The sequence below is a fragment of the Pseudomonas sp. A125 genome, assembly GCF_055409485.1.
This window is the reverse complement of sequence record NZ_JBUZVP010000035.1, coordinates 1-55,716: the sequence shown is the minus strand read 5'-3', so window position 1 is coordinate 55,716 and position 55,716 is coordinate 1. Positions and strand designations below refer to the sequence as shown.

Sequence of the window (55,716 nt, the reverse complement as noted above, 5' to 3'; positions counted from 1 at the left end):
TTTAAATGACACTCACCGGCCAATGCCGCTGCTCCAGCGTGACCTACACCCTCAATACCGACACGCCGCCGGCGGTGTATGCCTGCCATTGCCGCCATTGCCAGACCTGGAGCGGCAGCGCGTTTGCGCTGCATGCGCTGTTGCCGGCGGATGCGCTGCAGATTGAAGGTTCGCTGACAGAATATGGCTATGACGTTGATGGGCAGCGTTCGGAGCATTGGTTGTGCGGGGTGTGCCATACGCGGATCTGCAACACCACGACGGCCGCGCCAGGGCTGGTTGTGCTGCGGGTCGGGACGCTGGATGCGAGCCCGTCCGTGCAGCCTGTCGCGCATATTTGGGTGCGGCACAAGCAGCCGTGGGTGACGTTGACGGAGGGCGTTCCGACCTGGCCGCAAAGCCCTACGCCCCAGGCGTTTGCGCAGGCGTTGAGCGTTCCCCTGTAGACATGACTCACACAAACCCTGTGGCGAGGGAGCTTGCTCCCGTTGGGTTGCGCAGCAACCCCTGCAAACCGTCTGCTTTTTTCCTGACGCTGAAAGGCCGCGAACGGCGCACCCGATAAAGCCCTAAGCTAAGATCGAAAAATTATTTATCGAATAGTTTTTAGAACAATAAGCTGACCTTAATTCATTAAGAGTCGAGCACGCCATGCCCCTGTTTTCGCTCCATCGTCTTTTCATCACTGGCCTGGCCACGCTGGGCCTCTGCACCGCCATGAGCACTCAAGCCCAGGAAACCGTACGCATCGGCTACCAGAAATCCTCGACCCTGATCACCTTGCTGAAAACCCAGGGCACCCTGGAAAAAGCCCTCAAGGCCGACGGCATTGACGTCACCTGGCACGAGTTCCCCAGTGGCCTGCCGCTGCTGGAAGCGCTGAACGTCGGCAACGTCGATATCAGCGCCGATGTGGCTGACACCGTGCCGATCTTCGCCCAGGCCGCCCAGGCCAAACTCACTTACTTCGCTCAGGAGGCGCCGTCGCCGCAAGCGCAGGCGATCGTGGTGCGCAAGGACTCGCCGATCCAGCAACTGGCGGATTTGAAAGGCAAGAAAATCGCCGTGACCAAGGCTGCCGGCACTCATTACTTGTTGATCGCTGCGCTGAACAAAGCGGGCCTGGCGTTCTCTGATATCGAGCCGGCGTACCTGACGCCTGCTGACGGTCGCGCCGCGCTTGAAAACAACAAGGTGGATGCCTGGGTCACGTGGGAACCGTTCCTCACCAGCGTGCAGCGTCAACTGCCCACTCGCACCCTGGCGGACGGCACTGGGCTTGCCAGTTATAAGCGTTATTACCTGACGGGTACGCCTTACGCCAAGGCGCATCCTGAGGTACTGAAAGTGGTTTATGAGCAACTGCACCAGGCTGGTGAGTGGGTGAAGAGCCATCCGCGTGATGCCGCGAAAGTGCTGGGGCCGTTGTGGGGCAACCTGGATGTGGCGACGGTGGAGGCCGCCAATGCTCATCGCAGTTATGAGGTGCAGCCGGTGACGCTGGATCAGTTGGGAGAGCAGCAGAAGATTGCAGATGCGTTCTTCAAGGCGGGGTTGTTGCCCAAGGCGGTGGATGCGCAGGATGTGCAGGTGTGGAAGCCTTGATGGTTCACGCTGTGGTTGGGGTGGGTGTATATCCGTTATTTGCGTAACGGCCGCTTATGGTTCCGCTCTTACAGCGGGTCACTTTTGAAAAGCGCAAAAGTAACCAAAACGCTCTGCCCCGCCTGTCGGCGCCTCGCTGTGGCTCGGCGTTCCCTCACTCCGGAATTGCTCCGCGGGCCGCCGCGACGGCCCGTCCCTGGCCCGTCGCGGCTAAACCGGCGTCCTGCCGGTTTACCCGCTCCTCAATCCCTGCGTTCGGCCTCGGGCTGAAGGGGGCAGTCAGATCAAAAGCAAGATCAAGTGCACGGCGGCCTGAGAGCCGACCTGAGTGTTAAAAGCCAGGGCAAAATCTGTAGGAGCTGGCTTGCCGGCGATGCAGGCGACTCGGTTTCTCAGACACCCCGCGGCGATGCCATCGCAGGCAAGCCAGCTCCCACATTGGAACCGTGCCCGCTTTAGCTGTAGATCTGGCTTTTAACACTCAAGCCGGCCTGTAGGCCGCTGTGTTCTTGATCTGCTTGTGATCTTGATCTTAGGCGCCCCGTCAACCACGCTGGCCGAACGCAGGTAGTACGGAGCGGGTAAACCGGCAGGACGCCGGTTTAGCCGCGACGGGGCAGGGACGCCCCGTCGCGGCGGCCCGCGCAGTACTACCGGAGTGCGGGCACACCGAGCCACAGCGAGGTGCCGAGTGGTGGGGCAAGAGCGTTTTGCTTACTTTTGCGCTGTTCAAAAGTGAGCCGCAGTAAGAGCGGAACCCATTTCAGCAACACCCCAAATAATGGATATACACCCCCCAACTCAACCCAAAAAATTGATCTATCGCGCGCCTCAGCCTTTACGCGTCGCATCATCCAACGCCAGGATGGTATGCGCATTGGTCACCGTTGTAGCCAGGGTATTAATCACCCCCGACCGCAACGCCCCCAACGTCGCCGCCGCCTTGGTGTTTTCACTGGCAATCGCCACCACATCCGGAATCCGGAACAGCTCCTGCACCGTCAACCCGATCACCCGCCCCTGGATGGCGTTGACCGCCGGCTGCCCGTGGATGTCGATAAAGTCATACCCCATCATGTCCCCCACAGTCCCGGACAAACGTGCCTGGGCGATTTCCTGCGATGAAAACCAACCCATGCGCACCATGTTGCTGTTTTCACTCATGTCACCGATGCCGATCAATGCCATGTCGGCACGGCGGGCGCGGTCGAGTGTGGAACGCACGGTGTCATTGCTGATCAACACCCCGCGCAATTCCGGATTGGCCACCAGCGCCGGGGCGTACAAGCTTTCACTCTCGCCCCCAAAGCGCAGGGCCAGCCGCCGGCAGATGTGGTCGGGGTTCATGTATTCACCGGCCTTGAGCGAACCGCCAATGGCGCACACAAACGTGCAGTTGCGGGTCACCGGCAAGAACACGTTGTCGGCCACCGCGCCAACATTACGCCCCATGCCGACCGCGACGATCATGCCGTCGCTGAGGGTTTTGTTCAGGTAGTTGGCCACCAGGCTGGCAACGGCCGAACGCTGGGTGTCGGGGTCGCTGTGGTCAACCGCGATCAAGGCGCGGTCCAGTTGGAAGCGCTCGACCAGCGCCTGTTCCAACTCGTTGTTCATCGCCGGGTGCTGCAACACCCGCACCTCGACGATGCCTTCGTCCCGTGCGCGTTTGAGCAGGCGGCTGACTTTTGCCCGGGACAGGTCGAAGCACTTGGCGATGGCTTCCTGAGTGACGTTCTCAAGGTAATAGAGCATCGCCACTTCGGTCATCAGGTCGATGTCGCTGGCGATGCGCTGGGTACTGTCACTCATGGGCACGGGCTTCCGTTTCGGTGTCAAAGGCGCATTCTCCCGACTCTTGCCCCGTTCCGTCCACTACTGATGCCCGTCACGCTCGATCGCGTTGATGCGGTCGACCTTGGCCCCGGAACGCGCGGCTTCGAACTCCGACTCCAGGAAGGATTTGACGACGCTCTTGGCCAGCTCCGCGCCGATCACCCGTGCACCAATGGACAGGATCTGCGCATCGTTGCTCTTGCGCGCCCGCTCCGCCGAATAGGTGTCGTGGGCCTGGGCCGCGCGAATCCCCAGGACTTTATTGGCCGAGATGGCCATGCCGATGCCGGTGCCGCACACCAGCACGCCCAGCCGTTGCTGGCCGGCATTGATCGCCGTGGCCACGGCCAGGGCGATGTCGGGGTACAGCACCGGCGCCGTGGAATGGGTGCCGAAGTCGGTCACCGGGTAACCCAGCGCCTCAATGTGGCGCTTCAACAGTTCTTTGAGCTCATAACCCGCTTCATCGCATCCGATAGCCACCGGGAAAGGTGTGTTCATGGCGTTTGGCTCCGCTGCCGTTTTGGGTACTGGAGAATGATCATATGATCACTCTATGAAATTTCGCTCAGTCATTTCTCGGACATTCCTGGCGCCCTGTCAAGCAGGATTTAGCTGACCTCACAGTCAAAGCCCTCTAAACCGGCGCACTTTGCGCAAATTCACCCATTTACAACTTTTAAGTGAAAGAGATTGACTGATCAGAATTTCATTTGATACACATATGCTCACAGTGAAACATGACTGTGCGACCTAATAAGAATTCACAGCACGAGGACACGCCGATGGCCACGCCATTACTGCTCCAGGCTGAACACGTCGCCAAGGCTTACGCCGGGATCCCTGCCCTGCGTGAGGGGCGCCTCTCTCTGCGGGCCGGCAGCGTTCACGCCCTGTGCGGCGGCAATGGCGCAGGCAAATCGACTTTCCTGAGCATCCTGATGGGCATCACCCAGCGCGATGCCGGAACCATCCTGCTCAACGGCTCACCGGTTCAGTTCAACCGCCCGAGTGAAGCACTGGCTGCGGGGATCGCGATGATCACCCAGGAGCTGGAGCCGATCCCTTACATGACCGTCGCCGAAAACATCTGGCTGGGCCGCGAACCACGCCGCGCCGGCTGCATCGTCGACAGCAAGGAACTCAATCGGCGCACTCGCGAATTGCTGGAAGGCCTGGAGTTCGACGTCGACGCCACCCGCCCCATGCACCGCCTGAGCGTGGCGCAGATCCAGTTGGTGGAGATCGCCAAGGCGTTCAGCCACGACTGCCAGGTGATGATCATGGACGAACCGACTTCGGCCATCGGCGAGCGCGAGGCCGAAACCCTGTTCAAGGCGATCCGCCGCCTCACCGCCCGTGGCGCCGGCATCGTCTATGTGTCGCACCGCCTCAGCGAACTGGCGCAAATCGCCGACGACTACAGCATCTTTCGCGACGGCGCCTTTGTGGAGACCGGGCGCATGGCCGATATTGACCGCGCCCACCTGGTGCGCGGCATCGTCGGCCAGGAACTCATCCGCATCGACCACAAGGTGGGCCGCGAATGCGCCGCCGAATGCTGCCTGGACGTCGACAGCCTGAGCCGCGCCGGCGAGTTCCAGGACATCAGCCTGCAGCTGCGCCAGGGCGAGATTCTCGGCATCTACGGGCTGATGGGCTCGGGCCGCAGTGAATTCCTCAACTGCATCTACGGCCTGACCACTCCAGACTCCGGCAGCGTGACCCTGCAAGGCAAACCGATGCCCATCGGCCTGCCCAAGGCGACGATCCAGGCCGGCGTGTCGCTGGTCACCGAAGACCGCAAGGACAGCGGCCTGGTACTCAGCGCCAGCATCCTCTCGAACATCGCGTTGTCGGCATACAAGCAGTTGTCGAGCTGGTCGCTGATTAATGCCCGCAAGGAAAACCAGCTGGCCCAAGACATGGTCAAGCGCCTGCAGATCAAGACCACGTCCCTGGACCTGCCGGTGGAGTCCATGAGCGGCGGCAACCAGCAAAAAGTAGTGCTCGCCAAATGCCTGTCGACCCAGCCGATCTGCCTGCTGTGCGATGAACCGACCCGGGGCATCGACGAAGGCGCCAAGCAGGAGATCTATCACCTGCTGGACCAGTTCGCGCGCGCCGGTGGCGCGGCGATTGTGGTGTCGTCCGAAGCCCCCGAACTGCTGCACCTGAGTGACCGTATTGCCGTGTTCAAAGGCGGAAGGCTGGTAACCATCAGCAGCGATACCGCCCTTTCCCAGGAAGCCTTGTTGAGTCTTGCCTCATGAATGCCAAAACCATTGCCGCCCCGATCACGACCGCACCGCGCAGCCGCCTGCGTCTTTCCCTCGACCGCTTCGGCCTGCCGCTGGTGTTTATCCTGCTGTGCCTGGTGATGGCCTTCGCCAGCGAATACTTCATGACCTGGCGCAACTGGATGGACATCCTGCGCCAGACCTCGATCAACGGAATTCTCGCAGTCGGCATGACCTACGTGATCCTGACCAAGGGCATCGACCTGTCGGTGGGCTCGATCCTGGCCTTTGCCGGATTGTGCAGCGCCATGGTCGCGACCCAGGGCTATGGCGTGCTGGCGGCGGTCAGTGCCGGGATGTTCGCGGGCGCGATGCTCGGGGTGGTGAATGGGTTCATGGTTGCCAATCTGTCGATCCCGCCGTTTGTGGCGACCCTGGGCATGTTGAGCATCGCCCGGGGCATGACCTTCATCCTCAACGACGGCAGCCCGATCACCGACTTGCCCGACGCTTATCTGGCGCTGGGCATCGGCAAGATCGGCCCGATTGGCGTGCCGATCGTGATCTTCGCCGTGGTCGCGCTGATCTTCTGGATGGTGCTGCGCTACACCACTTACGGGCGTTATGTGTACGCGGTGGGCGGCAACGAGAAGAGTGCGCGCACCTCCGGGATCGGCGTGCGCAAGGTGATGTTTTCGGTGTACGTGGTCTCGGGGCTGCTCGCCGGGTTGGCCGGTGTGGTGCTGTCGGCGCGCACCACCTCCGCCCTGCCCCAGGCCGGCACTTCTTATGAGCTGGATGCGATTGCCGCCGTGGTCATCGGTGGCACCAGCCTGTCGGGCGGCACCGGCACGATTGTCGGCACGCTGTTTGGGGCACTGCTGATCGGCGTGATCAACAACGGCCTGAACCTGCTCGGCGTTTCCTCGTATTACCAGCAGGTCGCCAAGGGCCTGATCATCGTGTTCGCAGTACTGATTGATGTGTGGCGCAAGAAAAAACGCTAGTCGCTTTTCCTCGAAAACCGAACTGAACGACCTACAACAATAAGCGGAGTTCTCATCATGAAAGTTGGTATTTCCCTGGCCGCCGTCGCGGCACTCTCCCTGCTTGCCAGCAGCATTGCCCTGGCTGCCGATGGCAAGACCTACAAGATCGGCGCCGCCGTGTACGGGCTCAAGGGCCAGTTCATGCAGAACTGGGTGCGCGAACTCAAGGAGCACCCGGCCGTCAAGGACGGCACCGTGCAGTTGACCGTATTCGACGGCAACTACGATGCCCTGACCCAGAACAACCAGATTGAAAACATGGTGACCCAGCACTACGACGCGATCCTGTTTGTGCCGATCGACACCAAGGCCGGCGTGGGCACCGTGAAAGCCGCCATGAGCAACGACGTAGTGGTGATCGCTTCCAACACCAAAGTGGCAGACGCCAACGTGCCGTATGTGGGCAACGATGACGTGGAAGGTGGCCGCCTCCAGGCGCAGGCCATGGTCGACAAGCTCAACGGCCGTGGCAACGTGGTGATCATCCAGGGCCCGATTGGCCAGTCGGCCCAGATCGACCGGGAAAAGGGTGAGATGGAAGTGCTGGGCAAACACCCGGACATCAAGATCATCGAGAAGAAAACCGCCAACTGGGACCGTGCCCAGGCCCTGGCCCTGACAGAAGACTGGCTGAACGCCCACCCCAAGGGCATCAACGGGGTAATCGCGCAGAACGATGACATGGCCCTCGGCGCGGTGCAGGCGTTGAAGTCCCACGGGCTAACATCCAAGGACGTACCGGTGACGTCCATCGACGGCATGCCGGACGCGATCCAGGCCGCGAAGAAAGATGAGGTGACCACCTTCCTGCAAGACGCCCAGGCGCAATCCCAAGGCGCGCTGGATGTAGCGTTGCGGGCGTTGGCCGGCAAGGATTACAAGCCGCAGTCGGTGATCTGGGAACGCTATGGCAAGGACGTGAAATGGGGTGACGGCACCGCCAAGAACTACATCCTGCCATGGGTGCCGGTGACCAATGCGAATGCGGATGCGCTGTATCAGCAGGTGAGCGGTACGAAGTAAAAACACGATCAATGTGGGCGCTGGCTTGCCTGCGATGCAGACGACTCGGTGTATCAGGAGTACCGAGGTGATGCCATCGCAGGCAAGCCAGCGCCCACATTTGACCGGGCTCCACCTTTAGATCTCGATTGTCAGCAAGAGGAGTCATGTTCATGTCTGGATTCTGGAATCAAGCCTTCGACCTCACCGGCCGCTGTGCCGTGATCACCGGCGGGGCCGCCGGGATCGGTCTGGCGTGTGCCAGCCTGCTGGTGGAACGCGGCGCGCGGGTGGCCCTGCTCGACCGCGACCCGGCCGTGGTCGAAGTCGCCGCAAGCCTGGGCGCCGGGAACATCGGCATCGCCCTGGACCTGCGCCAACTCGACCAGGTGCAGAGCACCGTCGACTACGTGTTCGATCACTTCAAGCGCCTGGATTACCTGGTCAACAGCGCCGGCGTCGCCCTGCTGGACAAGGCCCTGGACGTCAGCGAAAACGCCTGGGACACCACCCTCGACATCAACCTCAAGGCCAGCTTCTTCGTGGCCCAGGCCTGCGCCAAACACATGCTTGCCCAGGGCCGCGGGCGCATCGTCAACCTTGCTTCACAAGCGGCGGTGATCGGCCTGGACCGTCACGTCGCCTACTGCGCCAGCAAGGCCGCCGTGGTCGGAATGACCAAAGTACTCGCCATGGAGTGGGCACCGCACATCAACGTCAACGCCATCTCCCCGACCATCGTCGAAACCGCCCTGGGCAAAAAGGCCTGGGCCGGCGAGCTGGGCGAACGGGCCAAATTGCAGATCCCGGCGGGGCGTTTTGCCCAGCCGGAAGAAATCGCCGGGCTGGCGCTGTACCTGCTCAGCGACGCCGCACAGATGATCACGGGGGAAAACGTGGTGATCGACGGCGGCTACAGCATCCAATAATTGATCTTTTGTCGTGAGGTTTATCGTCATGTCCACTGTCACCGAACGCACGCCTGAGCAACTGTCGCCCGTCATCCCGAAAACCATGCAGGCCGTGGTCTGCCACGGCCCCGAAGACTACCGCCTGGAAACCGTCGACGTCCCCACGCCCGGCCCCGACGAGATCCTGACCAAGGTCGAGCTGTGCGGCATCTGCATGGGCGATATCAAGACCTATCGCGGTGCGCCGTCGTTCTGGGGCGACGCCGAGCAACCGCGCTACGTGAAGCCGCCAATGATTCCCGGGCACGAATTCGTGTGCCGCGTAGTCGCCCTCGGCCCAGGCGCGGAAAAGCGTGGGGTGAAGGTCGGCGACCGGGTGATTTCCGAACAGATCGTGCCGTGCTGGGGCTGCCGCTTCTGCAACCACGGCCAGTATTGGATGTGCCAGAAACACGACCTGTACGGCTTCCAGAACAACGTCCAGGGCGCCATGGCCCAGTACATGATCTTCACCAAGGAAGGCATCATCCACCAGGTACCGGACTCGATTGCCCCGGACGAGGCGATCCTGATCGAACCGCTGGCCTGCTCGCTGCACGCCGCAGAACGGGCGAATGTGGATTTCGACGACATCGTGGTAGTGGCCGGCGCCGGTACGCTGGGCCTGGGGATCATCGGCGCGGTGCGCATGCGCAACCCGAAAAAACTCATCGTGCTCGACATGAAACCCGAACGCGCCGCCCTTGCCCTGCGCATGGGGGCGGATGAAGTGTGGAACCCGGCCGAAGTCGACGTGATGGCGAAGATTCGCGAAATCACCGATGGCTATGGTTGCGACATTTACATTGAGGCCACCGGGCACCACAAGGCGGTGAACCAGGGCTTGGCGATGCTGCGCAAGCTGGGGCGTTTTGTAGAGTTCAGCGTGTTCAACGACGAGGCCACGGTGGACTGGTCGATCATCGGCGACCGCAAGGAACTGGATGTGTTGGGTTCGCACCTGGGGCCGTACATGTACCCGCGCGCCATCGACTTTATCGGCAACCGCAAGATCGACATGCGCGACGTGGTGACCCACAAATTTGCCCTGGCAGACTTCAAGGAAGCGTTTGCGGTGATGGAACGCGGGGACAAGTCGCTTAAAGTCGTCCTGGAACCCTGATTTGCCTAATAACACAGAACCCTGTGGGAGCCGGGCTTTGGCTTTTTGTGGGAGCTGGCTTGCCTGCGATGCAGACGCCTCGGTCTATCAGTGACACCGAGCCGATGCAATCGCAGGCAAGCCAGCTCCCACACAAGCCCGGCTCCCACACCAAGAATAAGAACACAGGAAACCGCGTTATGAATCGAGTGATAAACGATCCGGACCAGGTGGTCGAGGACATGCTGCGCGGCATTCTGGTCGCGCACCCCGAGCTGCACCAATACGAAACCAATCCACGGGTGATCGGCAAGGCCAAGCCTTCGCCGCAGGGCCGCGTGGGCATCGTGACCGGCGGCGGTTCCGGCCATGAGCCGGCGTTTCTCGGTTATGTCGGCCCGGGCCTGGTGGACGCCGTGGCGGTTGGCGAGATTTTCTCCTCACCCACCGCCAAAAGCTTCTTCGACGCCTTCCGCGCCGCCGACCACGGCGCCGGTGTGGCATGCCTGTACGGCAACTATGCCGGCGACAACATGAACGTGAAGCTGGCGATGAAAATGGCCGCCAGCAAAGACATGCAGATCCGCACCGTGGTCGCCAACGACGATGTGGCCTCGGCGCCCAAGGCCGACATCGCCAAGCGTCGCGGGGTGGCCGGGGAAATCTTCATGTGGAAAGTCGGCGGTGCTGCCGCTGCCCAGCATTACGACCTGGATGGGGTGATTCGTGTCGCCCAAAAGGCCGTCGACAACTGCCGCTCCATCGGCATCGGCCTCACGCCCTGCACCATTGCAGCGGTAGGCAAGCCGAACTTCCAGATCCCCGACGGGCAGATGGAACTGGGCATCGGCCACCACGGCGAACCGGGCATTGAAGTCATCGCGATCGAATCTGCCGAAGCCATGGCCGCGCGCATGCTCGCGCCGATCCTCGCCGACCGCGACTTCAGCCAGGACGACAGTGTGGTAGTACTGGTCTCCGGCCTGGGTGCGACACCCGTGATGGAACTTTACATTTTCTACGCCGAGGTTGAACGTCAGTTGCAGGCCAAGGGTTTGAAGATTCACCGCTGCTACGTGGGCAACTACTTCACCTCCCTGGAAATGATGGGCGTGACCCTGACCTTGCTCGGCCTGGACGCCGAGCTGAAAACCCTGATCGACCAACCCTGCCGCTCCATCGGCATGACCCAGGCGGATTAAACCATGAGCCAGCATTTCTCCACCCACGACGGCAGCGCCATCGTCACCGACCTGGTCAGCGTGATCGTTGCCAACCGTGAGTACCTGAGCGAAGTCGACGGCGCCATCGGCGATGGCGACCACGGTATCAACATGGCCAAGGGCTTTGCTCATTGCGGGCGCACGATTGAAGGCCGCCAGTTGACCTTGGCCGAAGCGCTGGACGAGTTGACGCTGAGCCTGATGGAAGGCATCGGCGGTTCCATGGGGCCGCTGTATGGCAGCCTGTTTATCGGCATGGCGGATGAGGTGCGGGGCAGCGACGAGATTGATGCGCCGACCTTTGCGCATCTGCTGCGGGGCGGGCTGACTTCGTTGCAGGACATCACCGAGGCCGGCGTGGGTGACAAGTGCTTGATGGACACGTTGATTCCGGCGGTGGAAGCGTTTGAACAGGCCCATGCGTCGGGGGCGTCGTTCAGTGAGGCGCTGGATGCGATGAAAAGTGCTGCCTCGCAGGGCCGGGATTCGACCAGGGATCTGGTGGCGAAGATTGGGCGGGCCAGCCGGCTGGGCGAGCGCTCGCTGGGCGTGCTGGATGCGGGTGCGGTGTCGTGCTGCCTGATACTGACGCGGTTGGCGGATTCGGTTCAACCGAGGTTGGTGTAAACCCCTCACCACAAATAAGCGCGCTCAGGCCAAAGACGTGGGAAACGCCTTGCGCACCTGCTCGATATACCGCGCCACCGCCGGCGCCTTTTCAAAGCGCCGGTGGATCAGCGACAGCCACGACGATGCCTCACTGCCGTCAATCGTGCGGTACACGACATTCGGCAAGCCCACATGCCCCACCACCGACGCTGGCACCACCGCCACGCCCTGCCCCAGCGACACCAAGGCAATCACTGCCACCAAGCCACCCGGCTGCGGCCCTAACCGAGGGGCATAACCGCCCTGCGCCGCCACGTGCAGCGTGCCGCTGATTTGCTCGGGCAAGATGAAGGTCTCGTTCTGCAAGTGCTCGGGCGTAATCGCCTTTAGTCCCAGCAGCCAGGAATCCTGGGGCAGCGCCAACACAAATCCCTCACTGCCCAACCGCACGGCCTCGACACCGTCAGGCAACGTCATCGGCGAACGAATATAGCCAATGTCATAGCGCCCCTCGGCCACCAGCCCCGGCAACGTTGCCATGGGACTCTCCCGCACGCTGAGGCTCACATCCGGGCAATCCGCGCTGAACGACTGCACCTGGCGCTGCAACAACCCCGAATACACCGCCGACGCCACATACCCCAACTCGATATGACCGATCTCGCCACGCCCGGCACGCTGGGCATTGCGCTGGGCAAATTCAAACTGGCGCACGGTGGCCTCGGCCTCGATCAACAACGCCGCGCCCGCCTCGGTCAGGCTGACTTCGCGCTGGCGCCGAATAAACAAGCGGGTGCCAAGGGTGTTTTCCATGTCCTGGATCTGCCGGCTCAGGGTCGGCGGCGCAATGCCCAATTGCTCAGCAGCACGGGTGAAATTGCGTTGCCGGGCAACGGCCAGGAAGTAGCGGAAATGCCGTATTTCCATCACAGGATTAGCTCAAAGGTAATGAAGTGCTCGGTCGCGCCTAACACAAGCCGTCGAAGTCGGAGATAAGCTCGCAGCAGGTCCACATTAGAGAGCATTTGCGATGCACGTCAAATTCCGCTTCAGGATTGCCCGACAGGTAATTCGACCATGAGCAAAGTCAGCCCGCGCCTCACACTGCTGACCGCCTCCGGCGTCTGTTCGCTGATTGTGCTCGACACCAACATAGTCGCCGTCACCCTGCCGAGCATTGCCCGGGACCTGGGGGCGAATTTCGCCGATATCGAATGGGTGGTCAGCGCTTATATGCTGGCCTTCGCTGCGCTGTTGCTGCCGGCCGGGAGCATTGCCGACCGCTTTGGTCGCAAGAAGACCCTGGTCTGGGGCCTGGGTATTTTCATCCTCGCTTCCCTGGGCTGCGGTGCGGCGCCGAATGCGTTGTTCCTGGATATCGCCCGTGCCGTCAAAGGTGTCGGCGCAGCGCTGCTGCTGACCTCGGCCCTGGCCTCCATTGGCCATACCTTCCATGACGAAGTGGAACGCGCCAAGGCCTGGGCCTTTTGGGGCGCGTGCATGGGCGTGGCGATGACGGCTGCGCCGACCCTTGGCGGGTTGATTACCCAGTTCCTCGGCTGGCGCTGGATTTTCTATCTGAATTTGCCGGTCGGCCTGGTACTGATGGGACTGGTGCTGCGCGCGATTCCGGAGTCTCGGGACGCCCAGTCCGCCAGGCTTGATCCCTGGGGCAGCCTGACCTTCAGCGCGAGTTTGCTGTGTTTGATCTGGGGCCTGATCGAAGCCAATCGCATCGGCTGGGACAACCCGCTGACTTACGCGCGGCTGCTGGGTGGTGCTGCGCTGTTAGGTTTGTTTGTACTCGCCGAACGCCTGCAACAACGGCCCATGGTGGACCTGAAGTTATTCAAACACCCGCGCTTCATCGGCGCACTGCTGGGGATGTTCGCCTACGCCGGCTGTGCCCAGGTGATGATGACGCTGCTGCCGTTCTACCTGCAAAACGGCCTGGGGTTCTCCGCGATTGCCTCCGGGCTGGGCATGTTGCCGTTTGCCTTGACCATGTTGATTTGTCCGCGGATAGGCGCGCGCCTGGCCGGCCGCTTTGCCCCGGCCACTCTGATGGCGACAGGGCTGGCGCTGGTGGGTTGCGGCAACCTGCTGAGTGCCTGGGCGGTCAATATCGGCGGCTATCTGCCGTTCGCCCTGGCGATTGCCGTCACAGGCGCCGGTGCGGGATTGCTCAATGGCGATACGCAGAAAAACATCATGGCCTGCGTGCCACGGGACCGCGCGGGGATGGCGTCGGGCATGAGCACCACCATGCGTTTCAGCGCGATCATGTTGGCGATTGGGGTGTATGGAGCGTTGTTGAGCAGCCATAGCGAACAGTTGCTGCACGCGGGCATCAGCTCTCAGTGGCAGGAACAGGTGGCAGGGATTGCTTCAAGGGTGGTGGCAGGCGATATGCCGGCGGCGATGGCTTTGCTGCCTGAGTCGGCGCGGGAGACGGTGCAGCCACTGGCGCGGCAGGCGTTTGTGGGCGGGTTCAGCGTGGTGTTGTGGGTGGCGGGGTTGTTGGGTTTGCTGGGGGCGCTGGTGGTGGGCGCGTTGATGCGGCATCCAATACCAGCAGTGCAACAGGCCTCACTACCAGCTCGGTAATGTGACCACCACAACTCAATGTGGTGGTCAGTTGAATTGTTACCAGAAACGCTGCTGGGTCAGGCGGCTCCACCAGGTCAGCAGCACCCGGTCTACCGAACCGCTGGCCGCCAGGCCCACCCGCTCTTGCAGGCTTTTACGCTCGGCATAGTGCAGGTGGAACACCTCGGCGGTCTTGGCTTTGGTTGCCAGGTATTCATCGCTGGTTTGCAGCGCGTCCACCAGTTGCTTGTCCAGCGCGGCAACACCGAGCCAGACTTCGCCGGTGGCCACGTCATCAATCGCCAACTGCGGGCGGTAGCGCGACACGAAGTTCTTGAACAGTTGATGGGTGATGTCCAGGTCTTCCTGGAACTTCTCGCGGCCCTTCTCGGTGTTTTCGCCAAACACGGTCAGGGTGCGTTTGTATTCACCGGCGGTCAGCACTTCGAAGTCGATGTCGTGTTTCTTCAGCAGGCGGTTGACGTTGGGCAACTGCGCCACCACACCGATCGAGCCCAGGATGGCAAACGGCGCGCTGATGATCTTCTCGCCGATGCACGCCATCATGTAGCCGCCGCTGGCCGCGACCTTGTCGATGCACACGGTCAATGGCACGCCCGCCTCGCGGATACGCGCCAGTTGCGACGACGCCAGGCCGTAGCTGTGGACCATGCCGCCGCCGCTTTCGAGGCGCAGTACCACTTCGTCCTTGGGCGTGGCCAGGCTCAACAATGCAGTGATTTCATGGCGCAGGCTTTCGGTGGCCGACGCCTTGATATCGCCATCAAAATCCAGCACAAACACCCGAGGCTTGGCCTCGGGTTTCTTCTTGCTGTTCTTCTTTTCGGTTTTGCTTTCGGACTTGCGCAACGCCTTGAGCTGGTCCTTGTCGAGCAAGGCTTGCTCCAGGCGCTCACGCAAGCCCTTGTAGAAATCATTGAGCTTGCTGACCTGCAACTGGCCGGCGGACTTGCGACGCCCCTTGCTGCGCAGCGCGGCAAACGTGACCAGCACCACCAGAATGGCGACGACCAAGGTAACGGTTTTAGCCAGGAAACTTGCGTACTCAGCCAAAAAATCCATGTGACTCCTTACTAATGCAGTGCGCCAGGCGCGGATTGCCCAAGCATACCGACGCCACCGCCCCGGGGCCAGTGATCAAACCGCCAGCAGCGGGCCTCTAACGGGCTTTTAAAACAAGCGTATGTTTTTTCATTGACAGCTTCCCGGCATCCTCATAACCTCGCCAGACTTTCAACGTACCGGGAAAACGGACGTGGGCAGCATCTACCTGATTCGACATGGCCAGGCCTCCTTCGGTGCAGACGACTACGACGTGCTGTCGCCCATCGGTGTGCAACAGGCGCAAGTGCTGGGCAGCCACCTGGCCGAGCTGGGCCTGAGCTTCGACCGCTGCGTTTCGGGCGCCCTGCGCCGCCAGCAGCACACCGCCACTGCGGCCTTCGAACAATACAGCGCCCTCGGCCTGCCGGTACCCACGCTGGAAATCGACAGCGCGTTCAACGAATTCGACGCCGAGGCCATCATCCGCGCCCTGCTCCCGGACTTGCTGCACAGCGAACCCGAAGCCCTGCACATCCTGCGCAACGCCGCGCAAAACCGTGGCGAGTTCCAGCGCATCTTTTCCCTGATTGTCGAACTCTGGCTGGCCGGCACGTACGACCCGCCGGGGCTGGAAAGCTGGCTGGGGTTTGTCGAACGTGTGCAGGGTGGCCTGCAACGCATCCTCGAAGTGGCCCAGGGCAGTGACAAGATCGCCGTGTTCACCTCCGGCGGAACCATCACTGCCCTGCTTCACCTGATTACCCGAATGCCTGCCGCACAGGCCTTCGAACTGAACTGGCAAATTGTTAACACCTCGCTCAACCAGCTTAAATTCCGTGGTCGCGAGGTGGCACTGGCTTCCTTCAACAGCCATACCCACTTGCAACTGTTGAAGGCGCCGCAGCTCATCACCTTCCGATGAACTGCGGCCAACCGTGACCCCAAGGTCACTGGACTCACCCTAAAGGATCGAAACCATGACTGACGTAGCTAAAGCCGTAGAAGCAATGAAAGCCAAATTCAACCCAGCCGCTGCCGACGGCCTGGACCTGGTGTTCGGTTTCCGTATCGACGACACCCAGAACTTCTCGCTGGTGGTGAAAAACAACACCTGCGAACTGCTGGAAGGTGAAAACCCTGACGCCCAAGTCACCCTGGTGATGGACGGCGACACCATGAAAGGCATCGTCAGCGGCGAAACCGACGGCATGCAAGCGTTCATGGGCGGCAAACTACGCACTGAAGGCGACATGATGCTGGCGATGAAATTGAGCGACCTGTTCCCGGCCTGATCAGGGCAACCCTGCCAGACCATGCGAGCCTGTGTGGGAGCCGGGCTTGCCCGCGATAGCATCACCTCGGTGCAACTGATACACCGAGGCGTCTGCATCGCAGGCAAGCCAGCTCCCACACAGGCCCGCGTCCACCTTCAGGTTGTGTTGTTTTCAGGTTTTTGGCTGCAACAACAGCGCCACCAACGCACTCCACCCCGTCTGGTGCGAAGCCCCCAACCCACGCCCGGTCTCACCATGAAAGTACTCATGGAACAACACCAGGTCGCGACTCGCCGGGTCAGCCTCCAACTGCGCATACCCCACCATTGATGGCCTTGAACCGTTTTCATCCCTTAGAAACAGCCCGATCAAGCGCTGGCTGAGACCATCGGCAACCTCCTCCAACGACGCCAGATACCCACTTCCCGCCGGGTACTCCACCGAGAAATTGTCGGCGTAGTAGCGATGAAATTCGCGCAGCGACTCAATCAACATGTAGTTGACCGGCATCCACAAAGGCCCGCGCCAATTGGAGTTACCGCCGTACAACCGCGAGTCCGATTCCGCCGGCTCATAGCGGGCACACAACGTGTTGCCATTCATCTTCAGCGCCAGCGGCTGCTCGGCAAACGCTTTGGACAGCGAGCGCACGCCAAACGTCGAGAGGAACTCGGACTCATCGAGCATGCGCCGTAGCAAATCCTTGGTCCGCTCCCCGCGCAACAACGCCAGCAACAGGCGGTTGCCCTGCCCTGGCTCGTTCCAGCGCGACACCAGCTTGGCCAGGTCCGGCCGATGCTTCATAAAGCCCAGCAAGCGCTCGCGCAAACCTTCCAACCCTTCGTGTTCACGCTGCTCCAGCACCAGCACCGCAAAGAGCGGCATCAGGCCGACGATAGAGCGCAACCGCACCGGTTCGCTTTCACCACCGGGACGGTGCAGCACGTCATAGAAGAACTGGTCCTGCTCATCCCACAAGCCTTCGGCGCCATCGTCGACACGGTTGATCGCGCCGGCGATGTACAGGAAGTGCTCGAAGAACTTCACCGCTATGTCCACGTACACCACGTTGCGCTTGGCCAACTCCAGGCCGATGCGCATCAGGTCCAGGGCATAGGCGGCCACCCACGCGGTGCCGTCAGCCTGGTCCAGCTGATAACCCGGCGGCAAATCGGCCGAGCGGTCGAACAGCGCGATGTTGTCCAGCCCAAGGAACCCACCCTGGAACAGGTTGCGCCCCTCGGCGTCCTTGCGGTTCACCCACCAGGAAAAATTCAGCAGCAGCTTGTGGAAGATCCGCTCAAGGAAATCCATGTCGCCCACGCCACTCAGCGCTTTGTCCTGCTGGTATACCCGCCAACTGGCCCAGGCATGCACCGGTGGGTTGGCATCGTCAAACCGCCATTCGTAGGCCGGCAACTGGCCATTCGGGTGCATGAAGCGGTCCTTCACCAACAGCAACAACTGCTGCTTGGCGTAACCCGGATCGATCAGCGCAAAGGCTACCGCCTGAAAGCCTTGGTCCCACGAGGCATACCACGGGTATTCCCAGGTGTCGGGCATCGAGAGGATGTCGAAGTTCGACAGGTGCCGCCAATGGGTATTGCGGATATGCAAACGCTCGGGCGGTGGCGCGGGCTGGGACGGGTCGCCGTCGAGCCATTGGTTCACGTCGAAGTAATACAGCTGCTTGGACCACAGCAACCCGGCCAGGGCCTGGCGCTGCACATTGCGCGCATCTGCATCGGCGATGCCCTGTTGCAGCGCCGCGTAGAAATCGTCGGCCTCCTGGCGGCGCTGCTCGAACAGCTTGCGTGCGTTGATCCAGGGCGCATCCGCCGGGGCAAAGCGCAGGTACAGGGTTGTGCTTTCCTGGCCCGCCAGTTCCAGGATGAAACGCGCGGCGACCTTGGTGCCCGAATCCCGGCGAATCGCCGCTTCGCAACCCGTGGTCACATAGTCATTGATCCCGTCCTTGAACGGCCCCGGCGCAGGCTGCCCGTCCAGCTTGGGGAAGTTGGTTTCGTTCTCGCAGAACAACCATTCCACACCGTCCTGGCCCCACGCGCTCAGGTGGCGGTCAAACAATTCATGGTGCCGCGCCACCACCTGTTCGCCCTCCAGGCGCAACTCGGGTTTGGGCGCATCCGCGTCCCAGCTCCAGTCGTTGCGCGCCCACAGGTGCGGTAATACCTGCAAGCGCGTGGGCTGGGCCGAACGGTTATGGACGGTGATGCGCATGAACACATCGTCAGGCTGGTGCTTGGCGTATTCCACCGTGACGTCGCAATAGCGGTTGTCTTCGAAAACCCCGGTGTCGAGGATTTCGTATTCGGCGTCCCCCAACCCACGCCGGGCGTTCTCGGTGATCAAGTCGTCGTAGGGAAATGCGCCGTGGGGGTATTTGTAGAGCATGCGCATGTAGGCATGGCTCGGCACGCCATCAACGAAAAAGTACAGTTCCTTGACGTCTTCGCCGTGGTTGCCCTCGGCGTTATTCAGGCCGAACAGGCGCTCCTTGATGAGCGCATCATGCTCGTTCCACAGCGCCAGGCCCAGGCACCAGCGCTGGGCCTTGTCGCTGAACCCCGCCAGGCCATCCTCGCCCCAGCGGTACGCGCGGCTGCGGGCATGTTCGTGGGGAAAGTAACGCCAGGCATCGCCGTCGGCGCTGTAGTCTTCGCGTACCGTGCCCCATTGCCGCTCGCTTAGGTAGGGGCCCCAGTCACGCCAGCGCTCGCCGTCAGTGTTGGCCAGGCGCTGGCCTTCAATCGTTTCCAGAATGTTCGTCGCAGGCTGTGCCGTCATCGATTCTTCCGTCGCGTTCAGAGGTGGCGGCCAGTGTAGAGCCCATCGGCGGTGAGATGCACGTGAAGCTGGCGACATCCAGCTCATTCATTTGCAGAATGAAGTCCAGAGGAATCTTCGTTTGCAAGGCACTGGCAGGCCCAACAAAATCAGGCAACCGTGCTTTTTATCTCTCGTAGCCGCCAGGAATTTTTCTATGCCCACCGTCAGCCCTGACGAGATTCGCAAAGGCTTCTCCAAAGCCATGTCCGACATGTACCGCGATGAAGTGCCGTTGTATGGCGCATTGATGGAACTGGTGGCCCAGACCAATGCCCGAGTGCTGGAAACCGACGCCGGGCTGGCTCACCAACTGCAACGCACCGGGGAAATCCAGCGTTTGGACATGGAGCGCCATGGCGCCATTCGCCTGGGCACCGCCGAAGAGCTGGCGACCATCAGCCGCCTGTTCGCGGTGATGGGCATGCAGCCGGTGGGCTATTACGACCTCACGCCGGCCGGGGTTCCGGTGCACTCCACGGCCTTTCGCGCGGTGCATGAAAGCGCGCTGCAAACCAGCCCGTTTCGGGTGTTCACCTCCCTGCTGCGCCTGGAATTGATCGAGAACCCTGAACTGCGGGCGTTTGCCCAGTCGGCCCTGACCAAGCGCTCGATCTTCACCCCGCGCGCCCTGCAGCTGATCCAGCAGGCCGAAGCCGAAGACGGCCTCGACGCCACCCACGCCGAGGAGTTTATCCAGCAAGCCCTGGAAACCTTCCGCTGGCACCACACCGCCACCGTCACCGCCGCGCAGTACCAGCAACTGAGCGACCAGCACCGGCTGATCGCCGACGTGGTGGCGTTCAAGGGCCCGCACATCAACCACCTGACGCCGCGCACCCTGGACATCGACCAGGTGCAGGCCGCGATGCCCGGCAAAGGCATCACCCCCAAGGCCGTGATCGAAGGCCCGCCCCGCCGCCGGTGCCCGATCTTGCTGCGCCAGACCAGCTTCAAGGCGCTGGATGAAGCCATTGCCTTTACCGACGCCAAGGGCAGCCACAGCGCCCGCTTCGGTGAAATAGAACAACGCGGCGTGGCGCTGACACCCAAGGGCCGAGCGCTGTATGACCAACTGCTGAATGCTGCACGGGATGAATTGGGGGCGTTTCCGAATGAGGCCAATGCCGGGCGCTACACCGAATTGATGGAGCAGCACTTCCAGGCGTTTCCCGATAACCACCGCGAGATGCGTGAGCAGGAACTGGCGTACTTCCGCTACTTCGTGACCGAGAAAGGCCTGGCCGCCCAGGACAAGGTTAAAACCCTGGACGAACTGATCGCCGCCGGCCACGTGGACGTGGAACCGCTGGTGTACGAGGATTTTCTGCCAGTGAGTGCGGCGGGGATTTTCCAGTCGAACCTGGGGGATGCTGCGCAAAGTCACTACGCGGCCAACTCCAACCAGGCAGAGTTTGAAAAGGCCCTGGGCCGCCAGACCATTGATGAGCTTAAGTTGTACGGGGAAACCCAGCAGCGCTCGATTGACGAATGCAAACGCGCGCTGCTGGCTTGAAAGACAGCGTCCGCCCGGCCACAGCGCATTCCATGCGCCGTCTAAAAGCCCCAGTGCCGGGCGAACGCTGGGCATGATAGGCAGCGACGGGGTCGCTGTCTTTCAGGCAATTCTGAACAAATCTTCTACTTGGCCGCCGCTTTCTCCAACTGCTCGACAATTTTGTCTTTGATCAACAGGCGCTTTTTCTTCAGCTTCTCCAGCTCCTCATCAGCGCCGCTCGAGGACTCAAGTTCCAGTACCTCCTTGTCGGCGCCGTCGTATTGGTGGAGCAGCGAATCCAGGTAGTTGTCGCCCGCCCTGCGCTGTTGAATGTCTTCCTTGGTGAAAGTCAGGTCCTGATACAGGTCGTGTTTCACTGGCATGGAGTACCTCCGCAAGTTGATCAATGACTGAATGCCCCTTGAAGCTAGCCCATCCGACGGGCTCTTGTCATGTTTGAGATCAACCTGTCGCGTTTGCGCCCCCGTTCGTCGCTGGGCAGACGATTTCATAAAACCTTTGGCGCACGCTGCCCTCCACTGTAGATCGTCACCCGATGGAGAACAGGTTCCATGAATCACGCTGCCAACGCTGTCGACACCCAGTGCATCAACACCATCCGTACCCTGGCCATGGACGCCGTGCAGAAGGCCAACTCCGGCCACCCCGGCACACCCATGGGCCTGGCGCCCGTCGGCTACACCTTGTGGAGCCGTTTCCTGCGTTACCACCCCGAACACCCCGACTGGCCCAACCGTGACCGTTTCGTGTTGTCGGTGGGCCACGCCTCGATGCTGTTGTATTCGCTGTTGCACCTGGCAGGCGTGGTGGAAATCGACGCTCACGGCAAGCGCTCCGGCCACCCGGCGATCAGCCTGGATGACATCAAGCAGTTCCGGCAGATGAGTTCCAAGACCCCCGGCCACCCCGAATACCGCATGACCACCGGCGTGGAAACCACCACCGGGCCACTCGGCCAGGGTTGTGCCAACAGCGTCGGCATGGCGATGGCCGAGCGTTGGCTGGCCAAGCGTTTCAACCATGACGACCGGGTGCTGTTCGACTACAACGTGTACACCCTGTGCGGCGACGGCGACATGATGGAGGGCATCAGCAGCGAGGCCGCGTCCATCGCCGGGCATTTGAAGCTGGATAACCTGTGCTGGATCTACGACAACAACACCATCAGCATCGAAGGCCACACCGAACTGGCCTTCAGCGAGGACGTGATCAAGCGCTTCCAGGCCTACGGCTGGCACACTTTGCACGTTACCGATGCCAATGACCTGCTGGCCCTGAGCGATGCCCTGGGCACCTTCCAGAAAAACACCGGCGCACCGACCCTGATCGTGGTCGACAGCGTGATCGGCTATGGCTCGCCGCACAAACACAACACGGCTTCGGCCCATGGCGAACCGTTGGGCGACGAGGAAATCCGTTTGACCAAAGCCGCTTACGGCTGGCCCGAAGATTCAAGCTTCCTGGTCCCGGATGAAGCGCGCACCGTCCTGCGGGATGCGCTGCTGTCGCGCAGCAAGCCGCTGTACGAGCAATGGACGCAAACCCTGTCCCACCTGGAACAATACGAGCCGGAACTGGCCGATGAGCTACGGCGCATGCGTGCCGGCGAGATGCCCGAGCATTGGCAGGACCAGTTGCCGAACTTTGCCAGCGATGCCAAGGGTGTCGCCAGCCGCGCTGCCGGGGGTGAGGTATTGAATGCGTTTGCCCAGCAGATCCCTTGGCTGCTCGGCGGCTCGGCAGACTTGTCGCCCTCCACCAAGACCAACCTGACGTTCGACGGTGCCGGGCGTTTCAGCGCCCAGAACTATGGCGGGCGCAACCTGCACTTCGGTATTCGCGAACACGCCATGGGCGCGATTGCCAACGGCATGGCGTTGTCGTACCTGCGGCCTTATACCTCGACATTCCTGGTGTTCAGCGATTACATGAAACCGCCGATTCGCCTCGCGGCAATCATGGAACTGCCGGTGGTGTTTGTGTTTACCCATGACTCGATTGGCGTCGGCGAAGACGGCCCCACCCACCAGCCCATCGAACACCTGACCCAACTGCGCGCCACTCCAGGCTTGCTGACCCTGCGCCCAGGCGACGCGAATGAAACCCTGGAAGCCTGGAAGATTGCCCTGGCCCAGACCCATCGCCCGACGTGCGTGGTGCTGTCGCGGCAGAACCTGCCGACCCTGGACCGCACGAAGTATGCAGCGGCAACGGGGACAGCACGTGGTGCCTATGTGCTGGCCGGTGCCGATAAGCCCCAGGTGATCCTGATGGCGACCGGCAGTGAAGTCAGCCTGGCAGTGGACGCCTATGAGCAGTTGAAGGCCGAGGGCGTGGCAGCGCAAGTGGTGTCGATGCCCAGCTGGGAACTGTTCGAAGAACAAGACCAGGCCTACCGCGACAGCGTGCTGCCGCCGGCGGTGAAGGCACGGCTGGTGGTGGAACAGGCCGGCCCCTTGGGCTGGGACCGCTACGTGGGGCAGACCGGCGCCAAGGTGGTGATGAACAGCTTTGGCGCATCCGCACCGCTGGCCAAGTTGCAGGCCAAGTTCGGCTTTACCCTGGAGAATGTGGTGAAGCTGGCGAAGGAGCAGGTCAAGCTCAACACCGCTGATTAACTGCGGGCATGCCTGGCGCGGCCTACCGAGGGGAAGCCTCGGTGCCGCGCCCTGCTCCTCACTTGCCGCCAGTGACATCCAGAAACGTCCCCGTAATGAAAGACGCCTCGGCGCTCGCCAGCCAAAGGATGGCCTGCGCCACTTCTTCAGGCTGACCGCCGCGCCCCATGGGGATCGAATCCTTCACCCGGTCAACCCGCCCCGGCTCTCCGCCGCTGGCATGAATATCGGTGTAGATGTGCCCGGGTCGAATACAGTTAACGCGGATTCCTTCCCGGGCAACTTCCTTGGCAAACCCGATGGTAAAGGTCTCAAGCGCGCCCTTCGACGCCGCGTAGTCGACGTATTCATTGGGACTGCCGAGCCTGGCCGATGCCGACGAGATATTCACCACAGAGCCGCCGCGCCCGTTGTGACGAAACGACATGCGTTTCACCGCTTGCTGGGCACACAGCATCGGCCCGATCGCATTCACCGCAAAAATCCGCTGCATCCGCTCGAAATCCAGGTCCTCGACCCGGGACTGCAACGCGTTGATCCCGGCGTTGTTGACCAGCACATCGATGCGCCCGAATGCCCGGTCGATCGCGGCAAACAGTTGGGCAACCTGCTGCGGTTCGGCGCTGTCGGCGCGCACCGCCAGCGCCCGGCGACCGGCGGCCTCGATATCCGCCACCACCGCGAGGGCAGCAGACTCATCGGAAACGAAACTGATCGCCACGTCGTAACCTTGTGCGGCAGCCAGCCGCGCGGTGGCGGCGCCTACGCCACGGCTTCCACCCGTTATCAGTATCAGCGGGGCCTGCGGGACGGTATCCATTGAGCGTACCTTTATGTGGTGGTGGGAAAATGCGTTGCCTGCTGTCAGCCGATCAAAATCGTGCCCGTGGCAATCACCACGCACGCCAGTACTTTTCGAACCGTCAGTGCCTCGCCAAGGAAGAAGTAGCCGATCAGCGCCGCAAACAACACACTGGTTTCACGCAGCGCCGACACCGCCCCCATGGGCGCACCGGTCATGGCGTAAATGATGATCCCGTAGGCCAACAGAGATACCAGCCCACCGGCGAAGGCCGTGAAAAACCCGGGCCGCACGCGGAACAAACTCGTTGGCCCACGCAGGCCGATATAGACCGCCGGCATCAACACGCCCCACAGCGCGCACATCCACACCGTATAGGCCATCGGGTCACCGGACAGGCGCGCGCCGATGCCGTCTGTCACGCTGTAGGCCGCGATGAAAACCCCGGTACCCAGGGCGTATGGGAGGCTGGGCACCGCCAGCCGGCGCCCTCTGAACGCCAGTGAAATGATGCCGCCCGACACCAGGGCAATGCCCAGCAGCGCGCTGGCCGAAACGCTCTCCCCGGCAAACACCGCTGCGCCAAGGGTGATCAACACGGGTGAAGAACCGCGTGAAATCGGATAGGTTTGCCCCAGGTCGCCGACCTTGTAGCTGCGCACCAGAAACAGGTTGTAGCCAACGTGCAGCACCGCTGACAACACCACATAGAACCAACTGGCCGGTGCCGGTGGCGCAAGGAACAAGGCAGTGGCGCCACTGGCAACCGCCACGGCCAGGCACATCACCGTCATCGACCAGAGCCGATCGGCGCCGCCACGCAGCAGCGCGTTCCAGCTGGCGTGCAGCAAGGCGGCGAAAAGGACCAGGAGAACGATGGGATAAGGCATGCGCCAATCCTAAGCAATCCGGCGCGTTAACTGAAACGAAGTCTGCTCATTGAATAATGAGCAAATCCTCATGCCTTACGCATAAGCCAGTCCGGCGTTCACAGCTTCCTGCATCAGCCAGTCACGAAAGCTGACAATGTGCGGCCGGGATTCGAGGCCTTTGGGGCAAACAAAATAATAGGCCACAGGCGATGGGAACGGCACATCGAACAGCTTGACCAAGCGTCCGTCGCCCAGCTCTGATTCCACGTGCCCGCTGCGCGCCAAGGCGATGCCCTGGCCGAGCAATGCCGCCTCGATCGTCATGTTGGTGTCCGCAAACCTGACACTTTCCTTGAGCGGCGAAACCCCAAGCCCCACGTGCTGAAACCAGACTTCCCATTTTGGCACCAGGTCGGCACCGTCTCGCGTCAACAGCGGGTAGCGCAGCAACTCGGCAGGCGCGTGCGGCATGCCAAAGCGCTTTAACAATTCTGGGCTCGCCACCGGGAAAATCTGTTCCCGGAACAGGAACTCCGAGTACAGCGCCGGGTAATTGCCATTGCCGAAGCGGATCGCCACGTCCGCTTCTGCGCTTGAGAAGTTGATGGCTTTGTCACTGGAGTCCAGCGTGACGAGAATTTCCGGATGCTGCTGGGCCAGGCTCGGCAAGCGTGGCAGCAGCCATTTCAGTGCGAAGGAATAGGTGGTGCTGACCTTGAGGCGTACCCGGCCCTTTTGCTCACGCAAGTCTGCGAGCGTGGCCTCAAGGTTCATGAAGAACTCCCGCACGATCGGCGCAAGGGCCGCCCCGGCGGGCGTCAGGCTGAGTGACTTGCCCCGCTGGAACAGCTGCAATCCCCACAGCTCTTCGAGGTGCTTGAGTTGATGGCTGACGGCACTCTGGGTGACGTGCAGCTCTTCTGAAGCCGAGGTGAAGGTGGCGTGCCGCGTGGCAACTTCAAAGGCGCGCAATGTCGAGGTCGGTGGCAGGTCTCGCATGGCATGGCTGCTCGGGCGGTCGCCCGCCTTTATGAATGAAAACTCATGATAGAGCATTCCAGTCGCCGGTCGACAGCGGCCCGCTATTGAGCTGCCACACACACCTGCTGAAACCACGCCGAAAAGTTCGGCCAGCGTTCATTCGTCGGGCCATTGTGCGACCAGTACCGAACCTGGCCCGTTTGTGACACGCAAAAGTAGTCGCCATTGTCTTCAATGAACGGCAGCCAGTCCTTCGGCACACCCATTTGATTCCAGGCGACCTGGGCGATTTCGAACAAGTCGAGATGGCTCGTGCCCGGCAGGATCACGGCGGGCTCGAGCGTCGCATTGGCGACGTCGCTGCCGCCCTTGAGGAATTCGACATAGGCAGCCGGGAACGGGAAGTTCAGGTTGCGCCCGGCCTTTTCGATTTCGGCATCGGTTGGAATACGGAACGGATCGGAGGTCATCGATAAAGTCCCTGGCTCGACGAAGTGGAGTGTGCTGAATACCACAGTTCAGCCTGCCGACACACCCTCAACCCAGTTGGAACCGCGCGGTATTGTCGCTCAATGCACGGCTGCCCTTGCTCAAGCTGTCCGCCGCCTGATTCACCGCCCGTGCGCCCTCAAGCAGGCGCCCTGCCGCCTGGTCAACCTGCTGGATATTGCCGCTCACCTCGTCTGCCGTCGCCGCCTGCTCCTCAACCGCCGTGGCGATCTGCGCCAAGGTATCGGTAACGCTCTGCACGGCACTGGCGATCTCGCCCAGCCGATGGCCCAGGCCGGTGACCGACTCGGCGTCGGTAACCGCCTGCTCACACGCCGCGCCCATCAGCGTCACCGCTTGGCTCACGGTCGAACGCAAGCTGTCGACCGTGCCGGCGATCTGCGCCGTGGAGGCCTGGGTGCGTTGCGACAGGCTGCGCACTTCATCAGCCACCACCGCAAAACCCCGGCCCTGCTCGCCGGCCCGTGCTGCTTCAATGGCGGCGTTCAGTGCCAGCAGGTTGGTCTGTTCGGCAATCCCGCGAATGGTGTCGACCACCGACTGAATTTGCTGCCCCTGCTGGCTGACGCGCTCCAGCGCATCGGAGGTGTCGGTCAAGCGCTGGTTGAGTTGCTGAATGCTGGCGGTGGTGCGCTGGCTATCGCGGCTACTGTCCTCGGCAATCTGCCGGGTTTTCTGCGCGCTGCCGGAGGCCTGCTCACAGCTTTTGGCGACGCCCAAGGAGGTCGCGGCCAATTGCGTGGCGGCGGCGGCAATCTGGCTGATTTGCTGTTGCTGGTCTTCCACTTCGGTGAGCGTGCTGCCCGATTGCGAGTTCAACATCAGCACCGCAGAGCCCAACTGCTGCGTCTCGTGATTGACGCCCAGAAGGCTGGTGCGCAACTGCACCACGGCCACGTTAAGTGCCGTGCTGATGGCGGCCAGTTCGTCACGCCCTTGCACCGCCACCTCCACGCACAGGTTGCCGTCGCGCAGCGATTCGGCCAGGGTGGTGATACCGCTGGCGCTGCGGCGGATCGACGCCTGCAAGCACACGAACAGGTACAGGGCCGCCAACGCCAACACGCTGAACGTCACCGCCACCGGGATAAATTGCTTAAGCGAGCTTTGGCGGTAGTAACCCAGGCGCGCATCCAGCGAGGTCAGCGATTGGGTGCGCAACGCGCCCAGGGTGCCGAGCATGCCATCCACACTGCGTTCAAAACCTGTGGTATCAAGCTTGATGGTGCCGCCAAACACGCCTTCGTCCAGGGTTTTCAGCTCATTATCCAGGCGTTGCACGCTGTCGTCGTATTGCACGATCCAGGCTTGCAGCCCCGGATATTGCTTGGCCTTGAGGGACATGGCCGCCTTGACCAACTGGTCGCGGGCATCGCCGATGCGCCCGCGCGAATCACGCATCTGCAACCGGCTTTGCAGGGTGAACTGCCCCGAGGCGATGGACGATTGCCCGACGCTCGCCATGCGCCCGATGCGCTCCACCAGGTCGGGCGTCTGCTGGGTGGAAATCTGCATCAACAGGTAGGTTTCAAGCCAGGGGTCGAGGATCAACCCGGTGTCCATGGTGATTTGCTCGCGCAGGGTTTGCATCGCGCTCAACGCAGACGTGAAGCGGTCGTAGCCATCCGGCCACCAACCCACCGCACGCAGGGATGGCGAGTCCATGCCCTTGACCGAGGCCTGCAATGCTTCAAAACGCGCGAGGGTGTCCACGCTGGCATTCTGGGCCTTCAGCGCCTCACCCAGAGCCTGTACGCTTTGCAGGATCAGCGGGAAGTTGGTGTCGACGGCGGTCATGGCCGCCTTGGCGGCGGGTGTCTGGTCATGCAGGATGTCCGCGGCTTTCCAGCGCGCAGCCAGGTTGCGCTGGGCGGTGAGTTGAGCGTCCAGGGTATCCAGCGCGAGCAGTTCACGCACACCGGATTGCTCGTTGGAGATCACCGTCAGCTTGGTGCGGTACTCCTGCGCGATCATCCACAAACTACCCGCCAGGGGCAGCATGAACAGAAAAAACAGGATCTGAAACTTGCGCGCAAATCCAAAACGTCCGAGCAGGTGGATTCCTGGCGACAAAAGACTCTGCATGTCCGACTACTCCTAGAACCACTCGCCTGAGCGGCGAATAAAGCTTTTAAATGATTGGCGGCAAAATGCCATGTCATTGATTAAGCTGGCTCTAGCAAGAAGCGGACCGCTGTTGCCGGGCCCACAGATACGCGGTGCGTCACTCACTGCACAGTCAGGTATGCACAAAAATGGGGCGAAATAACTCAGTGCCCACAACAGCACTGTAACCGTGGGGGACTCTCACTCGCTCACAAAAGCCAACACCTTCTCCAGCATCCGATCACAGGCCTCAAGCTGCGCAACGCTGATGAACTCATCGGGCTTGTGCCCCTGGTCCATGCTGCCTGGCCCGCACACCACGGTGGGAATTCCCGCCTGATCAAACAACCCGCCTTCGCTGCCGAACGCTACCGTGCCGTATTCCCGCGAGCCGCAGAAACCGGCAACCCATTCAGCCGCCTGGCTCTGCACCGAGGTTGATAACCCCGGGTAGCTCGACAGTTCACTGAAGTTGATCGCGCACTGCGCACTCACCGCCTGCATCGCAGGCAACAACGTGTGTTCGGCATAACCGCGCAATTGGTTCGCAACGTGCCAAGGATTCTGCGCAGGTAGCGAGCGCACTTCAAAGTCAAAACTACAGTTTTGCGGCACGATATTCAGTGCCTTTCCGCCCGCGATCATCCCGGTTTGCACGGTGGAAAACGGCGGATCAAAACTCCCGTTGTGGTGTTGCGGTGCCTTGAGTTCTTCACCCAGCCGACCGAGTTCGAGAATCAACTGCGCGGCGTATTCAATGGCGTTCACACCCGACGGCGCATACGCCGAATGGCACGCCGCGCCATGCACCTCGCAGCGCATCGCCAGTTTGCCCTTGTGGCCCAGCACCGGCTTGAGTTCGGTCGGTTCACCGATCACACACAGCAGCGGCTTGACGGGCTTGGCGTGGAAGGCTTCGATCAGCGAACGCACGCCCAGGCAACCCACCTCCTCATCGTAGGACAGCGCGATATGCACCGGCATGCGCAGCGGCGCCCGCACCAGCGCGGGTACGCTGGCCAGCACACAGGCGATGTAGCCTTTCATGTCGGCGGTGCCACGGCCGTACAGCTTGCCATCCTTCTCGGTCAGTTCGAACGGCGCCACGCTCCAGCGCTGGCCGTCTACGGGCACCACGTCGGTATGACCCGACAGCACAATGCCCGGCACATCCGCCGGGCCGATGGTTGCCAACAGGTTGGCCTTGCTCTTTTGCTCGTTGAACAACAGCTCGCAGCTCACGCCGTGGTGCTGCAAGTAGTTGCGCACGAAGTCGATCAGCGCCAGGTTGGATTCGCGGCTGGTGGTGTCGAAGCTGACCAGTTGCGCCAACAGCTCACGGCTGTGGCTCATCGCTCGTCTCCCGGCACCGCGTAGCCCGGGGCAAATTGCGGGTTGATGGCACGGTCGATGTAGTCCTGCATTTGCCCGCGATAAGCCTGCCAGAGTTGGTCGAGGGCACTGATCGGAGCGTCTTCGGCCCAGTCCACCCGCAGGTTGACGATGGGCCACAAGTGGTCACCGACCACCACCAGCGCGGCGGAATGCACCGGCCCCGCTTCCCCGCCACCGGCTACGCCTGCGTGCATCGCGGCAAGCAGTCGGTCGGCGAGGTGCCCGGGCGTGCCTTCGAAGGCGCGCACCATGGCTTCGATCACGCCGGTATTGGCCAGCATGTTCCCCGCCGCCACGCATTGCTCACCGCTGACTGCGTGGTGAATGCCCAGGGTCTGCGCGCCGCTGAAATGCGCGGTTCTGCCGGCGCTGTCAATCACCGTCACCTGGCGATACTCGCTGTGGCTGTGCGGGGCGAGCACAGCCGCCAGGGCCTCACTGGGCGTCATGCCCTCGGCCAACAGGTCCAGGGTGTGCGGGCCGAGTGCCGGCAAGGTGATGTTCTGCGACGCTACCGCGCCCACGCCCGGGCGCAACCACGGGCAACGGGCGCCCACGGCAATGCTCGACGAGCTGATAGCAATACCCAGCTGGCCGGTTTCGGCACAGCGGGCGACAACCGAAAAGGTCATGGAGATTCCTGCCTGTGAGGGGTTAAATCAGTCGAGCAACGAAGGGTCGGCGTCGATCATCAACTGCTTCATTTCTTCAAAATGGCGTTGCGAGAAATCCGTGATGCCTTCCCAGCCCCGCGCGGTTTTTTCGGCCACTTCGTCAGACAGAACCCGCAGCGGTTGGCCGGTAGACCACGCCGTAACGAGGATCTGGCAGGCACGCTCCAGGGTCCAGATATCGTCGAATGCCTCACCGATGGACGTGGCGGTGACCATCACTCCGTGGTTGCCCATCAACAAGCGGCGCTTGCCGTCCAGCAACCCGGCCAGGCGCTCGCCTTCGGCCTCGGTGTCGGCCATGCCGCCGTACAGTTCGTCCACCGCCACGCGATTGAAATAGCGCGCGGTGTTCTGATCGATCGGCGGAATATGCGGGTTGGCCAGGCACGCAACGGCGGTGGTGTAAACCGGGTGCAGGTGCAGCACGGCGCGGGTTTGCGGCAACAACCGATGAATCTGCCCGTGGATCGACCAGGCGGTGGAATCCACGTCGGGATGCTCGGCGCCGCTGGCGTCGTCGGCGTGCAACAGCAACAGGTCACTGGCCCGGATACGCGAGAAGTGCTTCCACTTCGGGTTGAGCAAGAACTGTTTGCCGTCGGCTGATACCGCCGCGCTGAAATGGTTGGCCACCGCCTCATGCATGCCTAGGTGCGCAACGATGCGAAAAGTCGCCGCCAGGTCGATGCGGGTTTGCTCTTCAAGTGATAACGCCATGTAGCTTTCTCCGCAGGGCAATTGGATGGCGAGGGGTTTATTGTGGCGAGCGAGCTTGCTCGCGCTGGACTGCGCAGCAGTCCCATTCGCTTGGATAACGCGAAGGGGCCGCTTCGCGGCCCAGCGGGAGCAAGCTCCCTCGCCACAACAAGCTCGGTCGCCACAGGTTCGGTGCGTACCGTTAAGAGAGCACGCTTGTGATCAGGACTTGGGCATCAGCTCGGCAATGTCGGCATCGGTAGGCGCCTGGAAGTTGTATTTCTTGAGCAAGGCGGCGTATTCAGGGGTGGCGCTGAATTTCTTGATGCCTTCGACCAAGGCATTCTTCACGTCGTCATTGCCCTTCTTCACACCAAAGCCGTTCAGCACCGGGTAGATCAAGGTGTCGGAAGAAATCACCACGCGGCCGCTGAGTTTGTCGGCCGCGCCACGCGCTACTGCGGCGTCGGTGATCTGCGCTTCAACGGCATGGGCCAGCAAGGCCTGGGTGGTTTGTGGGTCGGTGCTGTACTCGCTGATCGCGATCGGCTTCAGGCCCTTCTTCACACAGTACTCATCCGACAGCTTGTGCATCTGCGCCAGCCAGGACGTGGCGCCCATCGAGCCGATCTTGTGGCCGCAGAACTCTTCCGGGGTCTTGGGCTGGAACTCGCTGCCCTTGAGGGTCAGGATCGATTCGCCGCTTTTGAGGTAGGGAATCATGTCGATGACCTTCACCCGCTCGGCGGTAATGTACATCGAGGAGTTGGTCACATCGAACCGGCCCGCCTGCAACCCGGTGATCAGGTTGGGAAAGCGTGTGTCGAGGGTCTCGACGGTGCGGCCCATGGTCTTGGCCAGGCCAACCATGAACTCGATGTCAAAGCCTGCGGGCTTGTTGTTATCCATGTATTCATAGGGAAAGAAGGTCAAATCGGAACCGGCGACAATTTTCCCGTCTTTCTGGAAGGCCGAAGCCGCCAACGACGTCATTGCAACCGCAGCGCCCAGCAGGCACACGGCAATAGGGCGAGCAATCATATGAAACGCTGTCATGGTAATACCCTGCAAGGTGAGAAGAAGGTTAGGCGGTGGGTGAATCCTGGCCGGCCTGTTGCACAAAGAAAGAGGCGCCACGGGGCTTTTGCGGCAAGCGCATGTGATTGTCCGTGGAACGCACCAAGCCACTTTCCTGACCGGCGACCATCAGGCCGGCGTGTGCGCTGGGCAGCGGGTTTTCGCCGAATGGCAACGCGTCTTCAGCGGCGTATACACCGATGAACAGAGTGCGCGGCAGTTCAGTCTCGTTAGGGCTTGAAGCATGCAAAAGTCGGGTGTGCATGAAGCACACGGAACCGGCCGGCCCATAACAGGCAACCGGGTTCTGGCACAGGTCGTCGACCACCGCGGCCTCCACCGCGCCGGTAAAGCGCTGCTCGTGCCAGTGCGACCACAGCGGGCCTTTGTGGCTGCCGGGAATTACCGTCAGCGGGCCATTTTGCGGAGTGACTTCACTGACCATCAGCAACGCCGTAACGATGTCGTCGTTGCTGTGAGGCGTGAACAAAAAGTCCTGGTGCCACTTAACCTGTGTGGCGGTGTGGGGCAGTTTCGAGTTGATCTTGCTGTGGTGAAAGCGCGTGCCGCCGGCCCCGATCAGTTGCGCAGCAATCTGCGCCATTCGCGATTGCAATGCCACGCGCTGGTACGCCGGCGAAATCTCGGTGGGCGAACTCACCCGGCGCAGCGAGGGATGATCCGGGCGGTGGTCGCCTTCCAGGTCAAAACGCGCACGGCCATCTACCGTTTCACCCCAGCCCTGGTCGTGGCTACGGCTGTCTTCTACCCACTGGTCGAAGTCGTGCTGCAACGCGGCCACGTCTGCAGCCGACAGCACGTCTTGCACCACCAGGAAGCCGTCGCGGTGGAACTGTTCAATTTGCGCTTGCTCGATCATGTTGTTGCTCTCTTGTCGCTCGAACGTTAAGGGAGTCACGCCAGCGAGACGTCCTTGAGGAACGCCTCGACACGTGGGTTTTCGCCGCTGCGCAGCGCCTGCGGGGTGTCGTCGCACACCACCCGGCCCTTCTCCATGAACACGATCCGGTCGGAGACCTTGAACGCGAAATTCATCTCATGAGTGACGATGACCATGGTGATGCCCTCTTGGGCCAGGGCTTCGATGACTTGCAGTACTTCGTTGACTTTTTCCGGGTCGAGCGCCGAGGTGGGCTCGTCAAACAGCATGATTTGCGGGCGCATCATCAGGGCGCGGGCAATGGCCACGCGCTGCTGCTGGCCACCGGAAAGCTGGTGCGGGTACTTCCAGGCGTGGTCGAGCATGCCGACCTTGTGCAGCAGCGCGTAGGCCTGTTGCTTGAGCTCTTCGACACGCCCGAGGCGGTGGTACTTCGGCGCCATCAGCAGGTTGTCGAGCACGCTCAGGTGCGGGAACAGGTTGAAGCTCTGGAACACCATGCCGATGTTCAGACGGTGCTCGGCGTGCTCCACGTACTGTGGTTTTTGCGCGCCGACTTTGTTCAGGTGAATGAACGGCTGGCCATTGATTTTGATCTCGCCGTTATCCAGTTGCTCCAGGCCGTTGAGCAGACGAATCAGCGTGGTCTTGCCGGAGCCCGAAGGCCCGATCACCGACACCATTTCGCCGGGCTGGATCTGCAGGTTGACCGAGCCCAGCACTTCCACATCGTTGTAGGCTTTATGCAGCCGCGAAGCCTGCAGTGCCGGGCCTTCGGTGCTGGCCGGGCGCTGCAGGGCGACACGCTGTTGGGTCGCCAGCGCCAGCACTTCGGCATCGGGCACCCGAGAGACGTTGCGCTGGTTGACGTCGAGAAAACGCTCCAGGCGCTTGAGCAGGAAGTCGAACACCGTGACGATAAACACGTAAAAAAACGCCACCGCCGCCATCGTCTCGATCACCAGGAAGTTTTGCGAGTACAGGCGTTGGCCGACCATGAGAATCTCGGTCAGCGAGATCACCGACACCAGGGAGGTGAGCTTGACGATGGAGATGTATTCGTTCGCCAGCGACGGCAACGCCACCCGCAAAGCCTGCGGAATCACCACCCGCCACTGGATCCCGAAAAACCTCAACCCCAGCGCCCGCGCAGCCTCGCCCTGGCCCTTGGGAATCGACAACAGGCCGCCCCGATGAATCTCGGCAACGTAGGCGGTTTCGCAGATCACCAGCGCCAGCAGGCCGGCCCAAAACGGGTCTGCCAGAATCACTGAAGTGGCGGGAATCGCCTGCGGCAGGTTGTAAATGAAGATCAGCAGCACCAGCAGCGGCAGGCTGCGGAACAACCAGATGTAGCCCCGCGCCGGCAGGCTGATCAGCGCGTGTTTGGACTGCTTGGCCAGGGCCAGCAGGAAACCCAGGGCAATACTCAGGACCCATGTCAACGAACTGAGCTGGATAACCGTCCATGTTGCCCGCCAGAACTCGGCATCGGCCAGCAAACCAAACATGTAGTTCCAGTTGAAAGTCATCGTCACTGTGCTCGACAAAAAAAATGAAAATGCCCACCGAATGCTCAACGTGAAGGTCGAACCCTGATCTGCACCGATGGACTGAGATTCGTGGGAGGAGGCCCTTGGGGTCAATTCGTAAAAGCCGGCCTATTGGGTAGGGAGAACCTACGCAGCGTCACCGTTCCCTGGGTGGCGACTGGACTGTCAAAACAGCTTGACTCGTATTGGTGCGACGCCGTGTGCGCAATGCAACCAGCGCCATCTTTTGGTGCAATGCGAACACAACCCTCTGTAGGAGCTGGCTTGCCAGCGATGGCATCGCCTCGGTGTATCTGCAAGCCCCAGGTGCCCGCATCGCAGGCAAGCCAGCTCCCACAGAAAAGCAGGAAAGCAGTGCCTCAACTCACGCTGTTGAGGGTGCGCACCGCATGGGCATCGAAAAAGCTCGGGGCGGCCATGCCCGGGATGTACTGGTCTGAAACGAACATGCGGCAACGCTCGGCAAAGGCCGACACCACACGCGACAACTGGGTATTGCTCGCGGTGGCATAGCCCAGCTGCATGGGCCGGTGCGGGCCGGACAACCGCAGGCGGATCAAACGCTTGCCATCCTGGGAAAGGTTGGCCTTGGGCCGGGCATTCGCGAAGGAATAGCCGATACCATTGGCCACCATCGAGCGCACGGTTTCCAGGTTGCTGGAGCGCATGATGATGTTCGGGGTGGTGCCCGCCTGCATAAAGAAGCTGAGGAAATATTCCCGGCTCCAGGGCGTGTCCAGCAGCACCACCGGGTAATCCTCAAGGTCGAGCATGCTCACGGCCGACAGGCTCGCCAGCGGATGGTATTCGCCCACCATCACATACGGCGGCAATTGCGCCAGCGGCTGGAAGTCGATGTCGTCACTGGTCACCAGGTCGTAGGTCAGGGCGATATCGATCTCGGCGCTGCGCAGCTTTTCCAGCATTTCCTCGTGGTTGCCTTCGACTTGCGTGAGGCGTACACCTGGAAACGCGCGGCCAAAACCGAACACCAGCTCGGGGGTGATCATCGGCGCCAGCCATTCCAGGCAACCCACCCGCAACGGGCCCCGCACCGTGTTCAGCGACTCGGAGGCGATGGTGTAGAGGTTGGTCATCTGCTCCAGGATCAGCTTGGCCTCTTGCATCACCTGGCGCCCCACCGCCGTGAGGGAAATGCCCTGGGCGTGGTGGCGCACAAACAGCTGGATGCCCAGCTCGGCCTCCATGTGGGTGATCGCCGCCGAGATAGACGGTGACGACACATGAATGCGTTCAGACGCCGCACTGATGCTGCCTGCCTCACCGGAAGCCACGAAATATTCCAGTTGGCGCTGGGTAATACGACTGAGCATCACGCCTCCACATCATCAATAAGCTGACGCCAAGCGGGCGTCGACGGCCTTGACGGTGACGTTGCATGGTTCATGCCGGATGCCGTTTTGGCCTTACGCGGGCGCTCGGCTACGGCGCTTCGGTTTTGCCTAAGCATTACCTCGCGCAAATGCTGGTTTCGCGCGGGCGGGGCCAATGTGAAGCTGGGTTTATTCCGCTCCCCAAGAGTTGCCAGCAATGCCCACCCATACCCGTATTCGCATGTTCAACACCCGGCAGACTTACCCCAACCAGTCGCTGGACAACGACTTGTGCCAGGCCGTGCGCGCCGGCAACACCATTTATGTGCGTGGCCAGATCGGCACGGATTTCCAAGGCAACCTGATTGGCCTGGGCGACCCACGCGCGCAAGCCGAGCAGGCGATGAAAAACGTCAAGCAACTGCTGGAAGAAGCCGGCTCCGACCTGTCGCATATCGTAAAAACCACCACCTACCTGATCGACCCGCGCTACCGCGAACCGGTGTACCAGGAGGTCGGCAAATGGCTCAAAGGCGTGTTCCCGATCTCCACCGGCCTGGTGATTTCCGGCCTGGGCCAGCCGGAATGGTTGATGGAGATTGATGTGATTGCCGTGGTACCGGATGACTGGAACCCTGGCCAACCGGCATGAGCCGGTCACTTCACGAGCAGGAGGTTCCCATGCCCCGCACTGTGTACTTCCTCAACGGGCCCAACGCCAACCTGTATGGGCTGGACAAAAACGGCACCTACGGCAGCGAAAGTTTCGCCAGCATCGAGGCGCGTTGCCAGCGCCACGCGACCGAACTGGGCCTGACCCTGGAGTTTCGCCAGAGCAACCATGAAGGCGTGCTGGTGGACTGGATTCAGGAAGCCCGGCTCAACGCCCACGCGATCATCATCAACGCCGCCGGCCTGACCTACAGCTCGGTGCCGATCCTGGATGCGCTGCTCGCGTTCGACGGCCCGATCATCGAAGCGCACATGAGCAACATCTGGAAGCGCGAGCCGTTCCGGCATCACTCCTATGTGTCCAAAGCCGCCACCGGCGTGATCGCAGGCCTCGGCGCGCTGGGCTATCGGCTGGCCCTGACGGCGGTGGCCGAGCTGCTGGAGGCGGATTAAGGCGCTTTGGTTTTGCCTAACCTCTACGTTCAAAAAGCATAATTTGCGGCCGGCCGGCGCTTGATCACACTGGCACCTGTCGATGGTTGCTTATCATTAGGAAGCTCACATGTCAGTTGAAACAATCAACACCCTGGTGGTCGGCGCAGGCCAGGCGGGGGTCGCCATGAGCGAGCATCTGTCACTTATGGGCGTGCCGCACATCGTGCTGGAGCGCAGCCGCATCGCCGAGCGCTGGCGGTCGGAACGCTGGGACTCGCTGGTCGCCAATGGCCCGGCCTGGCACGACCGTTTTCCCGGTATGAAATTCGAGGGCATTTCCCCCGAGAGCTTCCCGCCGAAGGAGCGCATGGCGGCATACTTTGAAGAGTACGTGAACATGCTGAAGGCGCCGGTGCGTACCGGCGTCGAAGTGCAGCAAGTGGAACGCCACACCGGCCGGCCCGGGTTCAAGGTGACCACCTCGGCGGGGGTGATTGAAGCGGCTAATGTGGTGGCAGCCACCGGGCCGTTTCAACGCCCGTCCATCCCGAACCTGGTGCCCAGCCACGCCACGGTTCAACAGCTTCATTCCTCCACCTACAAGAACCCCGGCCAGTTGGCCGAGGGTGCGGTGCTGGTGGTAGGCGCAGGTGCATCAGGCTCGCAAATTGCCGAAGAACTGCAAAAAGCCGGGAAGAAAGTGTACCTCTCGGTGGGCGAACACTATCGCCCTCCCCGCGCTTACCGTGGCCGGGATTACTGCTGGTGGCTGGGTGCGTTGGGCCTGTGGGATGAGGTCAAGACCCAGCCGAAAAAGAAGCATGTGGCGTTTGCCGTCAGTGGCTATGAAGGCGGCAAGACGGTCGACTTCCGCCGCCTGGCGCACATGGGCATCACGCTGGTCGGCGTCACGCGCTCGTGGGATAACGGCGTGATGGAGTTTGAGCCGGGCCTGGCGGCCAACGTGGCAGAAGGTGATCGTGCCTACTTCGATGTGCTGCGCGATGCCGACGCCTATATCGAACAAAACGGCCTTGAGTTTGCGCCGGAGCCGCAAGCGTGGGAATTGCTGGCTGACCCGCAGTGCCTGGTGAACCCGATCATGAGCCTGGACTTGGCCGCCGCCGGCGTGACCACGATTCTGTGGGCCACCGGCTTCAGCTTCGATTTCAGCTGGTTGAAGGTGAATGCGTTTGACGAAAAAGGCGAGCCTTTCCATAAGCGCGGGATCTCGGCAGAGAGCGGGATTTACTTCTTGGGTTTGCCGAACCTGGTGAACCGTGCGTCTTCGTTTATCTATGGGGTGTGGCACGATGCGAAGTATGTGGCAGACCATATCGTCTTGCAGAACGACTACAAGGCATATCGCAAGCCTTGACTCACTGGCGCCCCTCCTGCATTCCCGGCAGACTGCCCGCATCGAGTTGAATCATTGCGGGGAACAACAGAATGGATCGGCTGGCGGCTATGGAAACCTATGTCTACGTGGTTGAGACCGGTTCTTTTTCTGCAGCGGCCAGGCGCCTGGACGTCGGGCAACCCGCCATTTCCAAAACCATCGCACAACTGGAAGAACACCTGGGTGTGCGCCTGCTGATCCGCTCGACGCGCGGGTTGACGCCCACCGAGGCCGGCACGCTATTTTTCGAGCACGCCAAAAAAGTCATCGAGGGCGCAAACGAAGCAGAGCTCGCCGCTCGCGGGTCGGCTGCCGGGCTCACCGGCACCTTGCGTATTTCGGCGGCGACCACGTTCGCCCGGCTGCACATTCTTACGCACCTTGGCGAGTTCCTGGCGCTGCACCCTTTGCTGGATGTCGACCTGCGGCTGGATGACCGCTCGATGAACCTGATTGAAGAAGGCATCGACGTGGCCTTGCGCATGGGCGACCTCAGCGACTCGAACCTGACCGCGAGAAAAATCGCCCAGTGCCGACGGTTCGTGATGGCGACGCCGGCTTACTTCCAGCGGCGCGGCGTACCTGATTCACCCGCCAACCTGGTCGACCACGAAGCCGTGATCTACACACTGGGGGGCGGTGGCACCGCGTGGTCATTCAAAAAGGCGGGAGCCGAGCAGCCTGTCGTGCTGCGCGGCCGAATACGGGTGAGCGCTGCCGAGGGCGTGCGTACGGCGGTGTTGTCGAACTACTGCCTCACCGTCTCGTCAGAGTGGATGTTTACACCCGAGCTAGCGAGTGGCGAGGTGGTAGCGGTGCTTGGGGACTGGTCACTGCCCGACCTGAACCTGTGGGCAATATTCCCCACCGGCCGAATGGCAAGCGCCAAGGCCCGTGCCTTTGTCGACTTTGTCGAGCAGTTGATGGCGCGCCGTTAACCGCGTAGCGCGGGAAGCAGCTCGCAAGGATCCGGACGACGGGTGTAGTCCGGGTTGACCTCAGCGTAAGTGATCACGCCGTCCTGGCCGATCACGAAACGTGCCGGCATTGGCAACACCCACGCCGGGTTGTTGTTGAAGGCCGGCAGGTCGTTGCCGAACGATTTGTACAGGGCCACCAGGTAGTCGGGCAACGTGAAACGCAGGCCGAAGGCATCGGCAACCTCGCTCAGGGTGTCGGACAGGATCGGGAAACTCAGCTTGTTCTCGCGCACTGATTTGCGGCTGTTCACGCTGTTCTGTGGAGAGATCGCCACCAGGCTTGCGCCCAGCTCACGGAACGCTGGCAACGCCTCTTCCAGCGCTTGCAGTTCCATGTTGCAGTACGGGCACCACACGCCCCGGTAGAAGGTAATCACCAGCGGGCCGTTGGCCAACAATTCCACTGAGGACACAGGGTTGCCGTCCGGGTCGTTGAGCTTGAATGCAGGGGCTTTGTCGCCGACCTTCAGCGCGCGTTCGGCCTGCCCGGTGGCGATCAGCTCTGCAGTGGCGCGTTTCATGATCACGTGGACTTGAGGGGGCGCGTTGTAGGGCGGCTTGCCGGCCACGAAGTCAGCGTTGAAGGCATCGAGTTTTGCTTGAAGAGTCATGTTCAGTTCCTGGGGTTGGACGCTTGGATATTTCGCCAGACAAGCATTCCTTTTTGCAGGACGCGGCAGTAGAGAGACCGCAAGCATAGGAATTATTCTTCGGGGGAATGCAAACTTTTCTTGCCGGTGAAAGCCAGCCCGAGCCGCTGAGAACCTCAAGCAGTGGGCACCAGGATCCAAGCCACTTCTTGCAAAATAATCCGCCCCGCCTCAATATTAAAAGCAATTGCTTGGTTAATTAACCCCAAGCCTGACGCCCATGCCATTCGCCGGGTTCCACACCGCGAACGCATTACAAGGAATCGTTGATGCACACCCAAGACAGCAGCTGGGGCGAGTTGCTCCGCGGCAAGAACGCCACCCGCTCCATCGCGCTTTCAGGCGGCATCGCGCTGTATGCCACCAACACGTACATCGCCACCACTATCCTGCCGTCGGTGGTCGCCGAGATCGGCGGCCTGGAGCTGTATGCATGGAGCACCACGCTGTATGTGGTGGCCTCGATCCTCGGCTCGGCCCTCACCTCCAAGCTGCTGCAACGCACCGGTCCACGGCTGGCATATGCGCTCGCAACAATGGTGTTCATGGTTGGCGTGTTGATATGCGCCATGGCGCCGAGCATGCCGGTGATGCTGGCCGGGCGCTTCATTCAGGGCCTGGGCGGCGGGATGTTGCTGGCGTTGTGTTATTCGATGATCCAGTTGGTGTTTGAAGAACGCCTGTGGCCGCGTGCAATGGCGCTGGTGTCCGGGATGTGGGGCGTGGCGACGCTGGTCGGGCCCGCAGTGGGTGGGGTCTTCGCCGAGATGGACGCCTGGCGTTTCGCCTTCGGTGCGATGGTGCCGGTGAGCCTGGCGTACATGGTACTGACCAGCCGTGCGCTGCCCCCACGTGACACCGCCGCGACCGCTACCGCCCGTTTGCCGGTGCCGCAGTTGGTGCTGTTGGCCGGCGCGGTGTTGGCGGTGTGCGCGGGCAGCGTCTCGCCGCTGCCGAGCTGGAACCTGCTGGGCATCGCGACCTGCGCGGTGCTGGTGTGGCTGCTGATCCGCAAGGAATCCAACGCCACAATCCGTCTTTTGCCCAGGGATGCGCTGAAGTTCAGCACCCCGCTCTGCGCGCTGTATGCGACCACCTGTTTGTTGATAATTGGCATGAGCAGCGAGATTTTCATGCCGTACTTTCTGCAGCACCTGCATGGCCAGTCACCGCTGATCGCCGGCTACATGGCGGCGCTGATGGCTGCGGGTTGGACCGTATCGGAAATCCTCAGCTCGGGCTGGACCGGCCGTGGTGCACACCGCGCCATCCTCGCGGGGCCGCTGTTTATTGTGGCCGGGTTGGTGATACTGGCAATCACTACGCCGATCGCCGGCGAGGGGGACTGGACGCTGTTGGCGCCTATTTGCCTCGGGCTGTTCCTGGTGGGCTTTGGTATTGGCCTGGGCTGGCCGCATCTGCTGACGCGCATCCTGCAGGTGGCCTCCGAGCAGGATAAAGACACGGCGGCCTCCTCGATCACCACCCTGCAACTGTTCGCCATGGCCATGGGCGCGGCGCTGGCGGGCGTGATCTCGAACATGGCCGGTATCGACGACGTGGCGAGCAATGTCGGCATCGCCAACGCGGCGCGCTGGTTGTTCGCGTTGTTTACCCTGGCACCGGTGTTGGCCCTGGTGATGGCGCTGCGGGCAACGCGGACGCAGGCCGGCGTCGGGGAGGAACTAACGGTGTCTTGAGACTGGCCCTGCGTTGGCACCTCACGCTCCCTTCTGAAAAGCCCTGAATGCCAGGGCTTTTTTGCGTCTGCACTATTTTCTCCAAGTCACTTTCATTATGAAACCCACTATGCAATATTACTCCCGTAATATTTAGCAACAGGTTTGGAGAGCATTATGAAAAAAGCCAGCTTCCAGCCCATGCCCTGCCCGGTCGCCCGTGCCCTGGAGCACATCGGTGATGGCTGGAGCCTGTTGATCCTGCGGGATGCGTTCTACGGGCTGCGCCGTTTCGATGAATTCCTGACCAGCCTGGGGATCGCCTCAAACACCCTGACCCGCCGCCTGAACACGCTGGTGGTCAGCGGTTTGCTGGAGCGGCGCCCGTACCAGGACAACCCGCCGCGTCACGAATACCACCTGACCGAAGCCGGCCGCGACTTGCGCCAGGTCATCCTCACGCTGATGGCCTGGGGTGCGCGGCATGCCGAGGGCTCGACCAAGGTGTTTCTCGCCGACGAAGCCACCGGGCGCCCGGTGCTACTGGGCTTGATGGACGCCAACACCGGCAAGCCCATCACCCGCGATAGCCACCGTGTACATGTCGCTGCCGATGCCGAACCGTTGACCCTGTGGCGCGCGCGAACCGGCCGCGCCTACGCCGAAAAAGACCAACTGGTCAGCCCCTTCCCCCACTAAGACTCAATGAGGTCATTTCGCCATGGACGCTCACACCAGCGCTGTGCCCGAACCCACGAAAACATCCCGGCGCAAACAGGTGCTGCGCCTGGGCCTGCTGACCCTGGCCGTGGTGGGTGGCGTGTGGTACGCGAGCCACTGGTGGTTGGTCAGCCGCTTTGTCGAAGACACCGACGACGCGTACGTGGGCGCGGATGTGACGGTCATCAGCGCCAAGGTGCCAGGCTATATCAGCGAAGTGACCGTGCTCGACAACCAGTTCGTGCACGCCGGTGACGTGCTGGCCCGCATTGATGTGCGCGACTACCGCACGGCCCTGGCCAAAGCCGATGGCGCCGTGGCCGCGCAACAGGCCTCGCTCGCCAACCTGGACGCCACCGAACAACTGCAACTGGCGGTGATCAACCAGGCCAAGGCCCAGATCGACGCTACCGACGCCGAAACTCAACGGGCCAGCGACGATCAGGCGCGTTACCAGAACCTGGTGCGCAGCCAGGCGGTGTCGGTCGAAAGCGCGCAACGGGTCAACGCGGTGTGGAAGACCGCCCGCGCCGATCACTCCCGGGCGCAAGCCGGGTTGATGGCGGCCAACCGGCAAATCGACGTGATTGAAACCCAGCGCGGCCAGGCCCGCGCCGCGCTGCAACAGGCCCAGGCCGAGCGCGACCAGGCACAACTGAACATCAGCTACACCGAACTGCGTGCCCCGGTGGACGGCTATGTGGGCAACCGTCGCGCCAGGGTCGGTGCCTACGCCGCGGCCGGCAGCCAGTTGATCTCGGTGGTGCCGGCGAAAGGCTTGTGGGTAGACGCCAATTTCAAGGAGGACCAACTGGGGCGCCTGCAAATTGGCCAACGCGTGAATATCCGCGCCGATATCCTGCCGGGCCGCGAATTCCACGGGCACATCGAGAGCCTGGCCCCCGCCACTGGAGCGCAATTCAGTGTATTGCCGCCGGAAAACGCCACCGGCAACTTCACCAAGATCGTGCAGCGCGTGCCGGTACGTGTACGGCTCGACAGCAACGATGCTGACTTTGGCGCCCTGCGCCCGGGGCTGTCGGTGATGGCCCGGGTCAACACCGATGAGCCGTTCGACGACCAGGCCAGCGCACTCAAGGCCCAGCTATGAACAGCCCGTTGCCCACCCTCAGCACATCACAAAAGGTCGCGGCCTTCGCCACCATGTGCGTGGGCATGTTCATCGCCTTGATCGACATCCAGATCGTGTCCGCCTCGCTCAAGGACATCGGCGGCGGGTTGTCTGCCGGTGCAGACGATACCGCATGGGTGCAGACCGCCTACCTGATCGCCGAAATCATCGTCATCCCCATGTCGGGCTGGCTGTCGCGGGTGATGAGCACGCGCTGGCTGTTTGCGGCATCGGCAGCCGGGTTTACCCTCACCAGCCTGCTGTGTGCGATGGCCTGGAACATCCAGAGCATGATCGCGTTTCGCGCCTTGCAGGGTTTTTTGGGTGGCTCGATGATCCCGTTGGTGTTCACCACCGCGTTCATGTACTTCAACGGCAAGCAACGGGTGATCGCCGCCTCCACCATCGGCGCCATCGCGTCCCTGGCGCCCACACTCGGCCCTGCGGTCGGCGGCTGGATCACCGATATTTCCTCCTGGCACTGGCTGTTCTACATCAACCTGGTGCCCGGCCTGTTCGTAACCTTTGCGGTGCCGATGCTGGTCAAGGTCGACCGCCCCAACCCGTCGCTGCTCAAGGGTGCCGACTACACCGGCATGGCGTTGATGGCGGTGTTTCTCGGCTGCCTGGAATACACCCTGGAAGAAGGCCCGCGCTGGAACTGGTTCAGTGACAGCACCATTTCCACCACCGCCTGGATCGCCGCCATCAGTGGCGGGCTGTTTATCTGGCGCTGCCTGGAAATCAAGGAGCCGATTGTCGATTTGCGCGCCCTGCGGGATAGAAACTTCGCCCTGGGCTGCCTGTTTTCGTTCATCACCGGTATCGGCATTTTTGCCACCATCTACCTCACGCCGTTGTTTCTCGGCAGGGTGCGCGGGTACGGCTCGCTGGATATCGGCCTGGCGGTGTTTTCCACGGGGATATTCCAGTTACTGGCGATCCCGGTGTACGCGCTACTGGCCAACCGCTTCGACTTGCGCTGGATCCTGATGTTCGGCTTGTCGCTGTTTGCCCTGTCGATGTGGGACTTCTCCCCTATCACCCACGACTGGGGCGCCAAGGAGTTGCTGCTGCCCCAGGCCATACGCGGGTTTGCCCAACAAATGGCGGTGCCGCCCGTGGTCACGCTTACCCTTGGCGCGCTGGCTCCCGACCGGCTAAAACTCGCCTCGGGGCTGTTCAACCTGATGCGCAACCTCGGCGGTGCCATTGGCATCGCGGCCTGCGCCACGGTACTGAATGACCGCACCAATTTGCACTTCTTGCGCTTGGCCGAGCATCTGAACATCCAGAACGAATCGATGAATGTGTGGTTGGAGCAGCTTTCCGGCAATGCCCAGTTGCTGGGGCAAAACAGCCTGGACGCCAGCCAGTTCGCGCTGCATCAACTGTGGGCGCTGACCTGGCGCGAGGCGCAGACGCTGACCTATGCGGATGCTTTTTTGATGATCATGGTGTGCTTCATCGTCGCCGTGTTGCTGGTGCCCCTGATGCGCAAGGTGCAGCCGCCGAAGCAGCCGACGGCGGATGCGCATTGAAGATGACGGCACCCACGCCACGCAGGGTGCCGCATCATCGTGCCGGTGGCGTATCCGTCCGTGGTACGAGCAATGCAAGCACGCAAGCCAACAGAAGAAACATGCCACTCACGATAAAAGTGGCCTGGTAGCCAGCCCCGTCATACAACACGCCCCCTAACGTCGCGCCGAGGGTGATAGCCAACTGAATGACAGCCACCATCAGCCCTCCTCCGGCTTCGGCATCCTGAGGCAATGTGCGCGATAACCAAGTGAACCAACCCACAGGCGCGCACGTAGCAACCAGCCCCCACACGCCCAGCAAAACGGCTGTAGCCAGCATTGAACTGCCATAGACTATTAACGCCATGGCAATGCCCGACATCAACAGCGGAATCAGCGTCAGCACTCGATAAAGACTGCGGTTCAGCAATGAACCGATCAGCATCGTACCCGCCAACCCGGCCATCCCGATGATCAGCAGTAGCAGGGATAAACCCGACACATCAACGCGGGTCACCGACTCAAGGAACGGGCGCAGATAGGTGAATAGCGCGAACTGCCCCATAAACAAAAATGCCACTGCCGCCATGCCCAGAAAGACGTTGAGGCGACCCAACAACCGAAAGACATCAACAGCAGACCCAGGCTCATCTTGACCAGGCATTTTCGGCAGGGTGAAGGCTTGCCAACACAGCGCCAGAGCCGCGAGTGGAACCACGCAAAAAAATGCACCTCGCCAGCCGATCAGTCCGCCCATAAAACTGCCAATCGGCGCTGCGACCGCCGTGGCGAGTGCGGTACCGCCCTGGATCAACGCGATGGCTTTAGGCACGAAAGGCTTAGGTGCAATCCGCATCATGACCGCGGTCGACATTGCCCAACTTCCTCCGATCGCTATGCCCAAAATGGCGCGCCCCACCATCAGTGTCGAGTAGTTCGGGGCAAAGGCAACGAGCGTGCCGGAGGCAATCATCAAGGCCGTCAGGAATAGCAAAACAGACCTTCGGTCAAGCCTGCGAATGACGCTGGAGATGAACAGGCTGGTGATGACCGCGAAGAGGCCGGAAATCGAAATCGCTTGTCCAGCCTGCCCCTCCGTAAGCCCGAGATCGTTCGCAAGCGGCGTGAGCAAACTCACCGGCAGAAACTCGGAAGTCACAAGGGCGAAGGCGCACAGCGCCATCGCCAGGACTGCTCCCCATACCTGACGGCTCGCTGTTTGAGTAGGCAAAACGGTGCTGCTCATCGGGTCGGTCACTTCAGGTTGGTCTGGAAGAACGAGGTCAGTTTGGCAAAAGGAATCAGGTCGACTCGGTCGTAGAGATCCACATGGCCCGCACCTGGAATGATCACGAGCTCCTTGGGTTGGCCAGCCAGTCGATAAGCCTCTTCACTGAACTCACGGGAGTGAGCCTGTTCACCGGCGATGAACAGCATCGGGCGTGGCGAGATCGTCTCGATATCGTTGAACGGATAAAAGTTCATGAACTTGACGTTGCTGGTCAGCGTTGGGTGAGTGGTCAGCAGCGGTGATTGGCCTTTGGGGGTGAACTCACCGCGTGGCGTGCGGTAGAAATCGTAGAATTCGCGCTCTATCGCGTTGGATTTGTCCGTCAGTTCATGGACTGTCCCACTGGTGTATCGGGTTTCGCCGCCGGTGAACTCGGCATAGCGCTGTTCGGCAGCCGCGGCAATGCCTTGCTTCCTCTGCTCGACAGTGACGGAATGCTTCAAGCCGTTTCGGTTGGCTGCGCCCATGTCGTACATGCTGACCGTGGCAATCGCCTTCATTCGCGGGTCGATCTTTGCAGCGCTGATAACGAAGCTGCCGCTGCCACAAATGCCCAGGACACCAATCCGGTTTCGATCAACAAACGTCTGTGTGCCCAGATAGTCCAAGGCAGCACTGAAGTCTTCAGCATAGATTTCCGGCGACACCGCATTGCGCGGCAGGCCATCACTTTCGCCCCAGAACGACAGATCGATGGCAAGGGTCACGAAACCCTGCTCTGCCAGCTTCTGCGCATACAGGTTCGAACTCTGTTCTTTAACCGCGCCCATGGGATGGCCAACGATGATCGCGGCGTTTTGGCTGCCCGGTTTCAAATCTTTTGGGAAGAACAGATTCCCTACGGTGTTCATCTGGTACTGATTTTTGAAAGTCACCTTCTGCATCGTGACCTTCTCACTTTTGTAAAAATTATCGGCTCCGTTAGACATGCCTGCTCCCAGTGCACAGAGCGACGACATCAGAAGGCCCAGCAAGACAACCAGTTTTCTCATGAGGTGCTCCCATCGTTGAATAGGTGCCGGCCAAGACCAGCAAGGGGTAAGGACCACGCCTGTGATAACAGACGAGGCTTGCCCTATTCTCCGTGAGTGCGTCATGCTTGATAATCTAATGAAAGCTTGTTGAAGCTATAAGTCAGACTAATCAATCCAGATAGGCGGCCTACGATGCCAAGACATAATCTGAATGACCTTCTGGCCTTTGTGACGGTCGCCAGGGCAGGCAGCTTTACACGGGCTGCGGCTCACTTGGGTGTCACACAGTCCGCGCTGAGCCAGGCTGTTTCCGGGCTTGAAAAGCGCCTGGAAATACGACTCCTGACACGCACCACTCGTAGCGTTTCGCCGACCAGTGCGGGTGAGCGCCTGATGCAAACCATCGGTCATCGCTTCGATGAAATCGAGGCCGAGCTGGATGCCTTGACCGAGCTGCGGGACAAGCCCGCAGGCACGGTGCGCATTACCTGTGGTGATTTTGTCCTGAGGACAATACTGCTTCCCCGGCTCACGCCGTTGCTCCTCGAATACCCCGATATCAAGGTTGAGTTTGATATCAACTATGGCTTCCGGGACATCGTCGCGGACCGCTTCGATGCAGGCATCCGATTTGGCGACACCGTTGATAAAGATATGATCGCCATCCCTATCGGCCCGCAGGTACGGATGGCTGTCGTAGGGGCGCCAGCGTATTTCGCCGGCAATCCCGTACCAAAAAAGCCACAGGATCTGGTGAATCACCGATGTATCGATATTCGCTATCCAACGCTTGGCGGGCTCGCTGTCTGGGAATTCGAAAAGCGTGGCCGCAAGGTCAACGTGCGCGTCGCAGGCCAAATCATTCTTAACACCAGCGCACATGTACCGGCTGCGGCCGTTAACGGCTTGGGCATCGCGTACCTGCCGGAAGAAGAATTTGCACCGCATATCGAGAATGGCCGCCTGGTACGAGTCCTGGAGGACTGGTGCCCGTTGTTCTCGGGTTATCACCTGTACTACCCAAGCCGTCGCTTGCCAACACCTGCCTTTACGCTTGTTCTGAATGCGCTACGAGCCGATGGCCCCTACTAGAAACGAGGCATTTGAGCAGTAAGAAACTGGGTGACCTCGTTAACCGCCACACTCTGTGGCGCAGTACTCACTGCGGCTTCCAGGCTGCACCATGGGTAATTCAGCCCTGATACCCATTCCATGACACCCGCCAGATCCGCCGCTGGAAGGGTTTTCATATGCTCGATAGTGATAGTGAGCTTTTCAACAAGCCCCGATTCGGCGCTGAACTGCCACTCATACACGCCGCACCCAACCCGGGCTTCTCCGGTGTTTTTGTCGGACATGCCCACCAGCCATTTGCACTGATAGGTTTTGGCCCCCGCCTCGGGTGGCTGCCCCAGGCAAAACGTATAGACGTTTTCAAAGGTCCGCCCGAATCGCCGTACCAGCACGTCGCCGATGCCGGCAACCCCTTCAACGTGGGGCGGGAACGAGATGGAACCGGTGCGCACCACCATGTCCAGGATTGCCTCGGGCACAAACGCGCGGCTTAACAAATGCGGGCGGTTGCCGTCCTTGGCGAGTATGTAGTGCTGAATCGCGAGTTGAGCAGTATTCATGGTTTTTCCGTCGATTCCCTATCGGATGATGCTTAGGCCTTCTGGATCAGCCCTCAGAAGAAACAACGGGCTCATCAGTAGATTCAGTCGCCAGTTTCAATCGGTCAGCTTTACTGATGTACTTGTCCTTGCGCGCAGGTGCCAATTTGGCGCTGGCCTTTTTGGCCTTGGCCTTGAACAACTGCTGTAGTTTTTTTTGACGATTCATGTGTTCTATCCGGTTTTTAATCAGTGCTTGCCGTTGTGATTATCCATCTTTCATGCCGCTATCGAAGCACATTTAATTCATGGCACTCCACAGCGCCACAGCGGTCTTTCCTAAACACACCTACTTTCGCCCTGCGGAGCCGACATGATCATCGTCCACCACCTGAACAACTCTCGCTCGCAACGCATCCTGTGGCTGCTCGAAGAACTCGGCCTGCCCTACGAAATCAAGCGTTACCAGCGCGACCCGAAAACCAACCTTGCGCCACCGGAGCTCAAGGCCATCAATGCGCTGGGCAAATCGCCGGTGATTGAAGACGGGCCCCACGTGCTGATCGAGTCCGGCGCGATTATCGACTACCTGATTCGCCGCCATGGCGACGGCCGCCTGCAACCCGATCCCGCCACCGCCACGTACGATGAGTACGTGCAATGGCTGCACTTCGCCGAAGGCTCGGCCATCCTGCCGTTGATGCTCAACCTTTACGTCGGGCGCCTGGGTGACGCCGGCGCGCCGTTGCGTCCGCGCATTGACGCGGAGCTGGCCAATTATTTGGGTTACCTGAACAACGCGCTGGGGCTGACGCCGTACCTGGTGGGTGAGGAATTGACTGGCGCGGATATCCAGATGAGTTTCATTGGCGAATTCGCCAGGGCCCAGGGCAAGCTGCAGGCGTACCCGAACGTGGCGGCGTGGGTACAACGGTTCCAGCAAAGGCCGGCGTATCGCAAGGCGCTGGAACAGGGTGGGGAATACGCGTTTGCGAAGTGAGGCACATGAGTGCCTCGGGGCCGAACGCCGCCAACCCAGTTGTATTGCGTTAACCCCCAGAATGAGGATTACTGTAGGCCGTTTCCACTCCTGAGATGAACTCGCGATGTTCGAACTGGCCCCCATTTTGACCTACGTAGCCGTTGTTATCGGCCTGTTCCTGATCCCTGGCCCTGCCGTGCTGCTGGTAATCACCCGCACCCTGCAGGGTGGCCGCAAGGTCGGAATTGCTACTGGGTTGGGCGTGGCTTCGGGCGACCTGATCCATACGCTGTGCGCAGCGCTGGGCTTGTCGGCGATCCTGATGACCTCGGCCGTGGCGTTCAACGTGGTTAAAATCGTGGGCGCCTGTTACCTGATCTACCTGGGCGTGCGCGCCTTCATGGCCAAGCCTGGCGCGAGCACGCGCAAGGATCTGCCCACGGTGACAGCGGCCCAGGCGTATTTCCAGGCGGTGGGCGCTGAAGTGCTGAACCCGAAGACCGCGATTTTCTTTCTGGCGTTCCTACCGCAGTTCATTCACCCGGAATCGGGTTCTTCCCTGGCTCAATTCGCGGTATTGGGTTTGATTTTTTCGGGGCTCAGTGCGGTGTACACCACGCTGATTTCGGTGGCGATCCGCCCGTTGAGCCGCTGGATGACGGGGCTTTCAAGGTTGCGTCGTTGGGAGGGGAAGATCATTGGGACGCTGTTCATGGGGTTGGGGCTGAAAATAGCGTTTCAGCAGCGTTAATCCGTAGTGCCGTGTTGAACCTGGGTCACTCGGTTGCAAACCGCTGCCTTTTAACCCGGTACATATCGCCATCCGCATGACTGAGCAGGCTGTCGGCGTCCTCACCGTCTGCCGGGTAAAACGCCACGCCGATACTGCAGGACGGCATCTTCACCGCGCCAAACTCAGCGCTCAGGGGCTGGGCCATCACCGCGAGTATCTGCTGTACCTTGGCAGCCACGGCCTCCGGCGACTGGATATCCGCCAGCAGCACGGTGAATTCATCGCCACCCATGCGTGCCACCAGGTCACGTTCACGTACACAGCCTTCCAGCCGCCGCGCAATCACGCAGAGCACGCGGTCGCCCAGGGCATGCCCGTGCACATCGTTGATGCCCTTGAAGTCATTAACGTCCAGAAACAGCAAGGCCAGGGCGCTTTTGTGCTGGCGGGCCGCGTACAGGGCCTCGTCCAGCCGGTCATTGAACAGTGAGCGGTTGGTGAGGGCCGTCAGCGGGTCGTGATGGGCGAGAAAGCGCAGTTCTTCCTCGGCTTGCGTCAGGGCCGTGATGTCTCGTGCTACGCCAATCCGCGCGCCCACTTCCTGGGACCAGAAGGCCGCCCACAGGATGTGCACGACACTGCCATCCTTGCGCATGTAACGGTTGCGAAAGTCGACATGGGGCTTGCCATTCATCACCCGTACGATCGAGGCCCGGGTGCGCGCCAGGTCTTCAGGGTGCATATAGTCGGTGATCAGGGTGCCGGTGAGTTCGTCGGCGCAGTACCCCAGCAACGCTTCGCAGGCATCACTCACAAACACGATCTGGTTTTCACTGTCGACCACGAACACCGTATCCAGCATCAAGTGGATCAGTTTGGGATAGAGGGCGTGCAGGTCAATGGGCATAGGTCAGGGAAGCGTCTGGTTCGGGTGGGCCGATCATAGCCCGATCATGATGGATGGCGAAAAGGAATCATCGCGGGCGACTACATCAGCTACCTGGCGAATGCGCCCCATGTGTTTGAGGCACTTGAGGCGGATACCACGGCGGTGATGGTGATTGAACACCCTTGAGGAGTGGGCCGGTGCCTTCAGGCATGAATCGGCAGAGCCAACCCAAACAGCACAAAAAACCCGCCACACACCTTGTTGAATCGCCGGCCGGTTCGCGCCAGCCAAGGCCGCACCCGGTGCGCGGCGCTGGCCACCAGGTACTCAACGACAAACTCCACCACGGCGTAGGTCAGCGCGATGGTGAGGGTCTGCGCGATGATGCTGCGGTGCGGGTCCAGGAAGGGTGGAATGAACGCGGTGAACAGCAGCAACGCCTTGGGGTTTGAAATGGCCGATACCAGCCCCTGGCGGAACAGCGACCAACTGCGCGAGCTGGTCGTGCCGGTCGCCTCAAGACTGATGGGCGCAGCCCGCCACAGCCCGAAGCCCAGCCAGATCAGATACAGCCCGCCCGCCACCTTCAATGCCGTGAATAAGCTGGCCGACGCCTGGATAAGTGCACCCAACCCCAAGGCACACAGCGCCAGCACGACCGCAAAACCGAGCACGCCGCCGCTGATGGTGAACAGCGTTTTGCGGCTGCCATGCAGGGCGCCATGGGTCAGCGCCAATAGCGCATTGGGCCCGGGCACCACCGCGATGCCGCAGCAGGTAACCAGGTAAAGCAACCAGGTCTCAAAAGGCATGATCCGATCCAGTAGGTGTTGGTTCTGGGCAGAATGTTGCGGGTGAACAAACCTTCATGAAAAGCGCATAATTCAGGCCTTAGCCATTCGATTAACGAATAAAGGAAACCGCGATGCCAGCCAGCGATTTGCAACTCGATTGGCTTAAATGCTTTGTGGCCGTGGTGGACGCCGGCTCGCTGTCGGGCGCTGCCCACGAGGTCAATCGCTCACAGTCCGCCGTCAGCATGCAGATGAAAAAACTCGAGGCGGCCCTTGGGCGGCAACTGTTGAGCCGTGGCCCCAGGCACCTGCAACTGACCGCCGACGGCCAGACGCTACTCAGCTACGCCCGGCGCATGCTCGCCCTTCACGCTGAAACCCAGGCGGCGTTTCACGGTGAAGAACTGACCGGGCGCATCCGCCTGGGCGTCGCAGAAGACTACGCGGCCCGGTACCTCACGCCGCTGCTCAAGCGTTATTCGCCGCGCTACGCCGGCGTGGAAATCGAATTGACCTGTGAACAGTCGACCACGCTGATCCCGCGGTTGCGAAGCGGCGACCTTGATCTGGCGCTGGTGTCCAGGGACTCTCCCCAGAGCGGCACATTCCTGTTCAAGGAGCCCATGGTGTGGGTGGGCTCACCCCAGTTCGAACTGTGGCGGCGAAACCCGATTCCTATCGCGGTCTACGAAAGCGCAAGCCTGGCCCGGCGATATGCGGTGAACTCACTGACCCAACAGGGCCGCGAATTCAAGGTGGTGTACAACAGCTCCAGCCTTGCCGGCCAGGTGGCCGCCGTTGAGGGCGGACTGGCGATTGCCGCGATCACGCAGTGCACCGTACAAGACTCGCTTCAGGTACTGGGTGACGAACACGGTTTGGGCAGCATTGAACCCATGGAGGTTTCGATTCTGCGCAGCCGGGCGTCTCGTGGGTCCAAGGCGGTCAATAGCCTGCATGCGTTCATCATCCGGGCGCTGAGGGTTCAGCCTTAGTGAACAGAGCGTTTCGGCACAATCATCGAGCGCTTCGGCGCAATGCCATACCCCCGCGCTGTTTAGGATCAAGGCTCAAACCACGCCTGGATACCACCGCGATGAAACTCAAAACACTTGCCCCTGCGATCACCCTGGTCCTGGCCGCCAGCGGGCACGCCGCCAGCTTCTCACTCAGCAGCCCGGACATTGCCGACCAGCGACCGCTGACGCGCCTGCAAGAATTCAGCGGCTTCGGCTGCAACGGCGCCAACACCTCCCCTGCCCTGGCCTGGAGCAACGCCCCGGCGGGCACCAAAAGCTTTGCCATCACCGTCTACGACCCCGATGCACCAACCGGCAGCGGCTGGTGGCACTGGACGCTGGTCAACCTGCCCGTTACCGTCACCCGCGTGCCGAGCAATGTCGGCACGCACCTGCCGGCCGGGGCGGTGCAAGGGCGCACGGATTACGGCCAACCCGGCTTTGGCGGCGCGTGCCCGCCAGTGGGTGATAAACCGCATCGCTATCAATTCACCGTATGGGCGTTGAAAGTCGACACGCTGGCGATCGACAATCAATCCAGCGGCGCCCTGGTCGGTTACATGCTCAATGCCAACAGCCTGGCCAAGGCCACAATCACGGCCCCTTACGGACGCTAGTCACGATGGATGTTCACGAAGGTTTGCGGCACCGGGAAAGCATCATCGAACGCTGCGTGATCAGGGCCCGGCAACACCACACCCTGCAACGCGTGCCGATCTTCGTGACCGCCCTGTGCCGCGTGCGCCAAGGGCAAAAACGGTTGCAGTGGGACGCGCGCGAAATGCGTGCCGGCCCCCAGCATTTGATTTTACTGCCGGCGGGCCGCGAGCTCGGCGTGACCAACTTTCCCGGCGCCCAAGGTGACTACATCGCCGATGTGGTGTCGTTTCCGGTACCGGTGCTGCGCAACTTCGTTGCCCGGTATGGCGCGCAGTTCAAGGGCAGCCTGAATACCGACCTGTGCGTGCGCCTGGACAACCAGACCCGCCAAGCCTGGGACCAACTGTTGATTGCACTCAGCTCAGGCGCCCCGGCGGCCTTGTGTACTCACTATGGTGAAGCCGTGCTGCTGTGCCTGAGCCTGGCCGGCCAGGCGGGGCCGTTGCTGATGGATCGCAATGATCCGTTGAGTGAGCGGGTGCAGCGGCTGATCGGCAGCAACCTGTCCCGGGACTGGACCGTTGCCACGGTTGCGCAGCAGTTGAATCTGGGGGAATCCACTTTGCGCCGGCAGCTGGCCAACGAGGATGCGAGCTTCAGGTCCATTCTGGAAAATGTTCGGCTGGGGGCGGCGTTGCAGTGGCTGCAAACCTCCAGGGATTCCATTGGGGAGATTTCCAACGCGTGTGGGTATGCGTCGGCTTCACGGTTTGCGGTGAGGTTTAAGTCGCACTATGGGCTTTCGCCGCGCTCGTTGCGGGCGGCGATGTGAGGTCCACACACTACCTGAGTGGCCCGTACCTGTGGTGAGGGAGCTTGCTCCCGCTGGACTGCGCAGCAGGCCCAGTTTTTGGGGCCGCTGCGCGACCCAGCGGGAGCAAGCTCCCTCACTACAGGTACGATGTTAATGGCTGAAATTTCTCATCGGGGAAATTTGCAACGCGTGTGGCGTATGCGTCGGCTTCACGGTTTGCGGTGAGGTTTAAGTCGCATTATGGGCTGTCGCCGCGCTCGTTGCGGGCGGCGATGTGAGGTCCACACACTACCTGAGTGGCCCGTACCTGTGGTGAGGGAGCTTGCTCCCGCTGGACTGCGCAGCAGGCCCAGTTTTTGGGGCCGCTGCGCGACCCAGCGGGAGCAAG

General features: G+C 61.3%; 53 protein-coding genes and 1 pseudogene. 29 read left to right on the top strand and 25 right to left on the bottom strand.

Annotated features, from left to right (window positions below; genetic code table 11):
* The first annotated feature begins 5 nt into the window (after nt 1-5).
* Together ACZRN6_RS31690 and ACZRN6_RS31685 are read left to right on the top strand one after the other, a co-directional pair.
* Nucleotides 6-446 (top strand): GFA family protein, encoded by a 441-nt coding sequence (locus ACZRN6_RS31690; RefSeq protein WP_322145695.1) that lies wholly within the window; start codon nt 6-8, stop codon nt 444-446.
* Between the two features lie 205 nt (nt 447-651).
* On the top strand, nt 652-1,605 hold the full coding sequence (locus tag ACZRN6_RS31685) for an aliphatic sulfonate ABC transporter substrate-binding protein (RefSeq protein WP_464009679.1): 954 nt from the start codon (nt 652-654) through the stop codon (nt 1,603-1,605).
* Between the two features lie 831 nt (nt 1,606-2,436).
* Here ACZRN6_RS31685 and ACZRN6_RS31680 read toward each other — a convergent pair.
* Both ACZRN6_RS31680 and rpiB read right to left on the bottom strand, forming a co-directional pair.
* On the bottom strand, nt 2,437-3,417 hold the full coding sequence (locus tag ACZRN6_RS31680; protein WP_464009678.1) for a sugar-binding transcriptional regulator: 981 nt from the start codon (nt 3,415-3,417) through the stop codon (nt 2,437-2,439).
* 63 nt (nt 3,418-3,480) lie between these two features.
* Nucleotides 3,481-3,942, bottom strand: a complete 462-nt coding sequence (gene rpiB / locus ACZRN6_RS31675; protein WP_155581986.1) for a ribose 5-phosphate isomerase B — start codon at nt 3,940-3,942, stop codon at nt 3,481-3,483.
* Nucleotides 3,943-4,226: 284 nt separating this feature from the next.
* Here rpiB and ACZRN6_RS31670 point away from each other — a divergent pair, with 284 nt between their 5' ends.
* The 7 genes from ACZRN6_RS31670 (at nt 4,227) to dhaL (ending at nt 11,634) form a co-directional block, all read left to right on the top strand.
* Nucleotides 4,227-5,714: a sugar ABC transporter ATP-binding protein gene (locus ACZRN6_RS31670; protein WP_464009677.1), complete on the top strand. Its 1,488-nt coding sequence runs from the start codon at nt 4,227-4,229 to the stop codon at nt 5,712-5,714.
* On the top strand, nt 5,711-6,688 hold the full coding sequence (locus tag ACZRN6_RS31665; protein WP_322145705.1) for an ABC transporter permease: 978 nt from the start codon (nt 5,711-5,713) through the stop codon (nt 6,686-6,688). The genes ACZRN6_RS31670 and ACZRN6_RS31665 overlap by 4 nt, the downstream gene beginning before the upstream one ends.
* A 57-nt stretch (nt 6,689-6,745) precedes the next feature.
* Complete coding sequence (locus tag ACZRN6_RS31660) at nt 6,746-7,753, top strand: substrate-binding domain-containing protein (RefSeq protein ID WP_177089899.1); 1,008 nt, start codon at nt 6,746-6,748, stop codon at nt 7,751-7,753.
* 152 nt (nt 7,754-7,905) lie between these two features.
* The gene (locus ACZRN6_RS31655) at nt 7,906-8,661 is read left to right on the top strand and encodes an SDR family oxidoreductase (RefSeq protein WP_322145706.1); all 756 of its coding nucleotides are present in this window, start codon (nt 7,906-7,908) and stop codon (nt 8,659-8,661) included.
* A 28-nt stretch (nt 8,662-8,689) separates the two neighbouring features.
* On the top strand, nt 8,690-9,805 hold the full coding sequence (locus tag ACZRN6_RS31650; RefSeq protein ID WP_322145707.1) for an MDR/zinc-dependent alcohol dehydrogenase-like family protein: 1,116 nt from the start codon (nt 8,690-8,692) through the stop codon (nt 9,803-9,805).
* Nucleotides 9,806-9,984: 179 nt separating this feature from the next.
* On the top strand, nt 9,985-10,986 hold the full coding sequence (locus ACZRN6_RS31645; RefSeq protein ID WP_322145708.1) for a dihydroxyacetone kinase subunit DhaK: 1,002 nt from the start codon (nt 9,985-9,987) through the stop codon (nt 10,984-10,986).
* Between the two features lie 3 nt (nt 10,987-10,989).
* Entirely contained in the window at nt 10,990-11,634 is a 645-nt protein-coding gene (gene dhaL / locus ACZRN6_RS31640) for a dihydroxyacetone kinase subunit DhaL (RefSeq protein WP_322145709.1), read from the top strand.
* A 24-nt stretch (nt 11,635-11,658) separates the two neighbouring features.
* On the opposite strand, the gene ACZRN6_RS31635 is transcribed toward dhaL, so the two are convergent.
* Nucleotides 11,659-12,543 (bottom strand): LysR family transcriptional regulator, encoded by an 885-nt coding sequence (locus tag ACZRN6_RS31635; RefSeq protein WP_464009676.1) that lies wholly within the window; start codon nt 12,541-12,543, stop codon nt 11,659-11,661.
* 150 nt (nt 12,544-12,693) lie between these two features.
* On the opposite strand from ACZRN6_RS31635, the gene ACZRN6_RS31630 reads away from it, so the two are divergent.
* A complete protein-coding gene (locus ACZRN6_RS31630; RefSeq protein WP_464009675.1) occupies nt 12,694-14,223 on the top strand; it encodes an MFS transporter in 1,530 nt (509 codons plus the stop codon).
* A 39-nt stretch (nt 14,224-14,262) separates the two neighbouring features.
* On the opposite strand, the gene sohB is transcribed toward ACZRN6_RS31630, so the two are convergent.
* A complete protein-coding gene (gene sohB, locus ACZRN6_RS31625) occupies nt 14,263-15,288 on the bottom strand; it encodes a protease SohB (protein WP_322145712.1) in 1,026 nt (341 codons plus the stop codon).
* Nucleotides 15,289-15,481: 193 nt separating this feature from the next.
* On the opposite strand from sohB, the gene ACZRN6_RS31620 reads away from it, so the two are divergent.
* Nucleotides 15,482-16,192, top strand: a complete 711-nt coding sequence (locus tag ACZRN6_RS31620) for a histidine phosphatase family protein (protein ID WP_464009674.1) — start codon at nt 15,482-15,484, stop codon at nt 16,190-16,192.
* 55 nt (nt 16,193-16,247) lie between these two features.
* On the top strand, nt 16,248-16,562 hold the full coding sequence (locus ACZRN6_RS31615; protein WP_322145714.1) for an SCP2 sterol-binding domain-containing protein: 315 nt from the start codon (nt 16,248-16,250) through the stop codon (nt 16,560-16,562).
* Between the two features lie 153 nt (nt 16,563-16,715).
* Here the strand turns inward: ACZRN6_RS31615 and ACZRN6_RS31610 are convergent, their stop codons facing one another.
* Entirely contained in the window at nt 16,716-19,352 is a 2,637-nt protein-coding gene (locus tag ACZRN6_RS31610; RefSeq protein WP_464009673.1) for an MGH1-like glycoside hydrolase domain-containing protein, read from the bottom strand.
* A gap of 196 nt (nt 19,353-19,548) precedes the next feature.
* Here ACZRN6_RS31610 and hglS point away from each other — a divergent pair, with 196 nt between their 5' ends.
* A complete protein-coding gene (gene hglS / locus ACZRN6_RS31605) occupies nt 19,549-20,907 on the top strand; it encodes a 2-oxoadipate dioxygenase/decarboxylase HglS (protein WP_464009672.1) in 1,359 nt (452 codons plus the stop codon).
* 125 nt (nt 20,908-21,032) lie between these two features.
* Here the strand turns inward: hglS and ACZRN6_RS31600 are convergent, their stop codons facing one another.
* On the bottom strand, nt 21,033-21,272 hold the full coding sequence (locus tag ACZRN6_RS31600) for a DUF465 domain-containing protein (RefSeq protein ID WP_322145717.1): 240 nt from the start codon (nt 21,270-21,272) through the stop codon (nt 21,033-21,035).
* Nucleotides 21,273-21,461: 189 nt separating this feature from the next.
* Here ACZRN6_RS31600 and tkt point away from each other — a divergent pair, with 189 nt between their 5' ends.
* Nucleotides 21,462-23,528 (top strand): transketolase, encoded by a 2,067-nt coding sequence (gene tkt, locus ACZRN6_RS31595; protein ID WP_464009671.1) that lies wholly within the window; start codon nt 21,462-21,464, stop codon nt 23,526-23,528.
* A 58-nt stretch (nt 23,529-23,586) separates the two neighbouring features.
* On the opposite strand, the gene ACZRN6_RS31590 is transcribed toward tkt, so the two are convergent.
* The 12 genes from ACZRN6_RS31590 to ACZRN6_RS31535 form a co-directional block, all read right to left on the bottom strand.
* Nucleotides 23,587-24,348 (bottom strand): glucose 1-dehydrogenase, encoded by a 762-nt coding sequence (locus tag ACZRN6_RS31590; RefSeq protein WP_322145719.1) that lies wholly within the window; start codon nt 24,346-24,348, stop codon nt 23,587-23,589.
* Between the two features lie 44 nt (nt 24,349-24,392).
* Nucleotides 24,393-25,220 carry a DMT family transporter gene (locus ACZRN6_RS31585; RefSeq protein WP_322145720.1) on the bottom strand — a complete coding sequence of 276 codons (828 nt, stop codon included), beginning with the start codon at nt 25,218-25,220 and terminating at the stop codon, nt 24,393-24,395.
* A gap of 75 nt (nt 25,221-25,295) precedes the next feature.
* On the bottom strand, nt 25,296-26,201 hold the full coding sequence (gene gcvA, locus ACZRN6_RS31580) for a transcriptional regulator GcvA (RefSeq protein ID WP_322145721.1): 906 nt from the start codon (nt 26,199-26,201) through the stop codon (nt 25,296-25,298).
* 83 nt (nt 26,202-26,284) lie between these two features.
* Complete coding sequence (locus ACZRN6_RS31575; RefSeq protein WP_322145722.1) at nt 26,285-26,653, bottom strand: SMI1/KNR4 family protein; 369 nt, start codon at nt 26,651-26,653, stop codon at nt 26,285-26,287.
* 67 nt (nt 26,654-26,720) lie between these two features.
* Complete coding sequence (locus ACZRN6_RS31570; RefSeq protein WP_464009670.1) at nt 26,721-28,778, bottom strand: methyl-accepting chemotaxis protein; 2,058 nt, start codon at nt 28,776-28,778, stop codon at nt 26,721-26,723.
* A 222-nt stretch (nt 28,779-29,000) separates the two neighbouring features.
* Nucleotides 29,001-30,152, bottom strand: coding sequence for an acetylornithine deacetylase (gene argE / locus ACZRN6_RS31565; protein WP_464009669.1), 1,152 nt, complete (start codon nt 30,150-30,152; stop codon nt 29,001-29,003).
* On the bottom strand, nt 30,149-30,826 hold the full coding sequence (locus tag ACZRN6_RS31560; RefSeq protein WP_464009668.1) for a DUF1028 domain-containing protein: 678 nt from the start codon (nt 30,824-30,826) through the stop codon (nt 30,149-30,151). Before ACZRN6_RS31560 ends, argE begins: the two co-directional genes overlap by 4 nt.
* A 27-nt stretch (nt 30,827-30,853) precedes the next feature.
* The gene (locus tag ACZRN6_RS31555; RefSeq protein ID WP_464009667.1) at nt 30,854-31,585 is read right to left on the bottom strand and encodes a class II aldolase and adducin N-terminal domain-containing protein; all 732 of its coding nucleotides are present in this window, start codon (nt 31,583-31,585) and stop codon (nt 30,854-30,856) included.
* 201 nt (nt 31,586-31,786) lie between these two features.
* A complete protein-coding gene (locus ACZRN6_RS31550; RefSeq protein ID WP_464009666.1) occupies nt 31,787-32,620 on the bottom strand; it encodes a transporter substrate-binding domain-containing protein in 834 nt (277 codons plus the stop codon).
* A 28-nt stretch (nt 32,621-32,648) separates the two neighbouring features.
* Nucleotides 32,649-33,521, bottom strand: coding sequence for a phytanoyl-CoA dioxygenase family protein (locus tag ACZRN6_RS31545; protein ID WP_464009689.1), 873 nt, complete (start codon nt 33,519-33,521; stop codon nt 32,649-32,651).
* Between the two features lie 35 nt (nt 33,522-33,556).
* Nucleotides 33,557-35,074: an amino acid ABC transporter permease/ATP-binding protein gene (locus ACZRN6_RS31540; RefSeq protein WP_464009665.1), complete on the bottom strand. Its 1,518-nt coding sequence runs from the start codon at nt 35,072-35,074 to the stop codon at nt 33,557-33,559.
* A 380-nt stretch (nt 35,075-35,454) separates the two neighbouring features.
* A complete protein-coding gene (locus ACZRN6_RS31535; protein ID WP_322145729.1) occupies nt 35,455-36,429 on the bottom strand; it encodes a LysR family transcriptional regulator in 975 nt (324 codons plus the stop codon).
* A 217-nt stretch (nt 36,430-36,646) separates the two neighbouring features.
* Between ACZRN6_RS31535 and ACZRN6_RS31530 the strand changes: the two genes are divergently transcribed.
* From ACZRN6_RS31530 to ACZRN6_RS31515, 4 genes are all read left to right on the top strand, one after another.
* Nucleotides 36,647-37,081 (top strand): RidA family protein, encoded by a 435-nt coding sequence (locus tag ACZRN6_RS31530; protein ID WP_322145730.1) that lies wholly within the window; start codon nt 36,647-36,649, stop codon nt 37,079-37,081.
* Between the two features lie 29 nt (nt 37,082-37,110).
* Nucleotides 37,111-37,554 (top strand): type II 3-dehydroquinate dehydratase, encoded by a 444-nt coding sequence (locus ACZRN6_RS31525; protein ID WP_464009664.1) that lies wholly within the window; start codon nt 37,111-37,113, stop codon nt 37,552-37,554.
* A gap of 109 nt (nt 37,555-37,663) precedes the next feature.
* Nucleotides 37,664-38,914, top strand: a complete 1,251-nt coding sequence (locus tag ACZRN6_RS31520) for a flavin-containing monooxygenase (RefSeq protein ID WP_464009663.1) — start codon at nt 37,664-37,666, stop codon at nt 38,912-38,914.
* A 71-nt stretch (nt 38,915-38,985) separates the two neighbouring features.
* On the top strand, nt 38,986-39,873 hold the full coding sequence (locus tag ACZRN6_RS31515) for a LysR family transcriptional regulator (RefSeq protein WP_322145733.1): 888 nt from the start codon (nt 38,986-38,988) through the stop codon (nt 39,871-39,873).
* On the opposite strand, the gene ACZRN6_RS31510 is transcribed toward ACZRN6_RS31515, so the two are convergent.
* The gene (locus ACZRN6_RS31510) at nt 39,870-40,526 is read right to left on the bottom strand and encodes a peroxiredoxin-like family protein (RefSeq protein ID WP_464009662.1); all 657 of its coding nucleotides are present in this window, start codon (nt 40,524-40,526) and stop codon (nt 39,870-39,872) included. The genes ACZRN6_RS31515 and ACZRN6_RS31510 overlap by 4 nt on opposite strands.
* A 308-nt stretch (nt 40,527-40,834) precedes the next feature.
* Here ACZRN6_RS31510 and ACZRN6_RS31505 point away from each other — a divergent pair, with 308 nt between their 5' ends.
* The 4 genes from ACZRN6_RS31505 (at nt 40,835) to ACZRN6_RS31490 (ending at nt 45,637) form a co-directional block, all read left to right on the top strand.
* Entirely contained in the window at nt 40,835-42,265 is a 1,431-nt protein-coding gene (locus ACZRN6_RS31505) for an MFS transporter (protein WP_464009661.1), read from the top strand.
* A 156-nt stretch (nt 42,266-42,421) separates the two neighbouring features.
* Nucleotides 42,422-42,943, top strand: a complete 522-nt coding sequence (locus tag ACZRN6_RS31500) for a winged helix-turn-helix transcriptional regulator (protein WP_464009660.1) — start codon at nt 42,422-42,424, stop codon at nt 42,941-42,943.
* Nucleotides 42,944-42,965: 22 nt separating this feature from the next.
* The gene (locus ACZRN6_RS31495) at nt 42,966-44,075 is read left to right on the top strand and encodes an HlyD family secretion protein (protein ID WP_464009659.1); all 1,110 of its coding nucleotides are present in this window, start codon (nt 42,966-42,968) and stop codon (nt 44,073-44,075) included.
* The gene (locus ACZRN6_RS31490; protein WP_323571013.1) at nt 44,072-45,637 is read left to right on the top strand and encodes a DHA2 family efflux MFS transporter permease subunit; all 1,566 of its coding nucleotides are present in this window, start codon (nt 44,072-44,074) and stop codon (nt 45,635-45,637) included. The genes ACZRN6_RS31495 and ACZRN6_RS31490 overlap by 4 nt, the downstream gene beginning before the upstream one ends.
* Before the next feature lie 34 nt (nt 45,638-45,671).
* On the opposite strand, the gene ACZRN6_RS31485 is transcribed toward ACZRN6_RS31490, so the two are convergent.
* Nucleotides 45,672-46,865: an MFS transporter gene (locus ACZRN6_RS31485; protein WP_464009658.1), complete on the bottom strand. Its 1,194-nt coding sequence runs from the start codon at nt 46,863-46,865 to the stop codon at nt 45,672-45,674.
* 8 nt (nt 46,866-46,873) lie between these two features.
* Entirely contained in the window at nt 46,874-47,902 is a 1,029-nt protein-coding gene (locus tag ACZRN6_RS31480) for an alpha/beta hydrolase (RefSeq protein WP_322145739.1), read from the bottom strand.
* 174 nt (nt 47,903-48,076) lie between these two features.
* Here ACZRN6_RS31480 and ACZRN6_RS31475 point away from each other — a divergent pair, with 174 nt between their 5' ends.
* Entirely contained in the window at nt 48,077-48,976 is a 900-nt protein-coding gene (locus ACZRN6_RS31475) for a LysR family transcriptional regulator (protein ID WP_464009657.1), read from the top strand.
* Here the strand turns inward: ACZRN6_RS31475 and ACZRN6_RS31470 are convergent.
* Both ACZRN6_RS31470 and ACZRN6_RS31465 read right to left on the bottom strand, forming a co-directional pair.
* Nucleotides 48,973-49,518, bottom strand: a complete 546-nt coding sequence (locus ACZRN6_RS31470; protein WP_464009656.1) for a hypothetical protein — start codon at nt 49,516-49,518, stop codon at nt 48,973-48,975. The genes ACZRN6_RS31475 and ACZRN6_RS31470 overlap by 4 nt on opposite strands.
* 46 nt (nt 49,519-49,564) lie before the next feature.
* Complete coding sequence (locus ACZRN6_RS31465; RefSeq protein ID WP_464009655.1) at nt 49,565-49,726, bottom strand: DUF2986 domain-containing protein; 162 nt, start codon at nt 49,724-49,726, stop codon at nt 49,565-49,567.
* Between the two features lie 144 nt (nt 49,727-49,870).
* On the opposite strand from ACZRN6_RS31465, the gene ACZRN6_RS31460 reads away from it, so the two are divergent.
* A complete protein-coding gene (locus ACZRN6_RS31460; protein WP_322145743.1) occupies nt 49,871-50,497 on the top strand; it encodes a glutathione S-transferase family protein in 627 nt (208 codons plus the stop codon).
* Nucleotides 50,498-50,603: 106 nt separating this feature from the next.
* The gene (locus ACZRN6_RS31455; protein ID WP_322145744.1) at nt 50,604-51,230 is read left to right on the top strand and encodes a LysE family translocator; all 627 of its coding nucleotides are present in this window, start codon (nt 50,604-50,606) and stop codon (nt 51,228-51,230) included.
* 25 nt (nt 51,231-51,255) lie between these two features.
* On the opposite strand, the gene ACZRN6_RS31450 is transcribed toward ACZRN6_RS31455, so the two are convergent.
* Nucleotides 51,256-52,119 (bottom strand): diguanylate cyclase domain-containing protein, encoded by an 864-nt coding sequence (locus tag ACZRN6_RS31450; RefSeq protein ID WP_464009654.1) that lies wholly within the window; start codon nt 52,117-52,119, stop codon nt 51,256-51,258.
* A 72-nt stretch (nt 52,120-52,191) separates the two neighbouring features.
* On the opposite strand from ACZRN6_RS31450, the pseudogene ACZRN6_RS31445 reads away from it, so the two are divergent.
* Nucleotides 52,192-52,287 (top strand): annotated as a pseudogene (locus tag ACZRN6_RS31445) (DNA-binding protein); the annotation flags it as partial.
* Nucleotides 52,288-52,304: 17 nt separating this feature from the next.
* Here ACZRN6_RS31445 and ACZRN6_RS31440 read toward each other — a convergent pair.
* A complete protein-coding gene (locus ACZRN6_RS31440; RefSeq protein ID WP_464009653.1) occupies nt 52,305-52,913 on the bottom strand; it encodes a LysE family translocator in 609 nt (202 codons plus the stop codon).
* A 113-nt stretch (nt 52,914-53,026) separates the two neighbouring features.
* Between ACZRN6_RS31440 and ACZRN6_RS31435 the strand changes: the two genes are divergently transcribed.
* From ACZRN6_RS31435 to ACZRN6_RS31425, 3 genes are all read left to right on the top strand, one after another.
* The gene (locus ACZRN6_RS31435) at nt 53,027-53,890 is read left to right on the top strand and encodes a LysR family transcriptional regulator (RefSeq protein ID WP_322145747.1); all 864 of its coding nucleotides are present in this window, start codon (nt 53,027-53,029) and stop codon (nt 53,888-53,890) included.
* Nucleotides 53,891-53,991: 101 nt separating this feature from the next.
* Nucleotides 53,992-54,531, top strand: a complete 540-nt coding sequence (locus tag ACZRN6_RS31430; RefSeq protein ID WP_464009652.1) for a YbhB/YbcL family Raf kinase inhibitor-like protein — start codon at nt 53,992-53,994, stop codon at nt 54,529-54,531.
* Between the two features lie 5 nt (nt 54,532-54,536).
* Entirely contained in the window at nt 54,537-55,346 is an 810-nt protein-coding gene (locus ACZRN6_RS31425; RefSeq protein WP_464009651.1) for a helix-turn-helix transcriptional regulator, read from the top strand.
* Nucleotides 55,347-55,716 lie beyond the last annotated feature (370 nt).

Excerpts from the sequence above, each read along its gene's own strand:
- ACZRN6_RS31615 (WP_322145714.1), top strand. The coding sequence starts at position 16,248 with ATGACTGACGTAGCTAAAGCCGTAGAAGCAATGAAAGCCAAATTCAAC.
- ACZRN6_RS31555 (WP_464009667.1), bottom strand. The coding sequence starts at position 31,585 with ATGGCGTTATCACTTGAAGAGCAAACCCGCATCGACCTGGCGGCGACT.
- ACZRN6_RS31645 (WP_322145708.1), top strand. The coding sequence starts at position 9,985 with ATGAATCGAGTGATAAACGATCCGGACCAGGTGGTCGAGGACATGCTG.
- ACZRN6_RS31685 (WP_464009679.1), top strand. The coding sequence starts at position 652 with ATGCCCCTGTTTTCGCTCCATCGTCTTTTCATCACTGGCCTGGCCACG.
- ACZRN6_RS31520 (WP_464009663.1), top strand. The coding sequence starts at position 37,664 with ATGTCAGTTGAAACAATCAACACCCTGGTGGTCGGCGCAGGCCAGGCG.
- ACZRN6_RS31440 (WP_464009653.1), bottom strand. The coding sequence starts at position 52,913 with ATGCCTTTTGAGACCTGGTTGCTTTACCTGGTTACCTGCTGCGGCATC.
- gcvA (WP_322145721.1), bottom strand. The coding sequence starts at position 26,201 with ATGCGAGACCTGCCACCGACCTCGACATTGCGCGCCTTTGAAGTTGCC.
- ACZRN6_RS31430 (WP_464009652.1), top strand. The coding sequence starts at position 53,992 with ATGAAACTCAAAACACTTGCCCCTGCGATCACCCTGGTCCTGGCCGCC.
- ACZRN6_RS31515 (WP_322145733.1), top strand. The coding sequence starts at position 38,986 with ATGGATCGGCTGGCGGCTATGGAAACCTATGTCTACGTGGTTGAGACC.
- ACZRN6_RS31525 (WP_464009664.1), top strand. The coding sequence starts at position 37,111 with ATGCCCCGCACTGTGTACTTCCTCAACGGGCCCAACGCCAACCTGTAT.
- ACZRN6_RS31590 (WP_322145719.1), bottom strand. The coding sequence starts at position 24,348 with ATGGATACCGTCCCGCAGGCCCCGCTGATACTGATAACGGGTGGAAGC.
- ACZRN6_RS31670 (WP_464009677.1), top strand. The coding sequence starts at position 4,227 with ATGGCCACGCCATTACTGCTCCAGGCTGAACACGTCGCCAAGGCTTAC.
- ACZRN6_RS31450 (WP_464009654.1), bottom strand. The coding sequence starts at position 52,119 with ATGCCCATTGACCTGCACGCCCTCTATCCCAAACTGATCCACTTGATG.
- tkt (WP_464009671.1), top strand. The coding sequence starts at position 21,462 with ATGAATCACGCTGCCAACGCTGTCGACACCCAGTGCATCAACACCATC.
- ACZRN6_RS31650 (WP_322145707.1), top strand. The coding sequence starts at position 8,690 with ATGTCCACTGTCACCGAACGCACGCCTGAGCAACTGTCGCCCGTCATC.
- argE (WP_464009669.1), bottom strand. The coding sequence starts at position 30,152 with ATGAGCCACAGCCGTGAGCTGTTGGCGCAACTGGTCAGCTTCGACACC.
- ACZRN6_RS31495 (WP_464009659.1), top strand. The coding sequence starts at position 42,966 with ATGGACGCTCACACCAGCGCTGTGCCCGAACCCACGAAAACATCCCGG.
- ACZRN6_RS31500 (WP_464009660.1), top strand. The coding sequence starts at position 42,422 with ATGAAAAAAGCCAGCTTCCAGCCCATGCCCTGCCCGGTCGCCCGTGCC.
- ACZRN6_RS31485 (WP_464009658.1), bottom strand. The coding sequence starts at position 46,865 with ATGAGCAGCACCGTTTTGCCTACTCAAACAGCGAGCCGTCAGGTATGG.
- ACZRN6_RS31665 (WP_322145705.1), top strand. The coding sequence starts at position 5,711 with ATGAATGCCAAAACCATTGCCGCCCCGATCACGACCGCACCGCGCAGC.
- sohB (WP_322145712.1), bottom strand. The coding sequence starts at position 15,288 with ATGGATTTTTTGGCTGAGTACGCAAGTTTCCTGGCTAAAACCGTTACC.
- ACZRN6_RS31505 (WP_464009661.1), top strand. The coding sequence starts at position 40,835 with ATGCACACCCAAGACAGCAGCTGGGGCGAGTTGCTCCGCGGCAAGAAC.
- ACZRN6_RS31475 (WP_464009657.1), top strand. The coding sequence starts at position 48,077 with ATGCCAAGACATAATCTGAATGACCTTCTGGCCTTTGTGACGGTCGCC.
- ACZRN6_RS31545 (WP_464009689.1), bottom strand. The coding sequence starts at position 33,521 with ATGATCGAGCAAGCGCAAATTGAACAGTTCCACCGCGACGGCTTCCTG.
- ACZRN6_RS31425 (WP_464009651.1), top strand. The coding sequence starts at position 54,537 with ATGGATGTTCACGAAGGTTTGCGGCACCGGGAAAGCATCATCGAACGC.
- ACZRN6_RS31470 (WP_464009656.1), bottom strand. The coding sequence starts at position 49,518 with ATGAATACTGCTCAACTCGCGATTCAGCACTACATACTCGCCAAGGAC.
- ACZRN6_RS31480 (WP_322145739.1), bottom strand. The coding sequence starts at position 47,902 with ATGAGAAAACTGGTTGTCTTGCTGGGCCTTCTGATGTCGTCGCTCTGT.
- ACZRN6_RS31550 (WP_464009666.1), bottom strand. The coding sequence starts at position 32,620 with ATGACAGCGTTTCATATGATTGCTCGCCCTATTGCCGTGTGCCTGCTG.
- ACZRN6_RS31630 (WP_464009675.1), top strand. The coding sequence starts at position 12,694 with ATGAGCAAAGTCAGCCCGCGCCTCACACTGCTGACCGCCTCCGGCGTC.
- ACZRN6_RS31535 (WP_322145729.1), bottom strand. The coding sequence starts at position 36,429 with ATGCTCAGTCGTATTACCCAGCGCCAACTGGAATATTTCGTGGCTTCC.
- ACZRN6_RS31680 (WP_464009678.1), bottom strand. The coding sequence starts at position 3,417 with ATGAGTGACAGTACCCAGCGCATCGCCAGCGACATCGACCTGATGACC.
- ACZRN6_RS31465 (WP_464009655.1), bottom strand. The coding sequence starts at position 49,726 with ATGAATCGTCAAAAAAAACTACAGCAGTTGTTCAAGGCCAAGGCCAAA.
- dhaL (WP_322145709.1), top strand. The coding sequence starts at position 10,990 with ATGAGCCAGCATTTCTCCACCCACGACGGCAGCGCCATCGTCACCGAC.
- ACZRN6_RS31530 (WP_322145730.1), top strand. The coding sequence starts at position 36,647 with ATGCCCACCCATACCCGTATTCGCATGTTCAACACCCGGCAGACTTAC.
- ACZRN6_RS31660 (WP_177089899.1), top strand. The coding sequence starts at position 6,746 with ATGAAAGTTGGTATTTCCCTGGCCGCCGTCGCGGCACTCTCCCTGCTT.
- ACZRN6_RS31490 (WP_323571013.1), top strand. The coding sequence starts at position 44,072 with ATGAACAGCCCGTTGCCCACCCTCAGCACATCACAAAAGGTCGCGGCC.
- ACZRN6_RS31655 (WP_322145706.1), top strand. The coding sequence starts at position 7,906 with ATGTCTGGATTCTGGAATCAAGCCTTCGACCTCACCGGCCGCTGTGCC.
- ACZRN6_RS31575 (WP_322145722.1), bottom strand. The coding sequence starts at position 26,653 with ATGACCTCCGATCCGTTCCGTATTCCAACCGATGCCGAAATCGAAAAG.
- ACZRN6_RS31690 (WP_322145695.1), top strand. The coding sequence starts at position 6 with ATGACACTCACCGGCCAATGCCGCTGCTCCAGCGTGACCTACACCCTC.
- ACZRN6_RS31570 (WP_464009670.1), bottom strand. The coding sequence starts at position 28,778 with ATGCAGAGTCTTTTGTCGCCAGGAATCCACCTGCTCGGACGTTTTGGA.
- ACZRN6_RS31585 (WP_322145720.1), bottom strand. The coding sequence starts at position 25,220 with ATGCCTTATCCCATCGTTCTCCTGGTCCTTTTCGCCGCCTTGCTGCAC.
- ACZRN6_RS31540 (WP_464009665.1), bottom strand. The coding sequence starts at position 35,074 with ATGACTTTCAACTGGAACTACATGTTTGGTTTGCTGGCCGATGCCGAG.
- hglS (WP_464009672.1), top strand. The coding sequence starts at position 19,549 with ATGCCCACCGTCAGCCCTGACGAGATTCGCAAAGGCTTCTCCAAAGCC.
- rpiB (WP_155581986.1), bottom strand. The coding sequence starts at position 3,942 with ATGAACACACCTTTCCCGGTGGCTATCGGATGCGATGAAGCGGGTTAT.
- ACZRN6_RS31635 (WP_464009676.1), bottom strand. The coding sequence starts at position 12,543 with ATGGAAATACGGCATTTCCGCTACTTCCTGGCCGTTGCCCGGCAACGC.
- ACZRN6_RS31600 (WP_322145717.1), bottom strand. The coding sequence starts at position 21,272 with ATGCCAGTGAAACACGACCTGTATCAGGACCTGACTTTCACCAAGGAA.
- ACZRN6_RS31510 (WP_464009662.1), bottom strand. The coding sequence starts at position 40,526 with ATGACTCTTCAAGCAAAACTCGATGCCTTCAACGCTGACTTCGTGGCC.
- ACZRN6_RS31610 (WP_464009673.1), bottom strand. The coding sequence starts at position 19,352 with ATGACGGCACAGCCTGCGACGAACATTCTGGAAACGATTGAAGGCCAG.
- ACZRN6_RS31435 (WP_322145747.1), top strand. The coding sequence starts at position 53,027 with ATGCCAGCCAGCGATTTGCAACTCGATTGGCTTAAATGCTTTGTGGCC.
- ACZRN6_RS31460 (WP_322145743.1), top strand. The coding sequence starts at position 49,871 with ATGATCATCGTCCACCACCTGAACAACTCTCGCTCGCAACGCATCCTG.
- ACZRN6_RS31455 (WP_322145744.1), top strand. The coding sequence starts at position 50,604 with ATGTTCGAACTGGCCCCCATTTTGACCTACGTAGCCGTTGTTATCGGC.
- ACZRN6_RS31560 (WP_464009668.1), bottom strand. The coding sequence starts at position 30,826 with ATGACCTTTTCGGTTGTCGCCCGCTGTGCCGAAACCGGCCAGCTGGGT.